At 73.0% G+C, this 54,549-nt stretch carries 57 protein-coding genes and 1 tRNA gene (1 of these 58 only partly in view); 31 read left to right on the top strand and 27 right to left on the bottom strand.

All coding sequences use genetic code 11. The features are described 5' to 3' along the window. The 3 genes from ACGF5C_RS16470 to ACGF5C_RS16460 all read right to left on the bottom strand — a co-directional run. Positions 1–386, bottom strand: the 5' portion of a protein-coding gene (locus tag ACGF5C_RS16470) for an RNA methyltransferase (RefSeq protein ID WP_357694048.1). The gene continues 238 nt to the left of window position 1, outside the view; 386 of the gene's 624 nt are visible here — the first part of the coding sequence; the start codon lies at positions 384–386; its stop codon lies off the left edge, out of view. Between the two features lie 248 nt (positions 387–634). Continuing rightward, entirely contained in the window at positions 635–1,159 is a 525-nt protein-coding gene (locus ACGF5C_RS16465; RefSeq protein WP_393302362.1) for a hypothetical protein, read from the bottom strand. A 61-nt stretch (positions 1,160–1,220) separates the two neighbouring features. Next, entirely contained in the window at positions 1,221–1,736 is a 516-nt protein-coding gene (locus tag ACGF5C_RS16460) for a MaoC family dehydratase (protein ID WP_091098336.1), read from the bottom strand. A gap of 549 nt (positions 1,737–2,285) precedes the next feature. Here ACGF5C_RS16460 and trxA point away from each other — a divergent pair. The 3 genes from trxA (at position 2,286) to ACGF5C_RS16445 (ending at position 4,138) form a co-directional block, all read left to right on the top strand. Beyond that, positions 2,286–2,648, top strand: coding sequence for a thioredoxin (trxA, locus tag ACGF5C_RS16455; RefSeq protein WP_091098340.1), 363 nt, complete (start codon positions 2,286–2,288; stop codon positions 2,646–2,648). A 135-nt stretch (positions 2,649–2,783) separates the two neighbouring features. Then, positions 2,784–3,224 carry a hypothetical protein gene (locus ACGF5C_RS16450; RefSeq protein WP_393302359.1) on the top strand — a complete coding sequence of 147 codons (441 nt, stop codon included), beginning with the start codon at positions 2,784–2,786 and terminating at the stop codon, positions 3,222–3,224. Beyond that, positions 3,221–4,138 carry an HTTM domain-containing protein gene (locus ACGF5C_RS16445; protein WP_393302356.1) on the top strand — a complete coding sequence of 306 codons (918 nt, stop codon included), beginning with the start codon at positions 3,221–3,223 and terminating at the stop codon, positions 4,136–4,138. The genes ACGF5C_RS16450 and ACGF5C_RS16445 overlap by 4 nt, the downstream gene beginning before the upstream one ends. Here ACGF5C_RS16445 and ACGF5C_RS16440 read toward each other — a convergent pair. After that, complete coding sequence (locus tag ACGF5C_RS16440; RefSeq protein WP_350701473.1) at positions 4,102–4,521, bottom strand: DUF393 domain-containing protein; 420 nt, start codon at positions 4,519–4,521, stop codon at positions 4,102–4,104. The genes ACGF5C_RS16445 and ACGF5C_RS16440 overlap by 37 nt on opposite strands. A gap of 101 nt (positions 4,522–4,622) precedes the next feature. Here ACGF5C_RS16440 and ACGF5C_RS16435 point away from each other — a divergent pair, with 101 nt between their 5' ends. The 4 genes from ACGF5C_RS16435 to ACGF5C_RS16420 all read left to right on the top strand — a co-directional run bounded on the left by ACGF5C_RS16435 (position 4,623) and on the right by ACGF5C_RS16420 (position 7,671). Next, positions 4,623–5,672 (top strand): Rv2578c family radical SAM protein, encoded by a 1,050-nt coding sequence (locus tag ACGF5C_RS16435; protein ID WP_393302353.1) that lies wholly within the window; start codon positions 4,623–4,625, stop codon positions 5,670–5,672. 24 nt (positions 5,673–5,696) lie between these two features. Next, entirely contained in the window at positions 5,697–6,422 is a 726-nt protein-coding gene (locus tag ACGF5C_RS16430; protein ID WP_393302350.1) for a hypothetical protein, read from the top strand. Positions 6,423–6,444: 22 nt separating this feature from the next. After that, positions 6,445–6,852 carry a CoA-binding protein gene (locus ACGF5C_RS16425; protein WP_393302347.1) on the top strand — a complete coding sequence of 136 codons (408 nt, stop codon included), beginning with the start codon at positions 6,445–6,447 and terminating at the stop codon, positions 6,850–6,852. Positions 6,853–6,924: 72 nt separating this feature from the next. Next, positions 6,925–7,671 carry a hypothetical protein gene (locus ACGF5C_RS16420; protein ID WP_393302344.1) on the top strand — a complete coding sequence of 249 codons (747 nt, stop codon included), beginning with the start codon at positions 6,925–6,927 and terminating at the stop codon, positions 7,669–7,671. 12 nt (positions 7,672–7,683) lie between these two features. Here the strand turns inward: ACGF5C_RS16420 and ACGF5C_RS16415 are convergent, their stop codons facing one another. Continuing rightward, entirely contained in the window at positions 7,684–8,880 is a 1,197-nt protein-coding gene (locus tag ACGF5C_RS16415) for an acyl-CoA dehydrogenase family protein (RefSeq protein WP_363705912.1), read from the bottom strand. Positions 8,881–9,054: 174 nt separating this feature from the next. Between ACGF5C_RS16415 and ACGF5C_RS16410 the strand changes: the two genes are divergently transcribed. Further along, complete coding sequence (locus tag ACGF5C_RS16410; protein WP_393302341.1) at positions 9,055–9,573, top strand: DUF4190 domain-containing protein; 519 nt, start codon at positions 9,055–9,057, stop codon at positions 9,571–9,573. 19 nt (positions 9,574–9,592) lie between these two features. On the opposite strand, the gene ACGF5C_RS16405 is transcribed toward ACGF5C_RS16410, so the two are convergent. Then, a complete protein-coding gene (locus ACGF5C_RS16405) occupies positions 9,593–10,498 on the bottom strand; it encodes an SDR family NAD(P)-dependent oxidoreductase (RefSeq protein WP_350701482.1) in 906 nt (301 codons plus the stop codon). Between the two features lie 121 nt (positions 10,499–10,619). On the opposite strand from ACGF5C_RS16405, the gene ACGF5C_RS16400 reads away from it, so the two are divergent. Further along, entirely contained in the window at positions 10,620–11,123 is a 504-nt protein-coding gene (locus ACGF5C_RS16400) for a DUF4190 domain-containing protein (protein WP_393302338.1), read from the top strand. Between the two features lie 57 nt (positions 11,124–11,180). Here ACGF5C_RS16400 and ACGF5C_RS16395 read toward each other — a convergent pair whose 3' ends face one another. Then, the gene (locus ACGF5C_RS16395; RefSeq protein ID WP_393302335.1) at positions 11,181–12,137 is read right to left on the bottom strand and encodes an HpcH/HpaI aldolase/citrate lyase family protein; all 957 of its coding nucleotides are present in this window, start codon (positions 12,135–12,137) and stop codon (positions 11,181–11,183) included. A gap of 128 nt (positions 12,138–12,265) precedes the next feature. Here ACGF5C_RS16395 and ACGF5C_RS16390 point away from each other — a divergent pair, with 128 nt between their 5' ends. The 6 genes from ACGF5C_RS16390 (at position 12,266) to ACGF5C_RS16365 (ending at position 18,166) form a co-directional block, all read left to right on the top strand. After that, positions 12,266–13,090, top strand: a complete 825-nt coding sequence (locus ACGF5C_RS16390; protein WP_393302332.1) for an SDR family NAD(P)-dependent oxidoreductase — start codon at positions 12,266–12,268, stop codon at positions 13,088–13,090. A 40-nt stretch (positions 13,091–13,130) separates the two neighbouring features. Then, on the top strand, positions 13,131–13,883 hold the full coding sequence (locus ACGF5C_RS16385; RefSeq protein ID WP_393302329.1) for a GNAT family N-acetyltransferase: 753 nt from the start codon (positions 13,131–13,133) through the stop codon (positions 13,881–13,883). 201 nt (positions 13,884–14,084) lie between these two features. Continuing rightward, entirely contained in the window at positions 14,085–15,179 is a 1,095-nt protein-coding gene (locus ACGF5C_RS16380) for a SagB family peptide dehydrogenase (RefSeq protein WP_393302326.1), read from the top strand. Beyond that, the gene (locus ACGF5C_RS16375; protein WP_393302323.1) at positions 15,176–16,195 is read left to right on the top strand and encodes an alanine racemase; all 1,020 of its coding nucleotides are present in this window, start codon (positions 15,176–15,178) and stop codon (positions 16,193–16,195) included. Before ACGF5C_RS16380 ends, ACGF5C_RS16375 begins: the two co-directional genes overlap by 4 nt. Further along, positions 16,192–17,439, top strand: coding sequence for an MFS transporter (locus ACGF5C_RS16370; protein WP_393302320.1), 1,248 nt, complete (start codon positions 16,192–16,194; stop codon positions 17,437–17,439). Before ACGF5C_RS16375 ends, ACGF5C_RS16370 begins: the two co-directional genes overlap by 4 nt. Continuing rightward, entirely contained in the window at positions 17,423–18,166 is a 744-nt protein-coding gene (locus tag ACGF5C_RS16365; RefSeq protein ID WP_393302317.1) for a class I SAM-dependent DNA methyltransferase, read from the top strand. Before ACGF5C_RS16370 ends, ACGF5C_RS16365 begins: the two co-directional genes overlap by 17 nt. A 39-nt stretch (positions 18,167–18,205) precedes the next feature. Here the strand turns inward: ACGF5C_RS16365 and ACGF5C_RS16360 are convergent, their stop codons facing one another. Both ACGF5C_RS16360 and ACGF5C_RS16355 read right to left on the bottom strand, forming a co-directional pair. Further along, complete coding sequence (locus tag ACGF5C_RS16360) at positions 18,206–20,407, bottom strand: APC family permease (RefSeq protein WP_393302314.1); 2,202 nt, start codon at positions 20,405–20,407, stop codon at positions 18,206–18,208. 138 nt (positions 20,408–20,545) lie between these two features. After that, entirely contained in the window at positions 20,546–21,505 is a 960-nt protein-coding gene (locus ACGF5C_RS16355; protein ID WP_393302310.1) for a DMT family transporter, read from the bottom strand. A 107-nt stretch (positions 21,506–21,612) separates the two neighbouring features. Between ACGF5C_RS16355 and ACGF5C_RS16350 the strand changes: the two genes are divergently transcribed. Further along, a complete protein-coding gene (locus tag ACGF5C_RS16350) occupies positions 21,613–22,347 on the top strand; it encodes an HAD family hydrolase (protein ID WP_393302307.1) in 735 nt (244 codons plus the stop codon). A 40-nt stretch (positions 22,348–22,387) separates the two neighbouring features. Here the strand turns inward: ACGF5C_RS16350 and ACGF5C_RS16345 are convergent, their stop codons facing one another. Both ACGF5C_RS16345 and ACGF5C_RS16340 read right to left on the bottom strand, forming a co-directional pair. Further along, complete coding sequence (locus ACGF5C_RS16345; RefSeq protein ID WP_393302304.1) at positions 22,388–22,897, bottom strand: hypothetical protein; 510 nt, start codon at positions 22,895–22,897, stop codon at positions 22,388–22,390. Between the two features lie 92 nt (positions 22,898–22,989). Next, positions 22,990–23,859 (bottom strand): PhzF family phenazine biosynthesis protein, encoded by an 870-nt coding sequence (locus ACGF5C_RS16340; protein WP_393302301.1) that lies wholly within the window; start codon positions 23,857–23,859, stop codon positions 22,990–22,992. Between the two features lie 33 nt (positions 23,860–23,892). Between ACGF5C_RS16340 and ACGF5C_RS16335 the strand changes: the two genes are divergently transcribed. The 3 genes from ACGF5C_RS16335 to ACGF5C_RS16325 all read left to right on the top strand — a co-directional run bounded on the left by ACGF5C_RS16335 (position 23,893) and on the right by ACGF5C_RS16325 (position 27,091). Continuing rightward, positions 23,893–25,176 carry a magnesium transporter MgtE N-terminal domain-containing protein gene (locus ACGF5C_RS16335; protein WP_393302298.1) on the top strand — a complete coding sequence of 428 codons (1,284 nt, stop codon included), beginning with the start codon at positions 23,893–23,895 and terminating at the stop codon, positions 25,174–25,176. After that, positions 25,169–25,786, top strand: a complete 618-nt coding sequence (locus ACGF5C_RS16330; protein WP_393302296.1) for a DUF1003 domain-containing protein — start codon at positions 25,169–25,171, stop codon at positions 25,784–25,786. The genes ACGF5C_RS16335 and ACGF5C_RS16330 overlap by 8 nt, the downstream gene beginning before the upstream one ends. Positions 25,787–25,942: 156 nt before the next feature. Further along, positions 25,943–27,091 carry an Mrp/NBP35 family ATP-binding protein gene (locus tag ACGF5C_RS16325; protein ID WP_393302293.1) on the top strand — a complete coding sequence of 383 codons (1,149 nt, stop codon included), beginning with the start codon at positions 25,943–25,945 and terminating at the stop codon, positions 27,089–27,091. Positions 27,092–27,300: 209 nt separating this feature from the next. Here ACGF5C_RS16325 and ACGF5C_RS16320 read toward each other — a convergent pair whose 3' ends face one another. Both ACGF5C_RS16320 and ACGF5C_RS16315 read right to left on the bottom strand, forming a co-directional pair. Further along, positions 27,301–27,723 carry a preprotein translocase subunit TatB gene (locus ACGF5C_RS16320; RefSeq protein ID WP_393302290.1) on the bottom strand — a complete coding sequence of 141 codons (423 nt, stop codon included), beginning with the start codon at positions 27,721–27,723 and terminating at the stop codon, positions 27,301–27,303. A 75-nt stretch (positions 27,724–27,798) separates the two neighbouring features. After that, the gene (locus ACGF5C_RS16315; RefSeq protein ID WP_393302753.1) at positions 27,799–29,139 is read right to left on the bottom strand and encodes a S1C family serine protease; all 1,341 of its coding nucleotides are present in this window, start codon (positions 29,137–29,139) and stop codon (positions 27,799–27,801) included. 284 nt (positions 29,140–29,423) lie between these two features. Between ACGF5C_RS16315 and ACGF5C_RS16310 the strand changes: the two genes are divergently transcribed. Then, positions 29,424–30,011: an O-methyltransferase gene (locus ACGF5C_RS16310; RefSeq protein WP_350701514.1), complete on the top strand. Its 588-nt coding sequence runs from the start codon at positions 29,424–29,426 to the stop codon at positions 30,009–30,011. Positions 30,012–30,050: 39 nt separating this feature from the next. On the opposite strand, the gene ACGF5C_RS16305 is transcribed toward ACGF5C_RS16310, so the two are convergent. Both ACGF5C_RS16305 and ACGF5C_RS16300 read right to left on the bottom strand, forming a co-directional pair. After that, entirely contained in the window at positions 30,051–31,523 is a 1,473-nt protein-coding gene (locus tag ACGF5C_RS16305) for a leucyl aminopeptidase family protein (RefSeq protein WP_393302287.1), read from the bottom strand. A 129-nt stretch (positions 31,524–31,652) separates the two neighbouring features. Further along, complete coding sequence (locus ACGF5C_RS16300; protein ID WP_007455245.1) at positions 31,653–31,820, bottom strand: DUF3117 domain-containing protein; 168 nt, start codon at positions 31,818–31,820, stop codon at positions 31,653–31,655. Between the two features lie 190 nt (positions 31,821–32,010). Here ACGF5C_RS16300 and ACGF5C_RS16295 point away from each other — a divergent pair, with 190 nt between their 5' ends. Together ACGF5C_RS16295 and ACGF5C_RS16290 are read left to right on the top strand one after the other, a co-directional pair. Further along, positions 32,011–32,835, top strand: a complete 825-nt coding sequence (locus tag ACGF5C_RS16295; RefSeq protein ID WP_393258155.1) for a PaaX family transcriptional regulator C-terminal domain-containing protein — start codon at positions 32,011–32,013, stop codon at positions 32,833–32,835. Then, positions 32,832–33,623, top strand: coding sequence for an enoyl-CoA hydratase-related protein (locus ACGF5C_RS16290; protein ID WP_393302284.1), 792 nt, complete (start codon positions 32,832–32,834; stop codon positions 33,621–33,623). Before ACGF5C_RS16295 ends, ACGF5C_RS16290 begins: the two co-directional genes overlap by 4 nt. A gap of 104 nt (positions 33,624–33,727) precedes the next feature. Here the strand turns inward: ACGF5C_RS16290 and ACGF5C_RS16285 are convergent, their stop codons facing one another. From ACGF5C_RS16285 to ACGF5C_RS16270, 4 genes are all read right to left on the bottom strand, one after another. Continuing rightward, positions 33,728–34,351, bottom strand: coding sequence for a hypothetical protein (locus ACGF5C_RS16285; RefSeq protein ID WP_393302281.1), 624 nt, complete (start codon positions 34,349–34,351; stop codon positions 33,728–33,730). 13 nt (positions 34,352–34,364) lie between these two features. Next, entirely contained in the window at positions 34,365–34,946 is a 582-nt protein-coding gene (locus tag ACGF5C_RS16280) for a DNA-3-methyladenine glycosylase I (RefSeq protein WP_393302278.1), read from the bottom strand. Between the two features lie 176 nt (positions 34,947–35,122). Continuing rightward, entirely contained in the window at positions 35,123–35,620 is a 498-nt protein-coding gene (locus tag ACGF5C_RS16275; protein ID WP_393302275.1) for an SRPBCC family protein, read from the bottom strand. Next, positions 35,617–36,258 (bottom strand): DivIVA domain-containing protein, encoded by a 642-nt coding sequence (locus tag ACGF5C_RS16270; RefSeq protein WP_393302272.1) that lies wholly within the window; start codon positions 36,256–36,258, stop codon positions 35,617–35,619. Before ACGF5C_RS16270 ends, ACGF5C_RS16275 begins: the two co-directional genes overlap by 4 nt. A 213-nt stretch (positions 36,259–36,471) precedes the next feature. Here ACGF5C_RS16270 and folP point away from each other — a divergent pair, with 213 nt between their 5' ends. Then, the gene (gene folP / locus ACGF5C_RS16265; RefSeq protein ID WP_393302269.1) at positions 36,472–37,341 is read left to right on the top strand and encodes a dihydropteroate synthase; all 870 of its coding nucleotides are present in this window, start codon (positions 36,472–36,474) and stop codon (positions 37,339–37,341) included. A 122-nt stretch (positions 37,342–37,463) separates the two neighbouring features. On the opposite strand, the gene ndhC is transcribed toward folP, so the two are convergent. Next, entirely contained in the window at positions 37,464–37,841 is a 378-nt protein-coding gene (gene ndhC / locus ACGF5C_RS16260) for an NADH-quinone oxidoreductase subunit A (protein ID WP_350678128.1), read from the bottom strand. Between the two features lie 124 nt (positions 37,842–37,965). On the opposite strand from ndhC, the gene ACGF5C_RS16255 reads away from it, so the two are divergent. From ACGF5C_RS16255 to ACGF5C_RS16245, 3 genes are all read left to right on the top strand, one after another. Next, entirely contained in the window at positions 37,966–39,378 is a 1,413-nt protein-coding gene (locus ACGF5C_RS16255) for a hypothetical protein (protein WP_393302266.1), read from the top strand. Positions 39,379–39,683: 305 nt separating this feature from the next. After that, the gene (locus ACGF5C_RS16250) at positions 39,684–41,531 is read left to right on the top strand and encodes a 2-oxoacid:acceptor oxidoreductase subunit alpha (RefSeq protein WP_357457105.1); all 1,848 of its coding nucleotides are present in this window, start codon (positions 39,684–39,686) and stop codon (positions 41,529–41,531) included. Next, positions 41,524–42,558 (top strand): 2-oxoacid:ferredoxin oxidoreductase subunit beta, encoded by a 1,035-nt coding sequence (locus ACGF5C_RS16245; RefSeq protein WP_357693963.1) that lies wholly within the window; start codon positions 41,524–41,526, stop codon positions 42,556–42,558. The genes ACGF5C_RS16250 and ACGF5C_RS16245 overlap by 8 nt, the downstream gene beginning before the upstream one ends. A gap of 127 nt (positions 42,559–42,685) precedes the next feature. Here ACGF5C_RS16245 and ACGF5C_RS16240 read toward each other — a convergent pair whose 3' ends face one another. Beyond that, positions 42,686–44,485: a trypsin-like serine protease gene (locus ACGF5C_RS16240; protein WP_393302262.1), complete on the bottom strand. Its 1,800-nt coding sequence runs from the start codon at positions 44,483–44,485 to the stop codon at positions 42,686–42,688. A gap of 348 nt (positions 44,486–44,833) precedes the next feature. After that, a complete protein-coding gene (locus ACGF5C_RS16235; RefSeq protein WP_350701536.1) occupies positions 44,834–45,847 on the bottom strand; it encodes an NAD-binding protein in 1,014 nt (337 codons plus the stop codon). A gap of 262 nt (positions 45,848–46,109) precedes the next feature. Between ACGF5C_RS16235 and ACGF5C_RS16230 the strand changes: the two genes are divergently transcribed. Both ACGF5C_RS16230 and ACGF5C_RS16225 read left to right on the top strand, forming a co-directional pair. Further along, the gene (locus ACGF5C_RS16230; RefSeq protein WP_393302258.1) at positions 46,110–46,634 is read left to right on the top strand and encodes a helix-turn-helix domain-containing protein; all 525 of its coding nucleotides are present in this window, start codon (positions 46,110–46,112) and stop codon (positions 46,632–46,634) included. Positions 46,635–46,769: 135 nt separating this feature from the next. Then, the gene (locus ACGF5C_RS16225; protein ID WP_357693953.1) at positions 46,770–47,369 is read left to right on the top strand and encodes an ATP-dependent Clp protease proteolytic subunit; all 600 of its coding nucleotides are present in this window, start codon (positions 46,770–46,772) and stop codon (positions 47,367–47,369) included. A gap of 153 nt (positions 47,370–47,522) precedes the next feature. Here ACGF5C_RS16225 and ACGF5C_RS16220 read toward each other — a convergent pair whose 3' ends face one another. Both ACGF5C_RS16220 and ACGF5C_RS16215 read right to left on the bottom strand, forming a co-directional pair. Beyond that, positions 47,523–48,404 (bottom strand): trypsin-like serine protease, encoded by an 882-nt coding sequence (locus tag ACGF5C_RS16220; protein ID WP_393302254.1) that lies wholly within the window; start codon positions 48,402–48,404, stop codon positions 47,523–47,525. A 302-nt stretch (positions 48,405–48,706) separates the two neighbouring features. After that, complete coding sequence (locus ACGF5C_RS16215) at positions 48,707–49,078, bottom strand: winged helix-turn-helix transcriptional regulator (protein WP_393302750.1); 372 nt, start codon at positions 49,076–49,078, stop codon at positions 48,707–48,709. Positions 49,079–49,187: 109 nt separating this feature from the next. Between ACGF5C_RS16215 and ACGF5C_RS16210 the strand changes: the two genes are divergently transcribed. Then, entirely contained in the window at positions 49,188–50,036 is an 849-nt protein-coding gene (locus tag ACGF5C_RS16210; RefSeq protein WP_393302251.1) for an SDR family oxidoreductase, read from the top strand. A 54-nt stretch (positions 50,037–50,090) separates the two neighbouring features. On the opposite strand, the gene ACGF5C_RS16205 is transcribed toward ACGF5C_RS16210, so the two are convergent. Beyond that, the gene (locus tag ACGF5C_RS16205; RefSeq protein WP_393302248.1) at positions 50,091–51,068 is read right to left on the bottom strand and encodes a zinc-binding dehydrogenase; all 978 of its coding nucleotides are present in this window, start codon (positions 51,066–51,068) and stop codon (positions 50,091–50,093) included. 316 nt (positions 51,069–51,384) lie between these two features. Here ACGF5C_RS16205 and ACGF5C_RS16200 point away from each other — a divergent pair, with 316 nt between their 5' ends. Next, the gene (locus ACGF5C_RS16200; protein WP_393302245.1) at positions 51,385–51,885 is read left to right on the top strand and encodes a DUF6650 family protein; all 501 of its coding nucleotides are present in this window, start codon (positions 51,385–51,387) and stop codon (positions 51,883–51,885) included. 752 nt (positions 51,886–52,637) lie between these two features. Further along, positions 52,638–52,973 carry a hypothetical protein gene (locus ACGF5C_RS16195; protein ID WP_393302242.1) on the top strand — a complete coding sequence of 112 codons (336 nt, stop codon included), beginning with the start codon at positions 52,638–52,640 and terminating at the stop codon, positions 52,971–52,973. 497 nt (positions 52,974–53,470) lie between these two features. Here ACGF5C_RS16195 and ACGF5C_RS16190 read toward each other — a convergent pair. Both ACGF5C_RS16190 and ACGF5C_RS16185 read right to left on the bottom strand, forming a co-directional pair. Then, a tRNA-Arg gene (locus tag ACGF5C_RS16190) sits at positions 53,471–53,543 on the bottom strand. A gap of 442 nt (positions 53,544–53,985) precedes the next feature. Continuing rightward, positions 53,986–54,447, bottom strand: coding sequence for an SRPBCC domain-containing protein (locus ACGF5C_RS16185; RefSeq protein ID WP_393302239.1), 462 nt, complete (start codon positions 54,445–54,447; stop codon positions 53,986–53,988). Positions 54,448–54,549: the final 102 nt, after the last annotated feature.

Below are 54,549 nucleotides of genomic sequence, written 5' to 3'. Positions count from 1 at the left end.
ACCGGCAGCTCCCGCGCGACCGCCCAGGCGACGAACTCCTCGATGGTCTCGTGATGCCGCACGTGCTGGTAGCGGTCGGTCACCATCGCGCCGCGCCGGTTCCACCGGCGGCGGCCGACGATGTGCACCTCGGCGGCGAGGAAGGCGTTGGCGTTGCGGACGACCGTGCCGATGTTGAAGTCGTGCTGCCAGTTCTCGATCGCCACGTGGAAGTCGTGCCGGCGCCGGTCCAGGTCGGCCACCACGGCCTCGCGCCGCCAGTAGCGGTACCGGTCGACCACGTTGCGCCGGTCGCCCTCGGCGAGCAGCTCGGGGTCGTACCGTGGGTCGTCCGGCGGGTCCCCCGGCCACGGTCCCACGCCGACGTCGAGCTGGTCTCCGGTCACGGTCACGCAGGGTACGGCCCACGTGCCCGGCCCCGGGCCGCGCCCCCGACGGCGGCCCGGTCCGGCAGCGACCGGATCGGTGGGCCAGCGGGCGCGGGCCGGCCGACAGCGGCCGGATCGGCGGGTCGTCGGGCACGGGGGCATCGGGTAGTCGCCGGATCGGCGGGCCACCGGGCGCGGGGTGGCCGACAGCGGCCGGATCGGTGGGTCGCCGGGCCCGGGGCGCCGACGGGTCGACCGGCGGCGGCTCAGCCCAGCCCCAGCGCGCCGCCGAGCCGGTCGAGGAAGCGGCGGTCGGCGGGTGCCGGCGGCAGCGCCTCGGCCCCGGGCGGCGCCGCCCGGCAGACCCTGGCCGCCACGGACTGCACCCACTGCCGGTACGCCGCCGAGTCGGCGGGATCGGCCCGCCGCAGCACCCGGGTCGCCGCGCGGCAGGCGGCCAGCAGGTCCACCAGGTCGGCGAGCCGGTCGACCGACGGGGAGGCCCCGTCGTGGCGGGCGTAGATGGCGGCGACCACCGCGCGGACGAGATCGCTGTCGAAGGCCCGACCCGCCGCGACCGCGTCCAGGCCGGCGAGCCCGGCGGAGACCCCCCGGCGGGGCCGGCCGGGGCCGGGCGCGGCGGCGGCCACGATCACCCGACCGGGCAGGCTGGTCAGCAGATCCCACTCGGCGGCGGAGTAGACGGCGGTGGTCAGCGGTGCGGCGCGGCGGCCGGCAGAGGGCGGCTCTCCGGCGACGGAGTGGCTCATGGGGACCTCCGGCGCCAGCATATGCCCCGGAAGGGGAAAAGGGCCCCTTCCACACGAACCCGGCGGGAAGGGGCCGTCGACGTCAGCGCGGCTCGGGGAAGCTCGGCCGCTCCGGGTCCACGCCCTCGGGCACGGTCGTGGCCGCGTACTCCTTCTTGGGGACCATCACCCGGCGGCGGAAGACGCAGACCATGGTGCCGTCCTGGTTGTAACCCCGGGTCTCCACCGAGACCACGCCCCGATCGGGCTTGGATGACGACTCGCGCTTGTCCAGCACCGTGGTCTCGCCGTAGATCGTGTCGCCGTGGAAGGTCGGCGCCACGTGCCGCAGGGACTCGACCTCGAGGTTCGCGATGGCCTTGCCGCTGACGTCGGGCACCGACATGCCCAGCAGCAGGGAGTAGATGTAGTTGCCGACCACCACGTTGCGCTTGAACTGGCTCGCGGACTCGGCGTAGTGCGCGTCCATGTGCAGCGGGTGGTGGTTCATGGTGAGCAGGCAGAAGAGGTGGTCGTCGTACTCGGTGACCGTCTTGCCCGGCCAGTGCCGGTAGACCGCGCCGACCTCGAACTCCTCGTAGTAGCGGCCGAACTGCATCCTTGTCCCCTTCGACGGGCGGCGATGGAGTTCGGCACAGCATGCCTTATGGGGTGTTAAGGCGACGGGTGGGGCGCGGGCCGTGCGGAAATGTCACACCGGCGCTACCGAGGGGAGACGCAATGAGCGGCGGGGCCCTCCCCGGCACCCGCCGCCCACGCTCTGATGCGGAAGATTCTGCCGCACGACAACGAGGACCGAACAGAGACAGAGGTCACATTTATCTTTTTGTAACACTACTCTGTGTCATCACATCGGGAGCCTTCGGCGATCTCCGCACACCGGATAGCCGCTTGTCAACCGCCAGATTGCTGAATTGCGCCGATCCGTTGAGTCGATCTTTATGGAAGCGCTCCCATCACCGCTGGTCACGCAAATGCGTCGTGCACTTGCGATCAGCACCCCCGGGCAAAGCCAACTCCGTCGATGGGAGCGGGACCATCCCGCACGGGCGGTGAGCGCGCGTTTCGGCGCGCAACTGTCGGGAATTCCACGCGGTACGCCCTGGTTCCACCAGACGTAGCTATTCCGCGCCGATCGGAGACTTTCATGGCAACCGTAGAGCTGACCACGGCAAACTTCGACGAGGTGGCCGGCAGCGACGGCATCGTGCTCGTCGACTTCTGGGCCGAGTGGTGCGGCCCGTGCAAGCGGTTCGCCCCGGTCTACGAGCGTTCTTCGGAGAAGCACCCCGACATCGTCTTCGGCAAGGTCGACACCGAGGCGCAGCAGGAGCTGGGTGCCAAGTTCGACATCCGCTCCATCCCGACCATCATGGCGATCCGCGACGGCGTCATCGTCTTCGCCCAGCCGGGCGCCCTCCCCGAGTCCGCCCTGGAGAACCTGATCGAGCAGGTCCAGGCGCTCGACATGGACGACGTCCGGCAGAAGCTGGCCGGTCACCAGCACTGAACCGATCCGCTCCACGACGGCCGGGCCCCCACGGGCCCGGCCGTCGTCGCGTCCGCGACCCCGTCCGCCCGGCGGCGACAAGTGGCCGTCGGAGGGACCCGGAGCGGGCGGTACATCCCGTATCGTCACGACCCGATGGAGACCTTGACCAGCCGTGGACGCGCGATCCGGCTCGCCGCCACCGCCCTCGGCCTGGCCGTCCTGCTCGCCGGCACCGTCTGGGGCACCGACGACCACTTCCCGTTCGGCCCGTTCCGGATGTACTCGACCTCCAACCCGCCGAACTCCCCCGCCCCGGACACCCGGGTCGAGGGCGTCGACAGCACCGGCGCGGTCGTCGACCTGGGCGAGCGCGCGACCGGCATCCGCCGGGCCGAGATCGAGGGCCAGCAGGGCCGCTACGCCGCCGACCCCGAACTGCTCACCGAGGTCGCCGACGCGTACGCCGAACGCCACCCCGACGCGGCCGAGCTGGTGGAGGTCCGCATCGTGATCCGCTGGCACGGCATCCGCGACGGCCGGCCCACCGGCCGCTGGACCGACGAGACGGTGGTCTCCTGGAAGGCGGACCGATGAGCCGCTGGTTGACCGAGCCGGTGCCGCGCGGCCGGGTGGCCGCCTTCCGGACGCTGATCTACCTCTTCGTCGCCGCCGACCTGGTCGTGTTCACCCCGTGGATCCGCACCCGGGTCGCCGTGCCCGGGGAGCTCTACCAGCCGCTGCTCGTCGGGCGGGTGCTGCCGCTGCCCACGCCCACCCCGGCGCTGGTCGCCGTGATCTTCTGGGCCCTGCTGTTGCTCGCCCTGCTCGCCGCGACCGGCCGGGCGCCCCGGCTGCTCGGCTGGGCCGTCTTCGCGCTCTACTTCGAGTGGATGATCGTCGCGATGAGCTACGGCAAGGTCGACCACGACCGGTTCGGCCTGCTCGTCGCGCTGGCCGTGCTGCCCACCGCCGGCCGGGCCCGGCACGGCGACGCCACCCGCACCGAGGCCGGCGGCTGGGCCCTGCGGGTCACCCAGATCGCCGTCATCTGCACGTACTTCCTGGCCGCCTGGGCCAAGCTGCGCTTCGGCGGGCTGGACTGGCTGACCGGCTCGGTGCTGGCCCGGGCGATCCTCCGGCGCGGCACCGAACTGGCCGACCTGATCGCCTCGGTGCCGTACCTGCTGATCGTGGCGCAGTTCGGCATCGTCGCGTTCGAGCTGCTCAGCCCGGTGGTCTTCCTGCTGCGGGAACGCTGGCGGCTGGCGACGGTGGGCTTCTTCTACTCGTTCCACCTGGTCACCGTCGCGACCATCACCATCTCGTTCGCCCCGCACCTGGCCGCGATGGCCAGCTTCCTGCCGCTGGAACGGGTCCGGCCGGTCGTCTGGGCGCGCCGGCTGCTCACCCGCCGGGAGGAGGATGGCGGACGGCCCGTCGACGCGGGCGGCCCCGCGCCGTCACTCGCCGGTCAGGCGTCCGCCGCCGGCCGACCGGACGGGCCGTAGAGGCGCTCCCGCGCCTCCTGTGGCAGCGCGCAGGCGGCCGTTCCGCCCGGGAGCCGGTGCCGGTTGCGGGCGACCCAGCGGTACGCGGGCCAGGCGGCGGCGCGTACCGGCGGGAACCGGAGGCCGGTGCCGGCCACCCGCCAGAGCGGGCCACTGTCGCCGAGCAGCTTCGCGATCGCGTCGGGGCCGGCCGCGCGGGAGCCGTCCGCGCCGACCCACTGCACCGCCTCCTCGCACTCCGCCTCGGTCAGGCCGAGCGCGTCGAGGTCGGCGAACTGCCACGGCACCACGTGCACACCCGTGGGGATCCGCCGGTCGATGAACTCGGCGCACCGGGTGCAGAACGCGCAGTCCCCGTCGTAGACGAACGTCGACCTCTCCATGCCTCCATCCTCCACCCGCCGACCACAGACCGAACGCCGAGGTGGGCGGGAACACGGCGGGTCGCTTGCGCTCCGCTCGTACGCGTGTTCGAATGAGGGTCATGCGCTGGGACAACCTCTCCGCTCCCCCGGACGAGGCGGTCCCCGATCGGGCAGCGCCAGCGACGCCACCCCTGCCGCTGGCGCTGCCCGGCGCGATCGCCCGCACCTTCGACACCCCGGGCTTCGCCGGCATGACGTTCTACGAGATCCGGGCCAAGTCGATCATCAACAAGGTGCCCGGCGCCTCCCGCGTCCCCTTCGAGTGGACGATCAACCCGTACCGGGGATGCAGTCATGCATGCAAATACTGCTTTGCACGGAACACCCACACCTACCTCGACCTCGATGCCGGTGCGGACTTCGACCAGAAGGTGATCGTCAAGGTCAACGCGGGTGAGCTGGTCCGGCGGGAGCTGGCCGCACCGCACTGGCGGGGCGCGCACGTCGCGATGGGCACCAACGTTGACTGCTACCAGCGGGCCGAGGGGCGCTACCAGCTCATGCCGCAGATCATCGCGGCGCTGCGCGACTTCGCCAACCCGTTCTCCATCCTCACCAAGGGCACGCTGATCCTGCGGGATCTTCCACTGCTGCGCCAGGCCGCCGAGGTCACCCGGGTCGGCGTCTCCTTCTCGGTGGGCTTCGTCGACGAGCGGCTCTGGCGCGCGGTCGAGCCGGGCACGCCCAGCCCGCGGCGCCGGCTGGACGCGGTGCGGGCGCTGACCGACGCCGGCTTCGACGTCGGGGTGCTGATGGCGCCGATCCTGCCCGGGCTCAGCGACGACGACGCCTCGATCGACGCCACGGTGGCGGCGATCGCCGCGGCCGGGGCGACCAGCGTGACGCCACTTGCGCTGCACCTGCGCTCCGGAGCCCGGGAGTGGTACGCGCGCTGGCTCGGCCGCGAGTTCCCCCATCTGGTCCCCCGCTACCGCGAGCTCTACCGCTCCGGCGCGTACGCCCCGCAGTCCTACCAGCGGGAGCTGACGGCGCGGGTGCGGATCGCGTCGCGCCGGCACGGGCTGCACCGGGGTGAGCGCGGGGACGACCGCCGCCCGCCCGACCCGACCCCCGGGCCGCCGCCGGCCGAGCAGCTCACTCTCTTGTAGACGGCGAACGATACGCTGCCCGGCGTGCGGGAGGCGATCACACTGGCGCTGCGCCGGCAGCGCGCCACAGCGGCGGTCGCGGCGGTCCTCGGGTTGCTCTGGGGTGTGTTGGCCGGGTGGACGGCACGGACGGGCGGTCCCGCCGCCCTGCTCACGTTGCTGCCGGTGCTCGCGCTCGCCTGGAGCCTGCTGCCGATCTTCGGGCGGCCCAGCACCACCGAGCTGCGGGTGGACGAGCGGGATCGGGCCTTCTTCGTGCCGCCCAGGCGCCGGCCGAGCTTCCGCTGCGTCATCCTCGGTTTCCTCGCGTACCAGATCGTCTACCACCCCGTTGCCGCTCGCGACGAGTTCTGGTGGGTCTATCCGAGCATCGCCGGCCCGCTGGCCGTGGTGATGGCGGTGGCGCTCTGGCGTCGGGTGCCCGAGGTAGCGCTGACCCCGGCGGGAATCACGGCCGGCGATCCGCTGCGGCACGTCCACGTGCCGTGGGAGGCACTGGACCCGGCGGCCCCGGTCCGCCCGCCGCGGGCCGGCTCACTTCAACTGCCGGTGCGGAGTCCGGGGCTGGTCCGCCGTGGCGGCATCATCCGGCGTCGCCAGGTCGGCGTGGAGAACTGGGATCTGGACGTCGCGCCGGGCCTGCTGGCCGCCGCCGTCACGCACTACGTCGCCCACCCGGAGCACCGCGCGGCGATCGGCACGCCCGAGGAGTACGCCCGGCTGCGCCGCGTGCTCGGGGGCGGCGGCTGAGCGGCGGGGTTAGAGTCGGCGGGTGCGCTCCGCTCAGCAGATCCTCGCCGACTCCGCCGTGATCGCCGTCGTGGGCGCGTCCCGCGACCCGCGCAAGGCTGCGCACAGCGTGCCGTTGCAGATGCAGCGGTACGGCTGGCGGATCATCCCGGTCAACCCGACCGCCGACGAACTCTTCGGCGAGCGGGTCTACCGGTCGCTGGCCGACATCCCGCACCCCGTCGACCTGGTCGACGTGTTCCGGCCGGCGCAGGACGCGGTCGAGGTGGTGCGCGAGGCGGTGGCGATCGGTGCCCCGGCGGTCTGGTTGCAGCTCGGCATCGTCTCGGCCGAGGCGCGGCGGATCGCCACCGAGGCGGGCGTCGACTACGTCGAGGACCGCTGCCTGATCGTCGAGCGTGCCGCCGCCGGCCTCACCCGACTGAGCTGACCGGCTCGGAAAGGTCGCGCCGCAACGGTAAGGACCGCCGTGGCGGTTGTCCACGGCCCGTACCCTGCGGCCATGTCTCCCCGCCGGTCCGGCCGGTTACCGAAGCGCGACGGGCTCTGGTCCCGCCGGCTGCTGGCCGCGACGGTAGGCGCAGCGGTGACGGTGCTGGTGGCCGCAGCGCTGTCCCGGGTTCCGCGGTTCGAGGTCGACGGGACCGCCTGCGTCTTCTGGCTGTTCGTCGGTCTGACCGCGCTCCTGCAGCGGTGGCGGCCACGGCAGGACGCCCGGCTGGTCTGGCGGGAACGGGTGGCCGGCCTGGACGAGATCGAGCCGGGTCTGGTCGCTCGGCGGTCCCTGGCCGGCCGGGTCGACCTGGCCGCCGACCTGGCCCGGGCGACGGCGGCGACGCTGGTGGTGACCATGCTGCTACCCGCCGACCCGCAGTGGGCCCGGGTCGTACGGCTGGTACTCCTGGTCGCGGCGGCGGTGGCGACCGGAGTCGTCGCCTATTCCGGCCTGCGGTTCACCGGGCGGTTGGCGCTGACCGCGAGCGGGATCCGGCATGGCCGCCGGCGGTACGACTGGTCCAACATCGACCGGGTGAGCCTGCACCGGAAGGACGGCCGGCTCGCCGGGGTGCGGCTGCGGCCGAGGGTGTGGCGGTCGCTGGAGCCGGCGCCGGTGGTCGGCGGCCGGGACGTGGCGGTGCCGGAGCAGCGCCTGGCGGCTGCGATCGAGGCGTACCGGGAACGACCGCAGGCGCTGGCGGTGGGGCCGGTCACCGCACCGGAACCGGCCGTCGAGCCGGCCGGTGGGTGACCGGCGCGCTTGTCAGAGCTTGTACTCCTTGAGCAGGCCGCGGGAGATGATGGTCTTCTGGATCTCCGAGGTGCCCTCGCCGATGAGCAGGAACGGGGCCTCCCGCATCAGCCGCTCGATCTCGTACTCCTTGGAGTAGCCGTAGCCGCCGTGGATGCGGAACGCCTCCTGGACGACCTCGGCGCAGTATTCCGACGCGAGCAGCTTGGCCATGCCGGCCTCGACGTCGTTGCGCTGGCCGGCGTCCTTGAGGCGGGCGGCGTTGACCATGAGGGCGTGCGCGGCCTCGATCTTGGTGCCCATCTCGGCGAGCTTGAAGGCGACCGCCTGGTGCTTCGCGAGCGGCTGGCCGAAGGTGCGGCGCTGCTGGGCGTACGCGACGGCGAGTTCGAAGGCGCGGATGGAGATGCCGCAGGCGCGGGCGGCGACGTTGACCCGGCCGACCTCGATGCCGTCCATCATCTGGTAGAAACCGCGGCCGACCTTCTCCGCGCCGCCGAGGACGGCGGTCTCGGGGACGGTAACCCCGTCGAGCACCATCTCGGTGGTCTCGACGCCCTTGTAGCCCATCTTGTCGATCTTGCCGGGGATGGTCAGGCCGGGCGCGGTCTCGCCGAAGCCGGGTTCCTTCTCCAGCAGGAAGGTGCTCATGTTGCCGTAGACCGAGTCCGCGCCGGTGTCGGTCCTGACCAGGGTCGCCACGACCGAGGAGTACGCCCCGTTGGTCAGCCACATCTTCTGGCCGTTGATGACGAACCGGTCGCCCTCACGGACGGCCTTCGACTTGATCGCCGAGACGTCGGAGCCGCACTCCGGTTCCGACATCGAGAAGGCGCCGCGCACCTCGCCGGTCGCCATCCTCGGCAGCAGCCGGGCCTTCTGCTCGGCGGAGCCGTGCTGCGAGATCAGGTACGCCACGATGAAGTGGGTGTTGACGATGCCGGAGATCGACATCCAGCCCCGCGACAACTCCTCGACCACCAGGGCGTACGTGAGCAGGGACTCGCCGAGCCCGCCGTACTCCTCGTCGATGGTGAGGCCGAAGAGGCCCATCTCGCGCATCCCGTCGAGGATGTCGGTCGGGTACTCGTCGGCGTGTTCCAGCCGCTGCGCGTGCGGGATGATCTCCTTGTCGGCGAACTCCCGGACCGTTTCCAGGATCGACCGCTGCACATCGGTCAGGCCGGGCGTCTGGGCGAGTCGGGCCATCTCAGCCTCCGGGGGTCGGCGCCTTACTCATGGGTAACTGAACGCTCGGTCAGTATCAGCCGCCTGGCGGGCGAGGCCAAGGTGACCAGTCCACACAACCGCTGTGAAAAGGTTCACCGCTGCGGGTAGCGTCCGGCAAGAGGGGACGTGATCCGCCACCGGCAGGAGGAGACCGTGAGCCAGCCACCGCCGCCGGGCCCGCCCGATCCGGACCGGCCGCCGTCGCCCTGGGAGCCCCCGCCGGGCCACGACCCGTCGCGGTCCGAGCCACCACCGTCGTGGTCCGAGCCGCCGCCCTACGGGCAGCCGCCCGCCCACGGGCAGCCGGCGTACGGGCAGCCCTCCTACGAGCAGCCCGGCGAGCCGCCGCACGGCCAGCAGTGGGCGCACCAGCCGCCGTACGCCCCGCAGGTGCCCTACGGGCAGTACGGCCCGCCGTCCGGCCCCCGCCCCGGCGGCGGCACCAACGTGCTGGCCATCCTGTCGCTGGTGCTCGCGTTCGTGTTCGCCCCGGCCGGCATCGTGCTCGGGCACCTGGCCAAGCGGCAGATCCGCACCACGGGCGAGGAGGGCGACCAGCTCGCCACCTGGGGCCTCGTCCTCAGCTACGTCTTCACCGGGCTGGGCCTGGTCGCCTGCTGCGGCTGGATCGCCCTGGTCATCGCCGCCGGCGACCAGGGCACCACCTACTGACGCCCGCCGTCGGCCCGGCTCAGCGGAACTGTGCCTCGCGGACGCTGTTGCCGCCGTCCACCACCAGCATCTGCCCGGTGATGTACGACGCGGCCGGCGAACAGAGGAAGGTGATCGCCGCGGCCACCTCGTCCGGCGTGCCGGGGCGGCCGACCGGGGTGCCGAGGCCCTGCTTGATCTCCGCGACGGTCGAGGCCGCGGTGTGGATGGTGCCCGGGGCGACCGAGTTGACGGTCACCCCGTCGGCGATCATCTCCATCGCCAGTGCCCGGGTCAGCCCGACCACGCCCGCCTTGGCCGCCGCGTACGCCGCCTCGGTCGGCAGGGCGTTGACCGGCCCGGCGGTGGCCGCGAGGTTGACGATCCGGCCCCAGCCCCGCTCGGCCATGCCGCCGATGAAGGCCCGGCTGCACAGGAACGCCGTGGTGAGGTTCCGGTCGATCTCGCCGCGCCACTCGTCGTAGCTGAGCTGGGCGACCGGGCGCAGCACCTCGGGGCTCGCCCGGCTGGCCAGCCCGGCGTTGTTCACCAGCACCTCCACGTCGCCGAGCTGCTCGGTGACCGCGTCGGCGAGCGCCCCGACCTCCGACTCGTCGGTGAGGTCGGCGACGAAACCGGTGACGCCCAGCTCGCTGGCCCGCTCGTGGATGCGTCGGGTGGTGGAGACGATGGCCACCCGGGCGCCGAGATCGGTCAGCCGGCGCGCCGTCGCGTACCCGATGCCGTCCGGGCTGCCCGCCCCGGTGACCAGGGCGACCTTCCCGTCGAGCCGCATCGTCACCGGGTCCGGCAGCGGCGCCGGCTCGTCGGTGCCGGCGGGGCTCGCCGCGGCGGCGGCCCGGGTGCGCCGGGCCAGGCCGGGGCGGCTCACGTCCCGTCTCGGTCGGCTTCCGGAGCGGTCCGCGGCTCGCGCGTCAATCACCATGCCAGGATCCTGCCCGCTTCCCGGGGCCCGGGCAACGCGGCACACCCGGTGGCGGCCCCCCAGGGTTTGCGCCGGCGTGACTACCCTGACGGGCGCACCCGCACCCAAACGGAGTAGACGAATGACATATCCCCCGCCGTCCGGCGGCTGGAGCGACCCGGCGTGGTCGGGCCAGCAGTCGAGCCCGCCGGCCGACCCGGCGAGCGGCCAGCCCATCCCCACCCAACCCACCGCCGACCCGTACGCCCCGGCGGACCCGTACGCGGGCGGCGACCCGTACGCCGGCATGAACCAGGCGGGCCAGCCCGCGCCCGCCGGATACCCGCCGCCGGCCTACCCGACCTACGGCTACGGCGCCCCGCAGAAGACCAACGGCATGGCGATCGCCGCCCTGGTGCTCTCCCTGGTCGGCTTCACGTCCTGCATCACCGCGCCGGTCGGCGCGATCCTCGGTCACGTCGCGGCCAAGCAGATCCAGCAGACCGGCGAGGGCGGCGAGGGCATGGCGAAGGCCGCCATCATCATCGGCTGGATCCTCACCGGCCTGCTCGTGCTGGGCATTCTCTTCTACGTGGGGATCATCATCTTCGCGATCAGCCAGGCAGACACCAGCAGCAGCTACTGAACGACGGTGCCGCCCCGGTGTGGACCGGGGCGGCACGGATCGTCGGTCCCGGCGGGACTACTCGGCCGGCGGGGTGAAGGACGAGGTCCGTGTCATGCCTGCGGCCCGGCCCTTCGCCGCGACCACGAGGGCCATCTTGCGCGACGCCTCGTCGATCATCTCGTCACCGAGCATCACGGCGCCGAGCCGCCCGCCCGCCTCCGAGGTGTAGTGCTCGTACGCGTCGAGGATCAGCTCGGCGTGGTCGTAGTCGGCCTGGGCCGGCGAGTAGACCTCGTTCGCGGCGTCGATCTGGCCCGGGTGCAGCACCCACTTGCCGTCGAAGCCGAGCGCCGCCGAGCGCTTCGCCACCTCGCGGAACGCGTCCACGTCGCGGATCTGCAGGAACGGGCCGTCGATGGCCTGCTTGTCGTGCATCCGCGCGGCCATCAGGATGCGCATGAGGATGTAGTGGTAGGGGTCGCCCGGGTAGTCCGGGATGAGGGCGCCGACCACCAGGGACTTCATGTTGATGGAGGCCATGAAGTCGGCCGGGCCGAAGATGATCGTCTCGACGCGGGGCGAGGCGGCGGCGATGGCGTCCACGTTGACCAGGCCGGCGGCGTTCTCGATCTGCGCCTCGATGCCGATCCGGCCGATTTCCAGGCCGAGCGTCTTCTCGAGCTGGGTCAGCGTCATGTCGAGCCACTGCACCTGGGCCGCGTTCTGCACCTTCGGCAGCATGATGCAGTCGAGGTTCGCGCCGGCACCCTCGACCACGTCGATGACGTCCCGGTAGGTCCACGGCGTGGTCAGGTCGTTGACGCGCACGACCCGGGTCTTGCCCGACCAGTCGCCCTCGTTGAGCGCCGCGACGATGTTCTTCCGGGCGTCGGGCTTGGCCAGCGGGGCGACCGCGTCCTCCAGGTCCAGGAAGACCTGGTCGGCGGGGAGGTCCTGGGCCTTGCCGAGCATCTTGACGCTGGAGCCGGGTACCGCGAGGCAGGACCGGCGGGGGCGACCGACTGCGGCCATGGATGCGCTCCTTCCAGCGTGCGGCGGGCACGCCGACGCCACCTGACGAGAAAGGCGAGAACTTAACGATCCCAAAGGGCTTTGTGACGCCACGGTAACCTCGTGCCGTGACCGGGGTGAATGGACCTGTGGAAGATTTCACTGGGCGTCGGCTGGTGGTGGTGACCGGGGCCAGCTCGGGCATCGGGCTGGCGGCCGCCGTCGACCTGGCGCGCCGCGGTGACCAGGTGGTACTGGTCGGCCGGGACCCGGCCCGGCTCCAGGCCGCGGGGGAGCAGGTGCGCGAGGCGTCCGGCGAGCGGCCCGAGCTGTTCCGGGCCGACTTCGCGGTGCTGGACGACGTCCGCCGGCTGGCGGAGAAGCTGCGGGCCGCGTACGACCGGATCGACGTGCTGGCCAACAACGCCGGCGCGATCGTCCTCCAGCCGCTCACCACCGTCGACGGTTTCGAGCTGACGGTCCAGGCCAACCACCTGGCCCCGTTCCTGCTCAGCAACCTGCTGCGGGACCGGATCGGCCGGATGGTGGTGACCGCCTCCGCCGCGCACCGCAGCGGCGCGCTCGACCCGGACGACCTGAACGCCCCGCTGCGCCGCTACCGGCCGATGCAGGCGTACGGCACCAGCAAGCAGGCGAACATCCTCTTCACGGCCGAGGCGGCCCGGCGCTGGCCGGAGATCCCGGCGTACTGCCTCCACCCCGGGATGGTGCGCACCCGGTTCGGCAACGACAGCCGGTTGGTCGCCCTGGGCATGCGGCTGCTGCCGTTCCGCAGCCCCGAGAAGGGGGCCGAGACGCTGGTCTGGCTCGCCAACCAGGACCCGTCGCGGCTGCGTACCGGCGGCTACTACGCCGACCGGCAGCCGCGCCGGCCGCTGCGCAAGGCGGCCGACCCGCAGCTCGCCGCCCGGCTCTGGGCGGCCAGCGCCGAAGCGGTCGGCGTCGCGGGATAGCGGTGTCGCCCGTGGCCGCCCCGCTGCCATACTCCGCCGCATGACGACGGGGAACGACACCGCCGCGCGCGACGCGACGGCCGGCGGCGGCAACGGCGACACGCTGCGGGTACTCGGCGCGGACGAGGAGCTGGCGGCCCGGCTCGACGCCGAGCTGACCGCCTTCAACAACCGGGCGACCGGCGCGGCCGACGAGGCCGGCCTCTCCGTCCGGGTCACCGACGCCGCCGGCGAACTCGTCGCCGGGCTGACCGGCTGGACCTGGGGCGACTGCGCCGGCATCAACATGGTGTGGGTGCGCGAGGACCGGCGGGCCGAGGGCTGGGGCGGCCGGCTGCTGCGCGCCGCCGAGGAGGAGGCCCGCCGGCGCGGCTGCACCCAGATGTCGGTCGCCTCGTTCTCGTTCCAGGCGCCGGAGTTCTACCGCCGCAACGGCTACCTCGACACCGGGCGTCGGGAGGGCATCCCGGGCGGCCACGTCGACCACCACTTCTGGAAGTCGCTGGTCACTGATCCGGCTGCGGCGTTGCGCGTGGTCGCCCTGGTGGAGCTGCCCGAGGTGGAGGGCGGTCGGCGGTACGAGGACACGGTGCTGGGCCTGCTCGGGCGGCACGGCGGGCGGTTGGAGCGCCGGCTGCGGACCGGCGACGGGCACACCGAGGTGCACCTGATCCGGTTCGACACCCGCGACGGCTACGACGCCTTCCTGGCCGACCCGGAGCGGGTGGCCCTGCGGGCCGCGCTGGGCGACGCCGCCCCGGCCGCCCGGGTGCTGGAGGTCCACGAGGTCTGACACGTGCCCCCTCCAGGCCGATCCGCCGGAGGGCTGTGTTCACTGTGGACTTGCTGATACGGTGCGTTGCAGTGATCATCGCCGATCAGTGGAGGGAGAACCCACATGACCGAGCAGGTTGAGGCCTTCGAGCCGGTGGCGTCCGACGACTACGACCAGGAACTGACGTGCCTGGAGCCGCCGGTTGAAGCCTGAGTAGTCATGCGTGCCCGTGTGTCGCGGCTGGTCGTCTTCCTGTGGCGCGACGGTCAGCTCGTCTGCGACGATCCGCTGAGGCACCGGCAGTTCGCGTTGACTGTTGAGGCTGAGAGGCTGCTGCGCGACTACGCCGACTGGGCTGAGCTCGACGGCCGGCTCGCGCAGCAGCTCCTCGACGCCCACGTTCTCATCGCCGAGGGTTCGCCGGAGCACGCCCAGGAGGAACGCCTCGGCGCCTGGCGCGATCTGGGACCCGCGGCCACCTACTACCACCTGGCCAGCCGCACGCTCGGCAGCGACGTCTTCCGCTCCGCGGCCGAGGACGCCGCGGTGCTTCGGGCCAAGACCGGTCAGCCGGACCCGGTCAAGGAGTACGACGGGCCACGGGTCGCCCTACCCCATGCCGACCCGCCGGCGGTCGACTTCACCAGGGTCCTCGACGCCCGGCGGTCGACGCGGTGGTTCGACCCGGATCGTCCGGTGCCGCTGTCGGCATTCGCCGCCCTGCTGCGCTGGACCGCCGGCGTCCGGCGCGAGGTGGATGTCTCGGGAGTCGGGACGGCGTTGCTCAAGACCGTTCCGTCCGGCGGATCCCGCCATCCGGTCGAGGTCTATCCGGTGATCCGCGACGTGGAGGGGCTGGAACCCGGGGTCTACCACTACTCGGTGCGCCGCCACGAGTTGGTGCGGCTCGCCGCCGCGAGTGGCGAGGACCGGCTGCGCGAGTGGTGCGGCGGGCAGCCGCACGCCGCCCAGGCCGGCTTCCTGCTGATGTACGCGGCGGTCCTCGACCGCACCGTGTGGAAGTATCCGGCGGCCCGCGCGTACCGTGCGCTCCTGCTCGACGTCGGTCACCTGAGTCAGACCGTGTACCTCACCGCGACCGCGCTCGGTCTCGGGACGTTCTTCACCGCCGCCACCCGCGACGCGCCTGTCGAGGACGCCCTAGGACTGTCCTGGTCAGATGAGATCTTCCTCGGCGTGTCCGGCGTCGGCGTGCCGCATCCCGCTGAGCGCGAACGTCAGGCGGCGATGCTCGCCGGCGGCGAGGCGGCCTTCTCCTTTCCCCCCGACGCCTGGCACGGACGCGGCGAATGACGCCGAGGGTGACCGTCGACCTGGCCAGGCTGGACGCGAACATCTCGCGATACGGCAAGCTCGTGGGCGAAGCCGGTGTCGCCGTGCGCGCACACGTCAAGGGGCACCGGAGTCCCGAGATCGCCGCCCGGCAGGTGGCCGCGGGCGCGGTGGGCGTCGCGGTCCACTCCGCAGCCGAGGCCATGGCCTACCTAAAGGTGGGCGTGACGGACGTGGCGGTGGCGTGGCCGTGGCGTGATCCGTGGCGTTGGACCAGGTTCGCCCAGCTCGCGCGACACTGCGCGGTGACGGTGCACGTGGACCATCCGGACGCGGTGACCGGGCTCGGCGCGGCGGCCGTGGCCCACGGTGTCGAACTCGACGTACGGATCGAGGTCGACACCGGTCTGCACCGGGTCGGCGTCTGCCCCGACGCGGCCGGCGAGTTGGCCGCGTCGATCGCGGAAACCCGCGGGCTGCGCCTGGCGGGCGTGACCGGGTACGCGGGGATCACCGACTCCGCCACCGCGCGCGACAGGGTTGACCTGGGCCGCCGCCAGGCGCAACTGCTGGTGTCGGTCGCGGAGCGGATCCGCGCGGCCGGACAGCCCTGTCCGGCGGTGAGCGTCGGCGGCACGCCGACCCTCGTCGGCGCGCTGGACGTCGCTGGCGTGACCGAGGTCTGCGCCGGCGCGTATGCGCTGCTCGACGGGGGGCTGGCCCGGTTGGGCGAGTGCGACCCCGATGCGGTCGCGATCGCCGTCACCACAACTGTCACCGGGAACGACGGGCCGATGCTGCACACCGACGCCGACGCGCTGCTCGCAGGCGCCGACCAGACCTGGATGACCGGTGTCGTGATGACCGGGCTCGACGGCACGCCGGTCGCCCCGGGGTCGGCGTCCGTAGGCGACGAGTTGCGGGTGCTCCCCGGGCACGTGTGCCCCGTGGTGGCTCGCCAGCCGCTACTGCACGTGCTCGACTCGGGCGAGCCGGTGGCGCGGTGGCAGTCGTTGGTACGCCCGGATCGGGCATGACCGACGCCGTCGCGTCCGTGGACCGACCGGTGAACCCGCTGCGCCAGCGCCGGTTCGTCCTGTTCGCCACCGCCAGGACGATCTCCGTCTTCGGCAACGCGATCGGCCCGCTCGCGCTGACCTTCGCCGTACTCGATCTTCCCGACGGATCGCCTCCGGCGCTGTCGCTCGTCCTCGCCGCGATCTCGGTGCCCAGAGTCGCGCTGATGCTGCTCGGCGGCGTCATCGGCGACCGGCTGCCGCGCCACCGCGTGCTCGTGGCCGCAGAACTGATGTGCGGCACTGCCTACGGCGGGATGACCCTCCTCGTACTGACCGGGCGGGCGAGCGTCGCCGCCCTCGCCATCTGCGCGGCCGTCGCCGGCACCGCCTCGGCGCTCCTGCTGCCCTCGCTGAACGGACTGACCGCCGAACTGGTCGCGCCACAGGCGCGGCAGCGCGGCAACGCCGTGCTGCGGCTGGGTACGAACACCGCCACGGTGGCGGGCTTCACCGTGGGCGGCGCGCTGATCACCTGGCTGGGGCCGGGTTGGGCACTGGCCCTCGACGCCGCGACGTTCGCCGTCGCCGCCGGACTTCTCGCGCGGCTGCGCCTCGCCACGGCGCCCCGGACAACCAGGCGAGATATGCCAGCCGAGCTCCGCGACGGTTGGCGTGAGTTCGTCGGGCGGCCCTGGCTGTGGCGGATCGTGCTCTCCGCGGCCGTGATCAACGCCGCCGTCGGGGTCACCTTCGGGCTCGCGGGGCCGTTACTCGCCAAAGCACACCTAGGTGGCGCGGGCGCGTGGTCCGGCGTCCTCGCCGGGTACGCGGTGGGCATGTTCGGCGGTGTGCTGGTCGCGATGCGTATCAGGACGACCCGTCCCCTGCGCACGGCCGTACTCGCCGTCGCGCTACTGGGACTGCCGGCGTTACTGCTCGGCTCCGGCGCCGCGCTGTCGTTCGTGATCCTCGCTGCCGTGCTGGCAGGCGTGGCCTTCGATGTCTTCGGCGTGCTGTGGGAGACGACCGTCCAGTCCGAGGTGCCGACGGAGGCGATGTCCCGCGTGAGCGCGTACGAGTGGCTGGGGGCGGTGGGACTGGGGCCGCCTGCCATGATCGCCGCCGGTTTCGTCGTACCCGGAATCGGCGCACGGACGGCCCTGCTCGGCCTGGCCACGGTGATCTTCGTCGCGGCGCTCGTCCCGTTGGCCAGCTCCCCCGTCCGGCACTACGAAAGGCAACTTGATGGCCGAGTACGTTGACGCCTTCGCCACGGCGTATGACCGCTTCTGGGCGCCGTACCCAGAGCGGATGGGCGACGCGTGGCTGCGGCTGCACACGCACGTGGCACCCGAGTCCGAGCGGAGCCTGCTCGATGTCGGCTGCGGTACCGGCATCGTGGCCGCCCGGTTTGCCTCCGCCGGCTATCGGATCGTCGGGGTCGACGTCTCCGAGGCGATGATCGCCCGCGCCCGCAAACGGCTGGCCGGCACCGACACGGTGCTGATCGCCGCGGACGCCACGGCCTTCGAGGTGCCGCGACCCTGCGCGTTCGCGGTCTCCACATACGACATCCTCAACCACGTCGGCGAAATCGACCGGATCCGCGCCTATCTGCGCTGCGTCCACAGGGCGGTCACCCCGGGCGGATGGTTCGGCTTCGACATGTCCACGATCAAGGGACTCCTCGCCGATGTACCACCGGTCACCCGCCAGGACGAGACAGCCTCGGTCGTGGTGGCGCGGGGCCCGCTTGACGGCGATCGCCGCCCGCTGCACATCACCGGTGAGCTACGCACCAGCGACGGCCGCGCGACCCCGTTCGCCACGACGATCAACAACACCGCTCACCCCGTGGCAGACGTGCTCTCCGCCCTGGCGGATGCCGGCTGGGTGCCGAGCCACGTCGCCGCCATTGACGACCTGCTCACGCCGGTACCGGACCCGGAGGCGCTGCCCAGGGTCGCGGTGCTCGCCCGACGCGACTGACGACCACGCCGCAACCGTCCCTCGGCGCCGCCCGGGTGGCTACTCGTCCAGGTGCACCGGCAGGCTGGTGACCACCACCCCGGGCAGCCGGCGCAGCGCCGCGCGGAGCCGCTGCTCGGTGCGGCTGTGCAGCAGCCGGTGCCAGCGGCTGCGTACCATCACCTCCGGCACGACGACGGTCAGCACCAGGTCGACGCGGGAGACGTGCAGCGCCTCCAGGTAGTGCGCGAGCGGCCCGATCACCGCCCGGTACGGGGACACGATCGTCTCCAGCCGCAGGTGGTCGCCCCATGCCCGCCACTGCTCCCGGAACCGGTCCGACTCCTGCTCCTCGGGGGCGATGTGCACGGCCAGCGTCGGCTGCCCGAGCGAGGCCGCGTACGCCAGGGCTCGCAGCGAGGCCCGGTTCAGCCGGGCGACCGGCACCACCACGAGGTGGCGCACCTGCTCGGGCAGTTCCTCGTCCTCCGGCGCGGCGGGCCCGGCGGTGGTCGGCCGCGCCGGCACCACCGGCGGCCCGGGCGCCGGGCCGGCCGGCGGCGGGTGCAGCGCGAGGGACCGGTGCAGCATCCGGTAGTGCCGCTGGATGGCCCGGAACAGCAGGATCAGCAGCGGCACGGCGACGACCACCACCCAGGCGCCCTCGGTGAACTTGGCGACCGCCGCGGTGACCAGGACCAGCCCCGAGAAGACGGCGCCCACCGCGTTGATCGTCGCCCGGCGGCGCCAGCCGGGCCCGCGCCGGCGGCGCCAGTGCACCACCATCCCCGTCTGGGACAGGGTGAAGGCCAGGAACACCCCGACCGCGTAGAGCGGGATCAACGACTCGGTGCGACCCCGAAAGGCCACCAGGATCACCGCCGCCGCAGCGGTCAGCGCGACCAGCCCGTTACTGAAGGCGAGCCGGTCGCCCATGTGCAGGAACCGGCGCGGCGCGTGACCGTCCCGGGCCATGAAGAACAGCAGGCGGGGAAAGTCGTTGAAGGCGGTGTTCGCGGCCAACAGCAGGATCATCGCCGTCGCGGCCTGGACCAGCCCGTACCAGGGACCGCTGGGAAACGTTACCCGGGCCAACTGGGAAAGCACCGACTGCTCGGCGGTGGGCACCAGCCCGGACAGGTGGATCAGCCCGATGAGCCCGAGAAAGAACAGCACCAGCATCGTGACCATCCAGGTCAGCGTGGTGCGCGCGTTGCGCCACTCCGGCAGCCGGAACGCGGGCACCGCGTTCGAGACCGCCTCGATGCCGGTCATCGACACCGCGCCGGAGGAGAACGCGCGGAGCAGCAGCAGCAGCCCCAGCCCCTCGACGGCCGGCACCGGCGGCGGGTCGACCGGGACGAACCCCCGCTCGGCCGCGCGGAACCAGCCGACCGCGAGCAGCGCCAGCAGCGCGACCACGAAGGCGTACGTGGGCAGCACGAAGAGGTTGCCGGCGGTGCGGACGCCGCGCAGGTTGCCCGCGAGCAACACGCCGATCACGGCCAGCCCGAGGGGCACCGTCCAGCCGGTCAGCTCCGGGACCGCCGAGGTGACCGCCTTGACGCCGGCGGAGACGGACACCGCCACGGTCAGCACGTAGTCCATCATCAGACCCGCCGCCGCGGCGAGGCCCGCCCCCGCGCCCAGGTTGTCGCCGGCCACGATGTACGAGCCGGCCCCGTGCGGGTAGGCGGCCACGGTCTGCCGGTAGGAGACGCCGACCGCGACCATGAGCAGCGCCAGCCCGGCGGCCAGCGGCAGGGCCAGCCCGAGCGCGCCGCTGCCGGCGAGCAGCAGCACGGCCAGCATCGCCTCCGGCCCGTACGCCACCGAGCTGAGCAGGTCGGAGGAGAGCACCGGCAGGGCGACCAGCTTCCGCATCCGCTCGTAGAGCACGGCGGCGCTGCTCAGCGGCGGCCCGAACAGCGCCCGCCGCAGCCGGGTGCCCGCCCGGCCGAGGCGGGTGCCGGGCAGGTTGGCCGGCTCGGCGGCGACCAGCTCGTCCGGCTCCCCGACCCGGAACATCGCGATCGGGGCGAGCCGGCCGAACCGGGTCGGGGCCGGCTGGCCGGGGTGCCGGCGCAGCGTCGGATCGACGGGCAGGATGTCCCCGCCGGGTGGTCGGCCCGGTCGGGCGGCCCGCCAGCGGTCGCCGATCCGGCGCAGCGCGCGCAGCTCGTCGGGGTCGAGGGGCGGGAACTCGGCCGACGGCGTGACGACCGTGCCACGCTCGTCCTTGCCACCGTCCCGCTTCGCCATCCGCCGTCCCGTCCCGTGTCTTCCCTCCCCCGCACTCTCACGGACGCGGCCGCCTCCGGCGGGCGGAACGGCGGTTCTCGCGGCAAAGAGTGGTCGGCGGCGGGCCGACCGTGCCGGGGTCACGGTGCGGCGGGGCGGTCAGTCGCGCAGCGGTCCCACGTCGGCCGGGACGGCGGTGGACGCTGGGACGCGGCGGGCGGCGCGGGCGCCGCCGAGCACCACCACCGCGACGCCGGCCAGCAGCAGCGCCAGCCCGGGCAGGGCGGTGGCCCGGGGCAGCTGCCCCAGCCAGGCCCAGCCGATCAGGGCGGCGCCCGGGGCCTCCAGCAGGACCAGCACGCTGATCGTGGTCGCCGAGACCCGGCGCAGCGCGTAGTTGAACATCGAGTGCCCGAGCAGTTGGGCGCCGGCCACCAGGGCCAGCACGGCGGCCCAGGTGCCGGTGTCGAAGCCGGTCAGCGGCACCCCGCCGACCAGGCAGACCACCAGCAGGAGCAGCGCGCAGACCCCGTAGCAGATGGTGGTGTACGTGGTCGTGCTGATCGTCGTGCGGGCCCGCTCGCCGAACGCGGTGTAGACCGCCGCGAACATTCCGCCGACCACCGCCAGCAGGTCGCCCGCGAAGGCCCGGCCCGAGACGCCGAAGTCGGCCCCGGTGGCGAGGGCCGCCCCGGCGACCGCCACCCCGATGCCGACCCACACCGGGACGGGCAGGCGGCGGCCCTGGCCGCGGGCGATCAGGCCCTGCCAGACCGGCTGGGTGGCGCCCAGCGCGGTCGCCGCAGCGACCGAGGTGAGCTGGGCGCTCGGCATCCAGGTGGCGAAGTGGGCGGCGAGGGCGACCCCGGACAGGACGCAGTAGAGGCCCTCACGCCGCCCGGCGTCGACCGTCAGCGACCGGAACTCGGCGCGCCGCCGGCCCAGCGCGTACGGGCCGAGCACGGCGACCGAGAGCGTGTTGCGCCAGAACGCGACGGCCAGGGCCGGTGCCGCCGCGAACGCCACCAGCGGGGCGGACGACGAGACGGCGACGACTGCCAGGACGAGCGCCCCGGTGGTCACCGGGTCGAGCGTCGGGCGGTGCGGTGCGGTGGACACGGGGAGCAATCCTCACGGCACGGGCCACCACGGACCGTCAACGCTCGGTTACGATCATTCCTGTACGCGCCGGCGACCCCCCCCCTCGACCGCCCGGAGGCGCTCCCATGCCCACGTACCAGGCGGTGCTGTTCGACTTCTTCGGCACGCTGACCCGTTCCGTGCAGCGGGGCGCGGCGCACCGGTCGACCGCCGAGCTGCTCGGCTGCCCGCCCCGCACGCTCGTCGACGTGCTCGACCGCACCTTCTACGAGCGGGCCTGCGGCCGGTACGGCAACGCCGAGGCGACTCTGCGCTGGGTCTGCGAGCAGGCCGGCGTGCACCCCTCCGACGACGCGGTCCGGTCGGCGGTGGCCTCCCGCCACCGGGCCGTACGCGCCGACACGCGGCTGCGCGACGAGGCGGTGCCCACGCTGGCCGCGCTGCGCCGGCGCGGCCTGCGGACCGGGGTGATCAGCGACTGCACCCACGAGCTGCCGGCGTTCCTGCCGCAGTTGCCGGTCGCCCCGCTGCTCGACGTGCGGGTCTTCTCGGTGCAGGTCGGGCGCTGCAAGCCGGACCTGGCGCTCTACCAAACGGCGTGCGGGCGGCTCGGCGTGGCCGCGGCGGACTGCCTCTACGTGGGCGACGGCGGCAGCCAGGAGCTGACCGGGGCGGAGCGGGCCGGCATGACCGCGGTGCGGCTGGCCGCGCCGGACCTGGCAGAGCACATGGTGTTCAACGCCGACGCGGCCTGGCGCGGGCCGGTGCTGCGCTCGCTCGACGAGGTGGTCGACCTGGTCGACCGGTCGCCGATGCCGGCGGGCATGCCGGCACCAGCGCCGGCGGGCTGCCTCTCCTGACCCGGCCGTGCCCGCGGCCCACGGCGTGACCGGCGCGGTTTCAGCGGCGGCGGACCCGGTGCAGGCGGAACGGCTTGCGGATCGCCCGGACCACCGGCGCCTCCCGGGGCACCTCGGCCAGCGAGCCCGCGGGCAGCGCGGCGCCGGCGAGCGGCTCCCCGGCCGGGGCCAACCGGGTCACCGCGCAGCCGTCGGCCGCCCAGCGGTCAACCAGTTCGGCGGTCGGCCCGGGCGCGTTGAGCCGCTTCGCGGCCACCAGCGGGGCCGTGGTCTCCCAGTGCTCGGTGCCCGGCACGAGGCGGCTCACCCGGGCCGGCCAGGTGACGATCCGCCCGCCGTGGTCGCCGCGCAGGGTGACCTGGGCGTCGGTGGCGTCGGCCAGCCCCGGCGCGGACTGCTCCCCCGGGCCGCTGACCACGAAGAGCGCCCCCTCCAGGGGGACGCACCAGAGGGCGAGCGCCGGCCCACCGGGCACACTCACCCAGGCCACGGCGGCCTTCTTCATCGCCTCGTCGACCAGCGGCGTGCTGGTCCGGTCCGCGTCGGTCACACCGGCATCCTCCCGCACCCGCCCCCGTTCCGTCAGCGCCGCCCGGCGTCCGTCCGCGTGGCCGGTGGGCGTGGCGGCACCGGTCGCGCAGGTCAGCCGACGAACGGGGGGACCATGATCTCGCCCCGGGCCACCGGCATGACGTGGCCGGCCACGGTGGCGCCCACCGCCTGGCCGCCGGCGGCGGTCACCGTGCAGGCCAGCACGGACGGCCGGTTGATCTCGATGCCCTGGTGGACGGTGTACTCGGCGCGCCCGTCGGCGGGGAGCAGGCCGCTGGCGACCAGCCACACCCCGAGGCCCAGGGCGGCCGAGCCGGTGGCCGGGTCCTCCGGCACACCCAGCCCGGGAACGAAGACCCGGGCGTGCGCGGTTTGCGCGGCGGCGTCCCAGGAGAAGACGCTGACATGCTCCACTCCGTACCGCTGTGCCGCCGCCGCGTTCGCCCGGGCGCGGGCCACCGCGTCCGGGCGGACCGGGAGGTACGGGAACTCCAGCCCGCAGCCGGCCACCCGGGGCGCCGGGCCGACGTGGTCGTCCGCGGTCAGGCCGGCCATCTCCAGCAGCGGCTCCGGGTCCAGCTCGGGGCCGAGGGTGGGGACGCCGCCGGTCAGCGTGGCCCCGGTCGCGGTCACCTCGATCGGGAGCACGCCCGCGCCGCACTCCTGGGTGACCTGCCCCGCGGGGAACAGTCCCCGGCGGCTGGCGGTCACCGCCGCGCCGACGCTGGGATGCCCGGCGAAGGGCAGCTCCTCGGCCGGGGTGAAGATGCGGGCCCGGTAGGTGGCGCCGACCTGGGTGGGCGGGAGCACGAACACCGTCTCGGAGAGGTTGAACTCACACGCGAGCGCCTGCATCTGCTCGGTGGCCAGCGCTTCCGCGCCGAACACCACGGCCAGCGGGTTGCCGGCGAACGGGCGGTCGGTGAAGACGTCCACGATCTCGTAGGCCAAGGTCGACATGTTGATAAACACTAGGCGCTTAGGCTGGTGCCCGTGAGCACGCCGACCCGGATCTACCTCGCCCGGCTCGCCGGGGTCGCCGTCTTCGACCCCAACGGTGACCAGGTGGGCCGGGTCCGCGACGCGGTGGCCCGGCTGCGGCCGACGCAGCGCCCGCCGGAGGTGGTCGGGCTGGTCGCCGAGATGCCGATGCGGCGGCGCATCTTCCTCTCCATCAACCGGATCACCTCCATCGACGCCGACGCGGTCGTGCTCGGCAGCGGCACGCTCAACCTGCGGCGCTTCGAGAAGCGCCCGAACGAGCTGCTCGTGCTCCAGGAGCTGCTCGACCGGCGGGTGCAGGTCGAGCCTGCCGGGCAGCCGGGCTCGGTGGTCGACGTGGCGATGGAGTGCAGTCGGGGCGGCGAGTGGTCGCTGACCCGGGTGGCCGTACGCGAGCAGACGGGCCGGCTGAGCCGCCGGGGTCACCTGCACCAGGTCGAGTGGGAGCGGGTACGCGGGCTCAGCGGCATCGCCGACAGCCGGGGCACCGCCAACCTGCTCGCGGTGCTGGAGGACATGCGCCCGGCCGACCTCGCCAACGCCCTCCAGGACCTGCCCGACGCCCGGCGCAACGAGGTCGCCGCCGCGCTGGACGACGAGCGCCTGGCGGACGTGCTGAGCGAGCTGCCGGAGCACGACCAGGTGGAGATCCTGGCCGCACTGGACCGGGAGCGGGCCGCGGACGTCCTGGAGGAGATGGACCCGGACGACGCGGCCGACCTGCTCAGCGAGCTGCCGCCCCCGGAGCAGGACGTGCTGCTCGACCTGATGCAGCCGGACGAGGCCGACCCGGTGCGTCAGCTGCTCAAGTACACGCCCGGCACGGCGGGCAGCGTGATGACCTCCGAGCCGGTGATCCTGCCGCCCGACGCCACGGTCGCCGAGGCTCTGGCCCGGATCCGGGAGCCGCAGCTCTCGCCCGCGATCGCCGCGCAGGTCTTCGTGTCCCGGGCGCCGATGACCACCCCGACCGGCCGCTACCTCGGCATGGTGCACTTCCAGCGGCTGCTCCGCGAACCGCCGGCCGACCTGCTCGGCGGGGTGGTGGTCAACGACATCGACCCGCTGCGGGCCACCACCCCGCTGCCGGAGATCACCCGCCGGATGGCCACGTACGACCTGGTGGCCATGCCGGTGGTCGACCGCAACAACCGGCTGGTGGGCGCGGTCACGGTCGACGACGTGCTGGACCACCTGCTCCCCCGGGACTGGCGGGACCGGGACGCCGCCGCGGGCCCGGCCGCCACCGAGCCGGTGGGCGGCGCGGATGGCTGACCAGCGACGGGCGCCGCGGCTCGACCAGCCGCGCGAGCCCCGGGGCGTGAGGCTGCCCCGGTTCGACCCGGAGGCGTTCGGGCGGTGGTCGGAGGGCATCGCCCGGGGCATGGGGACCGCGAACTTCATCGTCTACATGACGGTCGTGATCGCGCTCTGGTTCGGCTGGAACACCCTGGCCCCGGCGCACCTGCGTTTCGACCCGTACACCTTCACGTTCCTGACCCTGGTGCTGTCCCTCCAGGCCAGCTACGCGGCCCCGCTGATCCTGCTGGCGCAGAACCGGCAGGCGGACCGGGACCGGGTCTCCCTGGAGGAGGACCGCCGGCGGGCGACCATGCAGAAGGCCGACACGGAGTACCTGGCCCGGGAGATCGCCGCGCTGCGCAACGCGATGGGCGAGGTGGCCACCCGGGACTTCCTCCGTTCGGAGCTGGCCCGGCTGGCCGAGGAGCTCGACGAGGCGAGCCATCGCCGGCAGCGGCTGGAGCGCCGTCAGCAGGAGCGGGCGGGGCAGCACGAGATGGGCGGGGAGGGCCTGGACGAGCCCCGCGACGACCTGGACGGCGACTGGTCCCGGGACGGCCGGCCGGAGGTCCGGGACGTGTGAAACGCCGCTCGTCCCAAGGGGCCGGGTGAGCGGCGTTCGCCTCGATCGTCCCACTTCGCCCCGTACGCCGTCCACCCCCAACCGCGGTCATCGATTCGCTCACACCGGGCCCCGCTGGCGGCGGTGCGGGGTCGCCGCCGACGTAGCATTGCGGGCATGTCAGCACCCGTCAGCACCGTCTCCGACGCGATCCAGGCCGCGCTGGCCACCGTCAACGACCCGGAGATCCGCCGGCCCATCACCGAGCTGGGCATGGTCCGCTCCGCCGAGGTCGGCGACGACGGCGTCGTACGGGTCGAGCTGCTGCTCACCGTCGCCGGCTGCCCGCTGAAGGACAAGCTGCGCGCGGACATCACGGCGGCGGTCGGCGCGGTGCCCGGGGTGACCGGCGTGGAGATCGAGTTCGGTGTGATGAGCCCCGAGCAGCGCCAGGAGCTCCAGGCGAAGCTGCGTGGCGGCGGCGCCTCCCAGGAGCCGGTCATCCCGTTCGCCCAGCCGGGCTCCCGCACCCGGGTGTACGCGGTCGCCAGCGGCAAGGGTGGCGTCGGCAAGTCCAGCGTGACGGTCAACCTGGCCGCGGCGCTGGCCGCCCGCGGGCTCTCCGTCGGCGTGGTCGACGCGGACATCTACGGCCACTCGGTGCCCCGGATGCTCGGCGCGGACGGCCGCCCGACCCGCGTCGAGGACATGATCATGCCGCCCCAGTCGCACGGCGTGAAGGTCATCTCGATCGGCATGTTCACCGCCGGCAACGCCGCCGTGGTGTGGCGCGGCCCGATGCTGCACCGGGCGTTGCAGCAGTTCCTCGCCGACGTCTACTGGGGTGACCTGGACGTGCTCCTGCTCGACCTGCCCCCGGGCACCGGCGACGTGGCCATCTCGCTGGCCCAACTGCTGCCCAACTCCGAGATCCTGGTCGTCACGACGCCGCAGACCGCCGCCGCCGAGGTGGCGGAGCGGGCCGGCGCGATCGCCCTGCAGACGCACCAGCGCGTCGTCGGCGTCATCGAGAACATGTCCTGGCTGGAGCTGCCGGACGGCTCGCGGATGGAGGTCTTCGGCGCGGGCGGCGGCCAGACGGTCGCCGAGTCGCTGACGAAGACCATCGGCGCACAGGTGCCGCTGCTCGGGCAGGTGCCGCTCGACACCCGGGTCCGCGAGGCCGGTGACGAGGGCACGCCGATCGTGCTGGCCGAGCCGGAGTCGCCGGCCGCGAAGGCGCTGAGCCAGGTCGCGGACCGGCTCGCCCTGCGGCGGGAGTCGCTGCTCGGCAAGCCGCTGGGTCTCAAGCCCGCCGGCCGCTGATTCGCCCGCCGGCCCCGCCGGCGCTGTCGCCACCCGACCGGGGCGGCGTTCCCCCGGGAGCGCCGCCCCGTCGCCGTTCCCACGAGGCGTACGGCGCGGCGCCGGCCCGGCGACCCGCGGGCGTCGGCCGGTCCGCCGGACCAGCGCCCCGTCACGAACGATGCCGGGCAGGCCGGGGGCGCTGGTCAGGCCGAAGCAGTTGGGCGGCGTCAGGTGGCGTCGTCGTAGCTGACGCGGGGGGCGGGGGCCGGCGCGCCGCCGGTGGCGGTGCTCGGGCGGGTGCCCTTCGAGCGCAGGTCCGCGGCGGAGGCGACGTCCTTCAGCTCGTTGTGCACGCCGGTGACGTCGGCGCGCAGGTTGTCGTAGACACCCTGCAGCGGCTTCCGGATCGCCTGCTCGTCCTCCTCGCTGAGCAGGTGCTTGCGGATGAACGCCTTGGGGTGCAGATCCTCCAGCTGGATGTCGGTGCCCAACTCCCGGCTGAGGTCGGTGGTGGCACTGCGGGCCATGTTGCGCAGGTTGCGCACCATCCGCAGGCCGTCGCTGATCACGGCGGGCAGCCGGTCGCCGAAGATCAGCAGCGCCAGGAGCAGCAGCCCACCGATCTCCCACCAGTTCAGGTTGTCGAACACTGCACGGGCCTCCTCTCCGCGTCAGCAGCAAGACTACGCACGTCGGACGCCGCCCGGGGAGGGGGTGACCGGCTGCTACTTGGCGTCTGCGGCCAGCGTCACGGAGGCGTTCTGCCGGTCGGAGCCCCGGCGGTACTCCACCGTCACCACCGAACCCGGCGCGAACTTCCGCACCAGGGCGATCAGGTCGGTCGGCTCGGTCATCGGCCGCCCGGCGAGCTTGAGGATCACGTCGCCGGCCCTCAGCCCCGCGCCGGCCGCCGGCCCGGACGGCTCGACGGCCGCGAGGCGTACGCCGGCCCCGCCGGTGCCCGCGCCCTGCCCGCCCACCTGGGCGCCGATCACCGTCCGCCGGGCCTTGCCGGTGCCGATGATGTCCTGGGTGACCCGCTTGGCCTGGTTGATCGGGATGGCGAAGGCGAGGCCGATGTTGCCCGCCTCCTGCCCGTCCGAGACCAGCGACTTGATCGTCGAGTTGACGCCGATCACCCGGCCGGCCCCGTCGACCAGCGGGCCGCCGGAGTTGCCGTGGTTGACCGCCGCGTCGGTCTGGATCGCCGCGTAGTAGCGCGTGGGGCCGCCCGGCTCGCCGGCCTGCATCGTCCGGTCAAGCGCGCTGACGATGCCGGCGGTGACCGTGTTGGCCAGCGAGAGCGGCGACCCGATGGCCAGCACCGGGTCGCCCACGGCCAGCGCGTCCGAGTCGCCGAACTCGACCGGGCGCAGGCCCGTCCGGGAGACCTTGATCACCGCGATGTCGGACTCCGGGTCCTGCCCGACCACGGTGGCCGGGGCCGAGCTGCCGTCGTTGAAGATCACCGACGCCTTGCCGCCGGTCGCCCCCGCCACCACGTGGTCGTTGGTGATCACGTGCCCGTCGGCGCTGGCGACGAAGCCGGAGCCCTCGCTGGTGCCGCCGAGGCTGGCCACCCGGACGGTCACCACGCTGGGCAGCACCCGCTCGGCGACCCCGGCGAGCGACTCGGGCCGGCGCTGGGCCAGGCCGGGGGCCTGGGGGTCGGCGCCGAGCACCGGCCCGCCCCCGGCGCCGCCGCGCACCGCGAAGGCGTACCCGAGGGCGCCGCCGAGGCTGCCCGCGAGCAGCGCGGTGATCAGCGGGATGAGCAGCAGTTGACGCAGCGTCGGCCGGCCCGGTGCGTCCGGGTCGCTGACCGGCTCGGGCTCGGTGCCGGGGCTCGGGGCGGCCGGCACCACCACGGCGGCCGGCGCGGCCGGGTCGCGCCACGGGTCGGCGAGCGCGTCGGACCACCAGGGCGATGTCGTGCCGCCCGCGGCGCCCTGGAGCGCCGGTGGCGACCCCGCCGGCGGGTACCCGGGCCCCGGCGGTCGCGCCGGTGCCGGAGTCCCCCCGGGCTGGCGCCAGTCCCAGCCGTCGGTCACGTCGGTGCCTCCCAGTCCTTCCCCGGATCCCGCACGCCACGGAACCGGCGAGGGGGCCGCCCGGTCGCGATCGACGGAATACCGCTTCCAGGATTACACGGATGCCACTGACTCAGTCACCGGTTGCCGGCCGTGATCGTCGGGTGGCGGACGCGCGGCTGCGTCCGTTCGGCGTCGCCTCTAGGCTCACAGTGCCCACCCGCCCCCGCACCACTCGCGCCGCCCGGAGGTGTCCCATCGCCACGGTCGCCGGTTCCGGCAGTTCGACGACCCAGGCCCTGCAGTTCGCCGAGTCCTACGTGACCGAGGACCTCGTACTGCGCACCGCCCGCAGCCTGGCCCGGGAGGTCGGCCTCGACGCGGTGACCCCCGGCGCCGGCGCGGCGCTGCGGCTGCTCGCCGCCGCCGGCAGCGCCCGCGCCGTGGTGGAGATCGGCACCGGCACCGGGGTCAGCGGGGTCTGGCTGCTGCGCGGCATGCGCGCCGACGGCGTACTCACCACGATCGACGTGGAGGTGGAGCACCAGCGCATCGCCCGCCGGATCTTCGCCGAGGCGGGCTTCGCCGCCGGCCGGACCCGGATCATCACCGGCCGGGCGCTGGACGTGCTCCCCCGCCTCGCCGACGGCGCGTACGACCTGGTCTTCGTGGACGCCGAGTCGACCGGGTTCGCCGCCTGCGTGGACGCGGCGCTGCGGCTGCTGCGGCCCGGCGGCGTGCTGGCGCTCAACGGCATGCTGGCCGACGGCCGGATCGGCGACCCCGCCGCCCGGGACGTCGAGACGGTCACCATCCGCGAGACGATCAAGGCGGTCCGGGAGTCGGAACACTGGACCCCGGCGCTGCTGCCGGTCGGCCACGGGCTGCTCGCCGCCGTCAAGTGCTGACCGGGCGCCGGCCCGCCGAGGGCCGGCGCCGCCCGGCGGTCAGCCCAGCGTCCCCAGCCAGCGCAGCAGCGAGCGTACGCCCCAGCCGGTCGCGCCCTTGGTCAGCTCGGCGTCGTCGCCCTCGGCCCACGACGGCGCGGACATGTCCACGTGCAGCCACCGGTCGCGCAGCTCGCCGGTGAACTCGCGCAGGTAGAGGGCGGCCATCACCGAGCCCGCGCCCCGGTCCGGCGAACTGTGCAGGTCGGCCAGCTCGCTGCCGAGGTGCTCGGTGTAGTCGGCGGGCAGCGGCATCCGCCAGGCCGCCTCGCCGGCGGCCCCGATCGCGGCCAGCACGTCGGCGGCGAGCCCGTCGTTCTCGCTGTAGAGCGCGCCCATCCGCTTGCCCAGCGCGACCGCGTTCGCCCCGGTCAGCGTGGCGAGGTCCACCAGCAGGTCGGGCTTCAGCTCGGCGACGGCGTAGGCGAGCGCGTCGGCGAGGACCAGCCGCCCCTCGGCGTCGGAGTTGGTGGTCTCGCTGGTCGTGCCGCCGTAGTGGCGGACGATGTCGCCGGGGCGGAACGCCGAGCCGCTGAGCATGTTCTCCGCCAGCGGCGCGAGCGTGGTGACCCGGACGGGCAGGCGCAGCGCCGCCGCGCCGAGGGTGGCCGCGACCACCGCCGCCGCGCCGGCCATGTCCTTGCGCATCAGCTTCATCGCCGGCACCGGCTTGATCGAGATGCCGCCGGTGTCGAAGGTGATCCCCTTGCCCACCAGCACCACGTGCGTACGCGCGCCGGCCGGTCGCCAGTCCAGCTCGACCAGTCGCGGAGCGCTGGCCGAGCCGCCGCCGACCGCGAGGATCCCGCCGAAGCCCTCCGCCGCCAGCTCCTCCGGGCCGCGTACCCGCAGGTGCAGGTCCGGCACGTCGACCTCGGCCGCGGCGAGCGCGACCTGGCCGGCGAACCACTCCGGGTTCTTGACCGACGACGGGGTGTTGGTGAGGTCGCGGGCGAACCTGGTCATCCGGGCGGTCGTGCCGGCAGCCTCCACGGCCGGCGCGTGCGCGTCCGGGTCGGCCACCACGACGTCGACCCCGGCCAGCGCCGCGGCCGCGCCCGCCTCGGTCAGCCGGAACCGGTACGAGGCCAGCAGCAGCCCCTCGACCAGCCCGCGTACGGCCGCCGGGGTGACCCCGGCCGGCATGGCCAGAGTGACGCGCGTCTCATCCCTGGCGGCCCGGGCGAGCGCCGCGCCGGCCGTCCGCCATCCCGCCTCGTCGCCCTCGCCGATCCCGAGCAGCAGCAGGCGGCCGGGGTCGTGCCCGGGCCGGAGGTGCGCCTGGACCTCGCCGGGCCGCCCGGTCGCGCGCGCGGCCGGGACCAGGGCGGCGGCCTCCTCGGCCACGCCGTCGGGCAGCGCCACGCCGGTCGGAACCGGCCGGGCCGGGGCGTCGTCGGCCGCGGCGGGCCGCACGGGCAGCACGAGGACGTCGGGCCGTTCCGGCTCGACGAGCAGACGAATGGCGAGCACGCGGTGCCGTACCTCCAGGAAAGCTCGCGGAGCCGGGCTCCGCGGGGAATGAAGACCCTGAGCCACCGGCGGGGCCGGTGGCTCAGGGGTTGACGAAACGTCCGCGCGGGCGCGCGGACCGCTCCTCGGTCAGCCGGCAGCCGCCTTGAGCGCGTCACCGAGCGCGTTGGCCTCGTCGGGAGTCATCTCGACGACGAGCCGGCCACCGCCCTCCAGCGGGACCCGCATGACGATGCCCCGGCCCTCCTTGGTGACTTCCAGCGGACCGTCGCCCGTCCGCGGCTTCATCGCCGCCATGTTGTCTCCCCTCAGACCTACACCAGGGTCGGTGGGTTGCCCCACAGCCACTTCGTCTTGACCACCCGCAACGTACGCGGGGGTGTCGACCAACGATTTTCCCTGATGAACACCGCCGGACCCAAACCGAAGCAGCATTGATGTAACAGCATCTAGCTTATCCTGAGAAGGCCTGTCACAATGTGCGGTCATGCAGGCACGGTCGGCACTCTTCGACCTGTACGGCGACCACCTCCGGGCGAGGGGCGGCCGGGCACCCGTCGCCGCCCTGGTCAAGCTGCTGGCGCCGCTCGGGATCGCCCCGCCCGCCGTGCGTACGGCGGTCTCCCGGATGGTCCGCCAGGGATGGCTGGACCCGTGCCGGCTCACCTCCGGCCCGGGATATTCGATCACACCAAAAGCCGCCCGCCGACTGGACGAGGCGGCCGCCCGGATCTACCGGACCGGCCGGATCACCTGGGACGGCCGGTTCGACCTGCTGGTGCTGGAGGCGCCCGCCGCGCGGCGGGAACGCCAACGCCTCGCCGCCAACCTGACCTTCCTCGGCTACGGGGCCCTGGACGACTGCACCTGGGTGGCCACCCGTCCCGGCGAGGACGTGGACGTGCTGCTCGACGAGGCGGGCGTGCGCTACGAACGGTTCACCGCCGCGCACACCTCCGGCACCCCCGGCGCGATGGGCGTCGTGCGCCGCGCCTGGAACCTGACCGAGATCGGCCAGGCGTACGAGCAGTTCGTCGCCGAGCAGCGGCCGCTGCTGGCCGGCGTCACCGTACGCAGCCAGGACGAGGAGGCGTACGCCGCCCGGTTCCGACTCGTGCACGCGTGGCGTACCTTCCTCTTCCGGGACCCGCAGCTGCCGCCGGCGCTGCTCCCCGAACGCTGGCCCGGCACCGCCGCGGCCAGTTTCTTCGACCGGCACGCGGCCCGGCTGCGGCCGGCCGCCGACCGGTACGTCGAGCAGTGCCTCGACGCCGGCAACCGCCTCGCCCGACAGAAGGGTCGTGAGACGTGACCGAGCCCCTGCTCGTCGACCGCACCGACGCCGTCGTCACCCTGACACTGAACCGCCCGACGGCGATGAACGCGCTCGACGTGGCGCTCAAGGAAGCGCTGCGGGACACCCTGGCGGAGCTGGAGAACGACCGCGCCTGCCGGGCCGTGGTGCTCGCCGGCGCGGGCCAGTCGTTCAGCGCGGGCCAGGACCTGCGCGAGCACGTGCAGACGCTGGAGTCCAACGACGGCGACCCGCTTCACACCGTCCGGGCGCACTACAACCCGATCGCCGCCCGGCTCGCCAACCTGCCGAAGCCGGTGGTCGCGGCGGTGCGGGGGATGGCCGCCGGGGCGGGCGCCTCGCTCGCCTTCCTGGCCGACATCCGCATCGGCGGGCCGTCGACCAGCTTCCTGATGGCCTTCGCCAGGGTCGGGCTCGCCGCCGACACCGGCGCCTCCTGGACGCTGCCCCGGCTGGTCGGCCACGCCAAGGCGGTCGAGCTGCTGATGCTGGCCGAGCCGGTGCGCGCGGCGGAGGCCTGCCAGCTCGGGCTGCTCAACCGCCTGGTGGAGGACGACGAGCAGGTGCTGCCGACCGCGCAGGAGCTGGCCGCCCGGCTGGCCGCCGGCCCGACCGTCGCGTACGGGGCGATCAAGCGGCAGCTCTCCATCGCCGACGCGGGCACCCTCGCCGACGCCCTCGCCGCCGAGGCGCAGGCCCAGGCGATCTGCGGGGGCACCGCCGACCACCGGGTCGCCACCGTCGCCTTCGTCAACAAGCAGAAGCCGGTCTTCGAGGGCCGCTGACGCCTCCGGCTCCGCCCGGGCGTCGCGTCGCAACCGCCCGGGCGGCCAGGCATCGGCGCAACCGCCCCCGGCCCGGTGTCGTCGTGGACGTCGCCCCGGTCAGGTCAGTCGTCCTCCTCCGGATCCTGGTTGGCCTCCGTGCCGAGCACGAACGCCTGCATGGCCAGCTCGTCGCCGGAGGGCGAGACGAAGGTGGGCAGCTCGCGCGGCCCCAGCTCCTGCACGTACGCCCAGAACAGCCGGACCGCCTCGGCGGGCGAGCCGGCCTCGATCGGCAGGTCGAGGCTGACCAGCCAGGAACGCCGCTGCGGCGGCGGGCCGAGCTTGTCGGCCAGCTCCCGGAACACCGTCGGGTCGAGCGCGGTCACCGGCCCGTCGAGCGCCACCGCCTCGGCCGGCACCGGCTCGTCGAAGGCCCGCCGGGTGTACGCCACCACCAGCGGCGCCTCACCCCGATCGGAGAGCGGATCCTCCGGGTCCTCCCGCTCCTGGCCGCTGGCCGCGGCGACCCGACCCAGCGCCACCAGCCGTGGCGGCTCGTCGGCCAGCACTGCCACCCGGTCGCCGGGGCGGGGCCGGTCGGCATCGGCCAGACCGGTCAGTTCGAGCGTGTCGTGGTGGACGAGCCGCTCGGCCTCGTAGCGCCCGCCGGGCAGCAGCACGGCCCAGGCCCCCGTGCCGTCGGCGTGGGCCGCCCCGTCCACCCGGTGCGCGGTGTCGGTCGTCATGCCCTCCATCCCATCACGCCGCCCGCACCGCCACGACGTGGCAGCCCGCAAGGTGGTCGTCGACCATCCCGGTGGCCTGCATCAGCGCGTAGGCCGTGGTGGGACCGACGAACCGGAAGCCGCGCTTCTTGAGCGCCTTGGCCAGCGCGGTGGACTCCGCGGTCAGCGCGGGCACCTGCGCGAAGGACGTGGGCCGGGCCGGGCGGGGCGGTGGGGCGAAGGACCAGAGCAGCGCGGAGAGCCCCTCGGGCAGCTCCAGCGCCACCCGGGCGTTGGCGATCGCCGCCTCGATCTTGGCCCGGTTGCGGACGATGCCGGCGTCGGCGAGCAGCCGGGCCACGTCGGCCTCGCCGTAGCCGGCCACCGTCTCGATCCGGAACTCGTCGAAGGCAAGCCGGAACGCCGGACGCTTGCGGAGGATGGTCAGCCAGGACAGCCCCGACTGGAAAGCCTCCAGCGTTATCCGTTCGTAGAGCGCGTCGTCGCCGTGCAGGGGACGGCCCCACTCGGTGTCATGGTAGGCGGCGTAGTCCGGGGTGCTGGTCCCCCAGCCGCAGCGCGGCAGCCCGTCGGCGCCGATCACCAGGTCAGTCACGCGTCCACGCTAGGGCACGGGCCCGACGGCCCCGACGCCTGCGGTCGCCCTCCGGCGTCCGTACGCGCACCGCCGGCACGGCTCGGTCAGGCCGAGGTCAATGAGATCGGGGCGTCCTGGCCGGGTCGACACCCCGACTGTCAGGGATGTCGAGTCGATCACGCAATCGCCGACGGTCAGGGCAGCCGGCCCTGCTCGACCAGCCGGCCGAACTTCTTCAGCGCCTGGGTCAGGCCGAACTTCGAGCCGGGCCAAAGCACCGGCCAGGTCACCCGGCCGGCCGGGCCGCCGGGCAGGTGGAACCACTCGTGCCAGACCACCTGGGTGCGGTCCCGCGCCAGCGGTGTGCAGCGCAGCACGCCGGGGCCGCGCAGCAGCTTCCCGCAGTGCACCACCCGGACCTCGTAGGGCGCGTCCACCCGGACCACTCGCATCTCGTCGCGCAGCACGGCCGGGCCGAGCGCGGTGACCGCCTCGACGAGGCTGCCCTCGCCGCCGTCCCCCTCGACCACGCGGACGGTGGTGAACGGGATCCAGTCCGACTGCCGCTCCCAGGCCGTCAGCGCCGCGAAGACCCGCTCCGCCGGCGCGTCGACGATCACCGTGGCGGTGACCTCGCCCGCGCCGGGCTGTGCCGCCTCGCGCAGGTTGTCGCCGCCCACGGGCCCGGTCACGCCGACTCCGACCGGACCACCGGCCCCTGCCGCCCGGCGTCGCCCGCCGGCGCCGTCGAGTCGTCGTCGCCCGAGGGTGCCGTCACCCGGTCGTCGCCCGACGGGGACACCGCCTGGTCGTTTACGCCGGTCAGGTCCTCGCGCCGGGGCTCACGTGGTTCTCCCCCGGCGGGGTCCTCGGCGGCGACGCGGCCGGTCCGGTCCCCGGCGGCGTCCGGCCGGTCGGCCCCGACCGGCACCGTCCCCCGGGCCTGCGGCGAAGCCTCGGCGGCGGTCGTCCCGGTCGCCTGCTCCCGGGCGCGGCGCAGGGCGTCGGCGTCCGCGGTCCGCCCCTCGCGCAGCGCGGCGACCTCCGCCTCCAGCACGCCGACGAGCTCGGACTTGTAGCCGATGTCGTAAGCCGCCCGGCGCATCGCCTGGTCGACCTGGTCCATCCGGTAGCCGCGCAGCGCCGTGTCGAACCGGACCTCACCCACGTCGGCCTCGCGGAGCGGGCGGGTGGCCGGCAGCGGCACGGCGCGCCCGTCCGGCTCGGCCGGCGTCAGGCCGGGATCCCGGCCGGTGACCAGCACGGTCACACCGAACACCACGGCCGCGACGGTCAGCGCGACGACAAGCAGGAGCAGAACCTGATCCATGCACAGATCGTGGCATGTCGAAGGGGCCGGAGCGACCCCACCACCCCACCGGCGCACCGGAACCGGGACGCCGGCCCGCCGCCCGGCGTGGCGGCGACGGGCGGAGCGCGGCGGCGCCGGCCCGCCGGGCGGGCCCGGCGGCGGCGGACCGGATAGCGTCGTGATCGGCCGGCGACGGGGACGGGACGACGGCGCGGACCTTCAGGAGGCGGTATGGCCGGGGCGCTTCGGCTCGGTGGGCGGACGTTCGGCCCGGGCGAACTGGTGGTGATGGCGATCGTCAACCGGACGCCGGACTCGTTCTTCGACCGGGGCGCGACCTTCGCCCAGGACAGCGCGCTGCACGCCGTGGAGCGGGCGGTCGAGGAGGGCGCCGAGATCATCGACATCGGCGGGGTCAAGGCCGGCCCGGGCGCCGAGGTCGACGTCGCCGAGGAGATCCGACGCACGGTGGCGACCATCGCCGCCGTGCGGGCCGCCTTCCCCGACGTGGTGATCTCGATCGACACCTGGCGGGCCGAGGTCGCGGTGGAGGCGGTGGCCGCGGGCGCCGACCTGCTCAACGACACCTGGTCCGGCGCCGACCCGGCCCTGGCCCGGGTGGCGGCGGAGACCGGCGCCGGGCTGGTCTGCTCGCACGCCGGTGGTCTGGCACCCCGGACCCGGCCGCACCGGGCGGCCTTCCCCGACGTGGTCGCCGACGTGGTCGCGACGGTGACCGGGCTCGCCGAGCGCGCGGTCGGGCTGGGCGTACGGGCCGACGGGATCCTGATCGACCCGGCGCACGACTTCGGCAAGAACACCCGCCACTCCTTGGAGATCACCTGCCGGCTCGACGAGCTCACCGACACCGGCTGGCCGCTGCTGGTCGCCTTGTCGAACAAGGACTTCGTCGGCGAGACGCTGGACCTCCCGGTGACCGAGCGGCTGGAGGGGACGCTGGCGGCCACCGCCGTCTCCGCCTGGCTGGGCGCCCGGGTGTTCCGGGCGCACCAGGTCCGCCCCACCCGCCGGGTGCTCGACATGGTCGCGTCGATCCGCGGTGACCGCCCGCCGGCGGCGACCCGGCGCGGCCTGGCCTGACCACGACGACCTCGCGCGGCCCGACCTGACCACGGCGGCCGGCGCGGGCGGTGGGAGCCGGACGATCGCCGGCGCCCGGGCCGGTCGGGCTCGGGCTCGGGCTCGGGTCAGGTCAGGTCAGGTCAGGTCCAGCGCAGGATGTTCTTCCGCCAGGCGTAGAGGATGCCCAGCGCCAGCACCGCGACGAAGACCGCCATCTCCACGACCGTCACCATCCCGAACCCCGGCCGGTCGAAGACCACCGCCCAGGGGAAGAGGAACACGGACTCCACGGCGAACAACACGTAGAGATACGCGTACACGTAGTAACGGATCTGCATCTGCGCCCAGTCGGCGCCAACGGGGTCGAGGCCGCACTCGTAGCTGGCCCGCTTGCCGTAGGGATCGGCCGGACGGGCAGGACGTAACACCCGATTGGCCGAGAACGCCGTAACGAAGAAGAGGACGCTGGCGAGCAGCAGGAGCCCGAGCGTCGCGTACGAGCCCAGGTAACCGGTCACGGTCGATCAGCCTACCGCCCCGCGCGGCCGGCCGAGCGTTACGGACTTGTTTCCGGGCGGGACTAGTGCCAGTGGACAACAGTTGCCGAACATAGGAACCCTCACTCATCGTCACGGAGGACAGATGGCCCGCGTGGACGTACGGCCCGGCCGACGGGCGTGTGACCGGCGCACGGCTCCCCTGCTGGCGATCTCCCTCGCGGTCGGGCTCACGGTCGCCGCGGTGCCGGGCTGGGCGGCTGCGGCCCCCACCGCCGCCCGGGTCGCCGCCGCCGCCACGGACCCGGTCGGCGAGCCCGGCGCGGAGCCGTCGACGGCGGACCCGACGGACACCGGACCGGTGCCCAGCGAGGCGCCGTCGACCACCTCTCCGCCACCGGCGTCCACGCCGCCGGCCGGGACGACCGAGCCGACCCCGACGTCCACGGCCCCGGAGGGACCGGCGCCGACCACCGCCGCACCGACCCTCAGCGCGCCGCCGACGGCACCGTCGGCGCCGCCGGTGCGCCCGAGCGCGCCCGCCCCGGGCAGCCCGGCGGCTTCCCCGGCCGGGGTCCGCGTCACCACCGACGACATCACCCTGACCGCCGCCTACTGGAACGCGCCGAGCACGGTGGCCACGTTGCGGGTGACCGTCACCAACACCGGGGCGCCGCCCGCCCGGATCCGGCTCGCCTACACGCTCCCGGCCGGGCTGACCGACGCCGGCACCCGGGGCTGCGCCCACGTCGGCGGCGGGGCACACCGCTGCGGCGAGTGGACGAGCGCGCCGGGCGCCCGGTTCAGCACCCTGATCCGCGTACGCGTGGCCGGCGACGCCTGGCGGCAGATGCCCATCAGCGGCTCCGTTCAGGTCACCGCGACCGCCCCCGGCGCGGAGCCGGCGCGCGACGACGAGGGCTTCGCCGTGCTCTTCCCGCCCGGCCCGCCGGCGCCCGGGATCAGGCTGGAGGCCGGCGAGGTCGCCTTCGACATCAGCGGCGGGGCGAGCGGGCTCGACGTACGCCTGGGCAACACCGGCCGGGTGGACGCCGACGGCCGGATCGAGGTGGTCCTGCCGGCCGGGGTGACCGTGCCGACACCCCCGGCGGGCTGCACCGCCGCCGGCCCGACGCGGACCCGCTGCGACCTGGGCACGGTCCCCGCGGGCCGCGCCGCCCACCTGCGGCTGCCGGTGTCCGCGACGCCCGAGGCCCAGCGGGTCGCCCCGCTGGCCGGCGCGGTGCTCGGCAAGCTCGACCCGCGCAGCGGCCGGGCCCGGCAAATGCAGATGAGCTTCCGGATCACCGCGGCCGCCGCCCTGGCCACCCCGGTGGTCTCGCCGCCCGCGCCGACCGGGTCGCAGGGCGTGCTGGCCGCCGACGCCCCCGCCCTGCGTGCCGGCGGGGGCGGGTCGGTGCGGCAGACCGCGATCATCCTGATCGTGGTCTCCACGCTGCTGGTGGTCCTGGCCCTCACGCTGGCCACCACCTCCCTGCGGCGGCGGCTGGGGGCCCCGGTGCCGGAGCCGACGACGGCGCCCGCGCCGACGGACTGACCCGGGGAAGCCGGTCGCCCGGCCCGGATCGACGGGTGCCCCGGTGATCTGGATTACGGCGGGCGGGCGGAAACACCGCAAACCGGTGTGGAACCCCGCCCGATCGCATCCCAGAGGGCGGCCTACGAGAAAGTTGGAAGGGCGATCCGACGTAGGCTCTCAGGTGAGGAACTACGGCGGACCGGGCCTGCCCCGCGCGGGTCCGGTGCAGCGGTGCGTCAAGGAGGTCACGTGGCCGGGCTAGGCGAGGTCACCATCATGTTCAGCCGCCCACGCGACCGCGCACAGCGAAGCGAGGTGCAGGCGTGACCAAGCAGATCCGTCAACTGGACCGGGTGGTGATCCGGTTCGCCGGCGACTCCGGCGACGGCATGCAGCTCACCGGCGACCGGTTCACCTCGGAGACCGCGCAGCTGGGCAACGACATCTCCACGTTGCCGAACTTCCCGGCGGAGATCCGGGCCCCCGCCGGCACCCTGCCGGGCGTGTCGAGCTTCCAGGTGCACTTCGCCGACTACGACATCCTGACCCCCGGCGACGCGCCGAACGTGCTGGTGGCGATGAACCCGGCGGCACTCAAGGCCAACCTCGTCGACCTGCCACGCGGGGCGGACATCATCGTCAACACCGACGAGTTCACCAAGCGCAACCTGGCCAAGGTCGGTTACCAGGCGAACCCGCTCGAGGACGACACGCTCGCCGGCTACGTGGTGCACCCGGTGGCGCTGACGTCGATGACGGTCGGCGCGCTCGCCGAGCACGACGTGTCCAAGAAGGACGCCGAGCGGGCGAAGAACATGTTCGCCCTCGGCCTGCTCTCCTGGATGTACAACCGGCCCTACGAGTCGACGCTGCGTTTCCTGGAGCGCAAGTTCGCCGCCCGCCCGGAGCTGGTCGCGGCGAACGTCGCGGCGTTCCGCGCCGGCTGGAACTTCGGCGAGACGACCGAGGACTTCGCGGTCCGCTACGAGGTCAAACCGGCGAAGATGCAGCCGGGCACCTACCGCAACATCACCGGCAACGCGGCCCTGTCGCTCGGGCTGGTGGCGGCCGGCGTGCGCTCCGGGCTGCCGGTCTTCCTGGGCGCCTACCCGATCACCCCGGCCTCGGACATCCTGCACGAGCTGAGCAAGCACAAGCGCTTCGGCGTGCTCACCATGCAGGCCGAGGACGAGATCGCGGCGGTCGGCGCGGCGCTGGGCGCGTCCTACGGCGGCTCACTCGGCGTCACCACGACCAGCGGCCCGGGCGTGGCGCTCAAGAGCGAGACGATCTCCCTCGCCGTGGCGCTGGAGCTGCCGCTGGTGATCGTCGACGTGCAGCGGGCCGGCCCCTCCACGGGCATGCCCACGAAGACCGAGCAGGCCGACCTCAACATGGCGCTCTACGGCCGCCACGGCGAGGCCCCGGTGGCGGTCATCGCGCCGCGCTCGCCGGCGGACTGCTTCCACGCGGCCATCGAGGCGGCCCGGATCGCGCTGACCTACCGCACCCCGGTCATCCTGCTGTCCGACAACTACGTCGCCAACGGCTCCGAACCGTGGCTGCTGCCCGACGTCGAGTCGCTGCCCGACCTGCGGGTCGAGTTCGCCACGAAGCCCAACGGCGAGGACGGCACCACCTTCCTGCCGTACCTGCGCGACCCGGAGACCCTGGCCCGGCCGTGGGCCGTCCCGGGCACCGCCGGGCTCGAGCACCGCATCGGCGGCCTGGAGAAGGCCGACAAGACCGGCGACATCTCGTACGACCCGGCGAACCACGACTTCATGGTGCGCACCCGGGCGGCCCGGATCGAGACGATCCCGGTGCCGGACGTCGAGGTCGAGGACCCGAACGGTGACGCCCGGGTGCTGGTGCTCGGCTGGGGCTCGACGTACGGGCCGATCGGCGCGGCCTGCCGGGGCCTGCGCCAGCGCGGCCACTCCATCGCCCAGGCGCACCTGCGGCACCTCGCCCCGATGCCGGCCAACCTCGGCACGGTGCTGAGCTCCTACGACCGCGTGGTCATCCCCGAGATGAACCTCGGCCAGCTCGCCCACGTGATCCGGGCCAAGTACCTGGTCGACGCGATCGGCTACAACCAGGTCCGCGGCCTGCCGTTCACGGCCAACGAGCTGGAGACGATGCTGGAAGAGGTCCTGAAGAATGTCTGAGCCCGTCGCCCTCAAGCTCACCGCCAAGGACTTCAAGTCCGACCAGGAGGTGCGCTGGTGCCCCGGCTGCGGCGACTACGCGATCCTCGCCGCGATCCAGCAGTTCATGCCGGAGCTGAACATCCCGCGCGAGCGGATCGTCTTCGTTTCCGGCATCGGCTGCTCGTCCCGCTTCCCGTACTACATGAACACCTACGGGATGCACTCGATCCACGGCCGCGCCCCGGCGATCGCCACCGGCCTGTCGGCCAGCCGTCCCGACCTGTCGGTCTGGGTGGTCACCGGCGACGGTGACGCCCTCTCCATCGGCGGCAACCACCTGATCCACGCGCTGCGCCGCAACGTCAACCTGAAGATCCTGCTGTTCAACAACCGGATCTACGGCCTGACCAAGGGGCAGTACTCGCCGACCTCCGAGGTCGGCAAGGTCACGAAGTCGACGCCGGCCGGCTCGGCCGACGCCCCGTTCAACCCGCTCTCGCTCGCCCTCGGCGCCGAGGCCACCTTCGTGGGCCGCACCATCGACTCCGACCGCAAGCACCTCCAGTCGGTGCTGCGGGCCGCGGCGGAGCACCAGGGCTCGGCGTTCGTGGAGATCTACCAGAACTGCAACATCTTCAACGACGGGGCGTTCGACCAGCTCAAGGAGCCGGCCACCCGGGACGACTACCTGATCCGGCTGGAGCACGGGCAGCCCATCACGTTCGGCAAGGACGGGCAGTTCTGCGTCGTGCACCCGCCCGGCGGGTTCGGCCTGGAGGTCCGGGAGACCGCCTCGGTCAGCCCCGGGGAGATCGTCGTGCACGACGCGACCGTCACCGACCCGGCGTACGCCTTCGCGCTGTCCCGGCTGCCCGGCCTCGACCTGCGCAACACCCCGATCGGGGTGTTCCGCTCGGTCGACCGCCCGTCCTACGACAGCGTGGTGCAGGGGCAGCTCGCCGCAGCGAGGGCGACCGTGACCGAGACCCCGGAGCAGCAGCTCGCCGGTCTCCTCGCCAGCGGGGACACCTGGACCATCCTCTGACCGGCGCGGCCGGTCGCCGCCCCGCGAGGGGGAGCGACCGGCCGCCGCAACGCCAGGACGAAAATGGGGCCCGCAACCGACCGGTTGCGGGCCCCATTCCGTTATTACGCGGGAGTGGCTCCCCTGATCAGAAGATCAGGTTGTAGCTGCCCCAACCGCTGGAGATCACCTTGCCGCTCGCGTCGATCCACTGGCCCTTGCCATTGGTCGTGTAGAGCCGCATCTGGTTGTTGCTGTTGACACCCAGCATGTCCATCATGTTGTCGCCGTTCCAGTCGCCCAGCGTGAGGATGCTCTTGAAGCCACCCCAGCCGCTGCCGATCTGGGTGCCGGCCGGGTTGGTCCAGCCGCCCTTGCCGTCGGACTGGTACATCTTGAGGTAACCGGTCGAGGTGCGACCGATGATCACCTCAAGCCCGTCGCCCTTCCAGGCGCCCGGCGTGAGGAACAGGTTGAACCCGTTCCAGCCGGTGCCGATCCGGGTGCCCGCCGGGTTCTCCCAGCCGCCCGCACCGTTGCTGGTGTAGCGGATGAGGTCACCGTTGGACTTGCGCACCAGCAGGCTCGGGCGGTTGTTGCCCATCCAGTTGTTCGTCACCATGAGCGCGGTGAAGTTCGCCCAGCCGGTGCCGATCAGCTTGCCGCCGCCGACGAAGTTGCCGGCCCCGTCGGTGTTGTAGATGTACAGCTCGCCGGTGGTCTTCATCGCCATGATGGACGGCCGCTTGTCGCCGTTCCAGTTGTAGACGCGGAAGACCCGCTTGAAGCTGCCCCAGCCCGAGTTGAGCTGCTTCGGCGCGTAGTAGAAGCCGCCGTACCCGTTGTTGGCGAACCCGGCGCCCTCGAAGAGCTTGAGGTTGCCGGCGGTGTCCCGGGCGATGAGGTCGGTGTGACCGTCGCCGGCCCAGTCGGCGTTGATCAGCGGCGGACGGGTCAGGTCCTCCTTGACCGTGTTGACGTAGTTGTTCAGCCGGACGTAGTAGCCCGGGCTCGTGCCGCACGGCTCGAAGCCCCAGCTGGTGATGCCGACCTGCTTGCCGCCGACCATCAGCGGACCGCCGGAGTCGCCGCCGCACGTGTCGGTGCTCGGCACGCTGGGCGTGCCCGCCCCGGCGCAGGTCATCGCGTTCGGGTCGTACCCGTAGGTGCTGCAGACCGAGTCGGACCGCATGGGAACGGTCCCCTTGCGCAGGCGGCTGTCCGGGTTCTCCTCGTCCGAGTCGGTCACGCCGTAGCCGGCGATGACCGCGCTGGTGCCCTCCTGGTACGGCGTCGAGTCGCCCTGCGTGCTCAGCGTCACCGGCGTGTACTCGCCGGGCAGGTTCTGCTTGAGCGTCAGCACCGAGACGTCGTGCTTGATCGGGATCGTCGGGTCGTTGTAGACCGCGCTGATGTTCCAGCTCTGGTGGGTCCAGGTGGAACCGACCTCGGCGACAAACCCGCTGCCACCGAGGATGTTGCCGTTGCTGTCGAGCAGTTGGTCGTTACCGGCAATGACACGGGTGGTGCCCGGGCCGTCGGCGGTGCAGTGCGCGGCCGTCAGCACCTTGTTGGGGGCGATGATCGTGCCGGTGCACCAGTACCAGTAGAACTCTCCGGCGTACTTGAAGCTGGTCACGACGCCGACGATGTAGGGGAACTCCGACGCGCTGGCGAACTCCCCCTTCACGATGCGCGGCGACGGACCCGTGCCGGTCTGGAACCGCGGTCCCTTGGCGCCCGGCGAGGGCAGCTCCAGCTTGCCCTTGTGCAGGTTCGGCAGCCTGTCCAGGTTCCTGGTCCCGGACTCGCTGGCCGCGTCGTACACGCCGTCCCCGGCGGGGGCGGCCTGAGCGACGGTAGCGGGTGCGACGAACGCCGCACCGGCGAGGGCGAGGCCGACGACGCCGGCCGACCAACGCCGCCTGGCTCCTGCGGATGTTGCCACTTCAGCCACTGATTGATTTCCCGTCGTTCGATTAACGAGGTGCTCGGAACGGCTCAGCGGAGGTGTTCCCGACCGGACGGGAAGACGACGATCGACGCGCGGGGCGTCAACCCACGTGCGAAAGATGAAGCCCCCGTCGTGCCTGTGCCATTGACGGCGCGTCGGCTGCGATCGATAACGCTCACCGGCGATTCCAAGCCGCCAAACGGTAGCAAACGAGCCGGCGCGGAAAAAGATCCGCGAAGACGATTCTTGGTCAGCCCAAAGGCTCGGACCGGGGCGGCCGTCCAGGGACGACCGCCGGCGAGGTCGGCACAGCCCGCCCGGTGTCGGATGGCGCGGGGCCGGTCAGGGCGTGGTGGTCGCCTGAGGGCGGTCGTCGCGGACGTGGACGAGCATGTCGCCGGTCTCGATGACCGCGCCGGCCTTGTCGGCCAGCGTCACCACCTTGCCGCGCCGGACCAGGGCGATGACCAGCGAGTCCAGCTCCCGGGGGGAGCGGCCCACCTCGGCCCGCTCGGCGGAGCGCATCGCCAGCGCCATGCCCTGGCCGGGGGTGAGCAGGTCCTCCACCACGTCGATCAGCGGCGGGGCCGAGGTGGACAGGCCCAGCAGCCGGCCGGCGGTGGCCGAGGAGACGATCACGTGGTGCGCGCCGCTCTGCTTGAGCAGCGGGGCGTTCTCCGCCTCGCGGGCGGCGGCGATGATCCGCACCTGGCCGGCGGTGAGCTGCCGTACGGTCAGCGCCACCAGTACCGAGGCGTCGTCGCTGTCGGTCGCGATGATCACCGCCTTGGCGTTGCGGACGTGCGCCTCGTTCAGCACGGACGAGCGGGTCGCCGATCCCTCGATCGCCACCAAACCGGCCGAGGTGGCCTGCCGCAGGGCCGGGCCGCTGCGTTCCACCACCACGATCCGGGACTTGTCCAGCCCGTTCTCCAGCAGGGCGGAGACCGCGCTGCGGCCCTTCGTGCCGTAGCCGCAGATGATGACGTGGTCCTTCACGGCTCTCCTCCACCGCGACAGGCGGCGCCCGGTGCGGTACTGCTCGGTCAGCACTTCCAGGGTGGTGCCGACCAGGATGATCAGGAAGATCACCCGGGCCGGCGTGATGTAGACGACGTTGACCAGCCGGGCCGTCTGGCTGACCGGGGTGACGTCGCCGTAGCCGGTGGTCGAGAGGGTGACCACCGTGTAGTAGAAGCAGTCGAGGAGGGTCATGCCGTCCTCGTTGACGTCGCGGTAGCCGTCCCGGTCGAGGTAGACCACGGCGACGGTGGCGAAGACCAGGCCGATGGCGGCGGCAAGGCGGAGGCTCAGCGCGCTCAGTGGGCCCCGTCGCTGCGCGGGAAAGTGGATCACCTGATGACCTGCCCCGACTCCGTCGTCGCCTGCACGCCCACAACATAGCGGCCCGACGGGAATCCGCACGGCGGGGTCGCCGACGGGGCAACCGGTCGGGCGTCCGGACCCGGATGCCGCGGTGGCGGCGGTCGGGCAACCTGGACGCGCTGGTCCGCCGCGGCGGCGCCCGTACGGCGGCGCGCCGACCGGGCCGGTCCACGGGGCCGGGACAGGGCATGATGGGGGTGTCCCCGACGGCGACCACGAGAGTGAGGCCCGCATGTCGTTGCTGCGACGAGTGATCGGCGGGGTGCTGCGCCGGCTCCGCCTGCGGCAGGGCCGCACGCTGCGCGAGGTGGCCGAGGCCGCCGGGGTGTCGGTGCCCTACCTGTCCGAGGTCGAACGCGGTCGGAAGGAAGCTTCTTCGGAGGTGCTCGCGGCGATCTGCCGGGCGCTCGGCATCCACCTGTCGGACCTGCTCGAGGAGGCACGCGACGACCTGCGCCGCGTCGAGCCGCGCATCCCGGCGGCGCCCCGGGCGGAACTGGCCTCCGCCGCGGTCGCTCCGGCCGGCCCAGACCCGGCCGGGCCGGAGCGGGCGGACGCCCCCGACGCCACGCCGGTCGCCCGAGTCGGTCTCCGGACCGGCGGGCCGCTGCTCCACCTGGCGCCCCGGGCCGGCGGGCCGACCGTCCGGGTCGGACGCTCCGCCTCCGCGCGCGGCGGTCGCCCCGGGCCGCGTACCAGTGCCGTTCTCGGCTGCGGACGGTGCCGGTCGGGCCGACGGCGGCTGGCGGTCGTCTAGGCCCGGCCGCTTCCGCCCTCAGCGGATCTGCCGCCGGCAGAATTGTTACGGCGACGCGCCGTCCAGCGGGCAGTCTGAAGGGGCCGGTCCCCCGGGCGCCTCCGGTCGCCCGCCGGCACTGTGGGAGGACGCGCGATGATCGCTACGGGCGTACGCATGTTGGACGGTGGGCATCCGTCCTTCGACGACCAGGTGTTCAACCGGCTGCTGAAGGAGCGGATCATCTTCCTCGGCACCGAGGTGACCGACGAGTCGGCGAACCGGATCTGCGCCCAGATCCTGCTGCTCGCCGCCGAGGACGCGGACCGGGACATCTTCCTCTACATCAACTCGCCGGGCGGCTCGGTGAGCGCGGGGATGGCCGTCTACGACACCATGCGCTACGTCAAGAACGACGTGGCCACCCTGGCGCTCGGCCTGGCCGGCTCGATGGGGCAGTTCCTGCTCTGCGCCGGGACGGCCGGGAAGCGTTACGCGCTGCCCCACTCGCGGATCATGATGCACCAGCCGTCCGGCGGGATGGGCGGCACGGCTGCGGACATCACCATCCAGGCCGAGAACATGCTGCACGTGAAGCGGACCATGCAGGAGCTGATCGCCCGGCACAGCGGGCGCACCCTCGACGAGATCCAGCAGGACTGGGACCGGGACCGGTGGTTCACCGCCGAGCAGGCCCGCGAGTACGGCCTGATCGACAAGGTGCTCACCAAGGTCGCCCAGCTGCCCGAAGGCTGACCGGCCGGCCGGGTCGGGCGGCGGCCGGGCGAGCGGGCACGGCAGCCGGACCGGCCGGCCTCGGCGGCCGGCACCGCGGCGACGGGGGCGGCCGGGCGGTGACGCGCGGCGGCGGCCGGCGATGGTCCCGCCGGCCGCCGCCGCGTTCCGCCGTCAGGGCAGGTCGACGAAGTCGTCCAGGAAGTCGCGGGCGCTGTCGCTGTCCAGCCGGTAGGTGACGTTGGTGGCGTAGCAGGGGGCGTCGCCGGTGATCGTCGTGGCGGCGAGGAGCCGCTGCCCGCCGATGGTGACGAAGTTCGGGCCGCCCGAGTCGCCGTAGCAGGCCCCGCCGTAGTCGCGGCTCTCGTTCATGGCGAGCCGCACCCAGGTGTTGTTGAGCGCGGCGAAGCCGACCTCCGCCTTCATCCGCACCCCGCCGCCCGGGTGGACGTGCCCGCCGGGCTCGCGCTGGGCCTCCGCCGTGCCGTACCCCATGACCTCCCAGCGGGCCGCGTCGAGCGCCCGGGAGCCGAGCGCGCCGAGCTGGCCGGCCGTCGGCAGGGTGGCCGGGGTGAAGTCCCAGCGCCGGTCCAGCTCGGCCGCCTGCGCGGTGTCGAGGGTGACCACGGAGATGTCGTGCGAGTCGGCGGAGTTGCCCGGGTAGTCGGGGTGGACGTGCTCGGTGCCCTCGACGCCGACGGCGGCGGCCACCTGCGCCGGGCTGAGCCCGGCGGCCTTCGCGGCGGCCAGCTCCGCCTCCACGTCCTGGGCGAGCGAGACGTAGAAGCGGGCGCCCGGCGACCAGTCGGTGGTGCAGTGCGACGCGGTCAGGAAAACGTCGCGGTCGATCATGGTGCCGGAGCAGTACCAGTCCACGACGTCCGGCGTGCCGGGATCGCCGTCGCGGTCCCACTGCACGATCAGGGCGCCGACCTCGGTGCGCTCCGGGGCGGGCAGGGCGTTGTAGGTGTTGATCGCGGACGCCGGTGTGGCGGCGAGGACGGCCGCGGCGAGCGTCGCGGTGGTCAGTGTGGCGAAGAGCGCGGTACGACGCACAGGGTCCTCCGGTGTGAAACGAGAAGCGGCACCGGCGCCGGACGCGCCCCCTCGATCCGCGTCCGACCCCGGTACGCGATGGCCGCAGGTGGCGGCCGTCGATATGCGGAGCCTATTCCCGGAGGTGGGAATATTCGCGGGCTACAAGCGCAGCGTCTTGTCAGCGAATCTCGTTACATCCGGAGGCCGGCCTTCCCGGTGGGCTGGCCTTTCTCGCGGCGCCGGCGAAACACCGACTCCCGGCTGTCGCCCGCGCCGTCGGCCGTCCGCCCCGACACACGCCCGAGCCCCCGTGCGGCGGTCTAGTGCGGCTCGGCGTCGTAGCGGGCGCGGGTGGCCTCCACCTCGTCGAGGTGGGTGGTGGCCCAGGACTCGAGCCCGGCGACCAGGTCGAGCAGGCTGCGGCCGAGGTCGGTCAGCGCGTAGTCGACCCGCGGCGGGACGCTCGCGTGCACCGTCCGGGTCACCAGGCCGTCGCGTTCCAGCGCCCGCAGGGTCTGGGTGAGCATCTTCTGACTCACCCCCTCGATCCGCTGGGCCAGCTCGCCGTAGCGCTTCGTGCCGTCGGCGAGGGTGAGCACGACCAGGACGCTCCACCGGTCGCCGATCCGGTCCAGCACCTGCCGGCTGCCGCAGTTGCGGGCGTAGACGTTCGGGTGCACTGCACTCTCCATCGGTAAGTCACGCACTTCAAGGTGCCTACTCTCCAACGGGAAGTATCGCGGTGGCATTCCCGTTGCCGATGACGTCAGACACCCTCCCGCACGTACGCAAGGAGTGCCCATGTCCATCGTCGTCACCGGCGCCACCGGCCACCTCGGCCGCCTGATCGTCGACTCGCTGCTGCGCCGGGGCGTACCCGCCGGGCAGGTCGTGGCGCTCGGCCGGGACACCGACCGGCTGGCCGACCTCGCCGCGCGCGGCGTGACAGTGCGGCGGGCCGACTACAGCGAGCCCGGCTCGCTGCGCGCCGCCCTCGCCGGGGCCGAGAAGCTGATGTTCGTCTCGGGCAGCGAGGTCGGGCAGCGGGTGCAGCAGCACCGCAACGTCGTCGACGCCGCCAAGGAGGCCGGCGTCGGGCTGGTCGTCTACACCAGCATCGCCAAGGCCGACATCTCCAGCCTCATCCTCGCCACCGAGCACCGCGCGACGGAGCAGGAGATCCTCTCCTCCGGTCTGCCGTACGTCCTCCTGCGCAACAACTGGTACGTCGAGAACTACCTCCCGCAGCTCCCGACCTACCTGGAGCACGGCGTCGTGGGCGCGTCCGGCGACGGCCGGATCGGCGCCGCCACCCGCGCCGACTACGCGGAGGCCGCCGCGGCGGTGCTCACCACCGAGGGCCACGCCAACCGGGTGTACGAGCTGGCCGGCGCGCCGATCACCATGACCGAGCTGGCCGAGGAGCTGTCCCGGCAGACCGGTCGCCAGGTCGGCTACACCGACCTCCCGGTGGAGAAGTACGCCGAGGTGCTCGCCGGCGCCGGCGTGCCGCAGGCGTACGCGGAGGTGCTCGCCGACGGCGACCGGGGCGTCGCCCAGGGCGACCTGGACGTCGAGAGCGACGACCTCGCGAAGCTGATCGGCCGGCAGCCGACCACGCTGGCCGAGGCGATCCGCGCCGCGCTCTGACGACCGCCCACCCGGCCGCCCCGCGCGTCGTCGGCGGGGCGGCCGGGTGCCCGGTCAACGCTCCACGGTCAGCACCACCTTGCCCAGCGCCCGGCGCCCCTCCAGGTCGGCGTGCGCCGTCGCGGCGTCAGCCAGCGGATAGGTCGTGACCAACGGGCGCCACCAGCCCTTCCCGGCCAGCTCCAGCGACCGGGCGGCCAGCGCCGGAATGCCGCCGGGCAGGGCACGCATCCGCTGCCCCAGCCAGCCCACGGTCAGGCCGCGCCCGATGACGTCGTCCGTCCCGATCCGGGTCGCCTCGCCGGCCGACCAGCCGAACATCATGAACCGGCCGCCCGGCCTCAACAGCTCCAGGGCCGACCGACCCACCGCACCGCCCACCCCGTCGTACACCAGGCTCAGGCCGCCGACCTGCTCCCGCACCCGATCGGTCCAGTCCGGCAGCCCGTAGTCCACCACCATGTCCGCGCCGAGGTCGCGCAGCGCCGCCGTCCGGTCGGCGCCACGCGCCGCCGCCACCACGGTGGCACCGGTCGTCCGCGCGGCCTGCACCAGCAGCCAGCCCACCCCACCGGCCGCCGACGGGACGAAGACGACGTCGTCCGCCGTCGGCGTCTCCAGGTCGAAGATCCCGAGCGCCGTCCGGCCCGTCCCGACCGCCGCCACCGCCTCGGCGCAGGTCAGGTTCTGCGGTACGACGTAGAGCGACTCGACCGAGGTGACCGCCTGCTCGGCGTACCCGCCCGGCACCATGCCCAGGTGCGCGACGACCCGCTTGCCGCGCCACGACCCGTCGACGCCCTCGCCCATGTCGTCGACGACGCCGGCGACCTCCCGCCCGGGGATGGTGGGCAGGTCGGGCAGCGGCATCGGGCCGCCGGCCTCGCCCCGGCGCAGGCTCGTGTCGAGCAGGTGCACGCCGCTCGCCGACACCGCGATCCGGACCTGGCCGGGGCCGGGCGACACGTCGGGCACGTCGTCGAGCACCAGGTTTCCGGGGGGACCGAACTCGTGAAGCTGAATCGCACGCATGCCCCCATCCGACTACCTCAACCTCGCTTGAGGTCAACCGACCGGCGGCCTGGATCACTGAAAAAGTCGCGCAGGTCCGCCGCGACGCCCTCTGCGGTGGGCAGTCGGCCCAACAGGTAAGCTCGCTGTCCTGCTCGTCCATCGACGGCACCTACGTCGAAGCCGCTACGTCAAGGGCTGGGTGGGATGGAGCCCGAAGGGTCCGTTCGACGGCGTACTGGTGATCCGCCAAACCGACGGCCGACTGTCAGTTGGTGTTGCCCCTGGCTCGGGCACGCATCGGGCACGCCTTGCACCGGCACGGGACCATCGAGACATGGGCATTCGCTTGACCGGGCTATCGATCCCTGGAGGATTCGGCGCTCAGTGGCAGAAGACCGAAGGCGACAAGGACGTCGCTCGACGGGTCCTGCTCTTCCTTGAAGACCGTCGACTTCTTTTCGGCCAGCAACATCGACGAGACGAGAGTCACTGCATTTCCTCGGCGCTCCAGATCAGAACCTTCCTCACCGAACAACTCAATCTGGTTAAGCCCAAGAGCGATCTTTTCGAAAACCTCCGGGCCATGCGCGCCGCTTGCAGGCGATTCGTCGAAGCAGCAGGGCCACACGGCAGATACCTTAGCTACGGAGAGCGTTACGGACAGCCGGACCCATTCTCGCTTGCTCTCGGCGATCTTCGCAGCATGATGGGCATCCACATCGCCATCCTGGCCCAAGCCTATGACTTGGAAATCGATGAAGAGCTCGCATCGATCCTGCCGCCGCAACCTCAGGATGACGATGGCGATCTTCATCGGCTTCCCGGGTTCAACTGAGCTTGGCCCATCACTGGAAGCCCTACTGCCTACCGGCTGCCGTCGACCCGCCCTCCTGGGGAGCGGGGCCTTAACCCGGCCCGCCACCTCAAGACGGCCTTGACGGCTCGTACGCACGCTGGCGGGCCGGGCGGCGGTCTGCTCGGCTCGCCCAGGTCGACGGTGGGCGGGATGACTCCCCCACCTCACCCACTCACGGACCGCGAGCCGCCGAGCGGCGGCGCGTGCGGCCCGTTCAGGGCCGTCTTGAAGACGTACAAGTTCGGCTGGCAGCCGGTTGTCCGGTCTCGGGACCTGCGTGATCGGCGGGTTCAGGACGTGCGTGACGCACGGAGCGGCGGTGGAGAGGACCATCGTGCCGCAGCGGTATCGCGTCCACGTGCAGGGCTCGGACTGGTGCGCGCCAAGAATGCGCTTCGGACGTCCGTGCTCCGGCTGGCAGACTGCGCGCCATGGGGAACTCGGCCGTCTACCGGATTCATACCAGTGATGACCTTGACGCAGCGTATGCGATGGCTCGGCGTCTGCTGGTTCACACGTCGACCGACTGCCGCTGCCCGCAAAGAGTCAGCACCCACGCAGAGACCAGCACTCATGACCTGAACCGGTACCTCGGCATCGGCCCCGCATTCGTGTCACTATCCGTCCCGGCGCACTTGTACGGTCAGGTAAGCAACACTCTGGAGCCACACCTACCGCCACGGCACCGACCGATACTGGGCCGTGACGGCAGCGCGTACCTCATCACGGACATGACGACCGAGGTCGTGGCAGCATTCCGTCACGTGCCACCGATCAGCGCTGAGGTCTCCACATCCGAATACCCGCTGCCGAACACCTTGGCAGACACCGTCCTAGCAGCGGCGAACACGGACCCTGCATCGATCTCGTGGCACACGTGCTGGCCGAGCGAACACAACCGATGCGGATTCGAACTCGCCGTCAACGGCATCGAACTGTGGCACGCCCCAGCGCCGCCCAGCCACAGTCTCTACGTACACGTCCACCCGGCAAGACCCCAGCTCGCGTATGACCTTGCGGCAGCAATAGGAGGCCAGGTGATGGGCGAGCCCGAAGTGGGCTGGTGAATATCAGGCACATTCCGCCAGCCTGGACGGCGCTCACGGACAATCCGCAAGCACTACAAGATGAGGCGCTCGCCGGGTTCCTGCACGCGCTACAGCCTAGCCGGAGAGATCGGGCGGCAGGTCGGCTGTTCCCGTGAGGTCGTCCAGGCCGTCGTGCGCCGCGAATCGAAGCGGCCCGTGCGGTCAGACCCGTGGGGGCCCGGGGCCGGGACGACTGACCTTGGCCGATCGAAAGGACTCTCCATCAACGGGGAAGAGGCCACCGTCAACGCCGGATCGATGAGGCCCTGACCGGCGTGACCTGGCCCGTATGACGGTCGCCATTCCGGATCTTGCCTCGGACACCGCGGCTGACCTGGCCAGATACGTCCAAGATCCGCGCACACTCCGCGACCTACGACAACGGCGGCTTCCGGTGGCCTACGGTTGCACGCCGCCGATCTATCGAGGCATGTGCATATCGCAAGCTCAGGTGGCGTTTTCGCCGATCTTCGAGGTGCCCCCGGCAGGATTCGAACCTGCGACACACGGTTTAGGAAACCGTTGCTCTATCCCCTGAGCTACGGGGGCGCGAGGGCCTAGTCTAGCGACTTGGGGGTTCACCTGGGGTGGCAGGGAGTGGCCCACGTTCACCCACGTTCCCCGGACCCCTGTTCTCCCAGCCCAGGACCACACCCGGAGCACACGGACCCCGGTTTGCGACCGGCGGTCACCGCGGTGATCCGCGCTGGCACCGGTTCACCCGGGTTGGCATCCGCTGGAGAGCACACACCGCGCACATCATCGAAGATCAACGACGTTCCGTCCGCATCCCTACCGTAGGCGCCGCCACCGGAGAACCACGGAGCGCTCACCCCGGGGTCGCTCGGACCCGCCGCGACTCTGACCATGACGGTCCCCCAAGCGTCCGCACATGCCGAATTGAGGATGTTGGTGTGTCAGTGTCAGCGAGCGATTCACGTAGTTGCTGGTCCTCGTAGAGTCGGGCGCGCGTGGAAGGACGATGCCTTCGTCAGACGCGGAAGCCCGCTCCGAGCTGCCACTGGCGCTCATGATCCGCCGCATGGTCGAGACGGCGCAGGAAATGCTCCCAGCCATCGTGGATCTCGTGTTCGAGTATGGGCGGCAGGCCGCTGTGCCTAAGGGTGAGCGTGGTGCCGCCGCCGTTCTCGATGAGCGTCACTTCGACTCGGGAGGACCCGGGTGGAATGTCGGGAGCTCCGGCCGTGGGCTCCCAGCCGAAGGTGAAGACAACCCGGTGGTGAGGCACGAGTTCGACAAACTCGCCCCGCATCACCGGGCGTGGGCCATCCTCTAGCAGCACCCGGATCTCGCCGCCAGGATGGGGGTCGAGCACGGCCGGGCCCCACCACTGCGCCAATCGCCCCGGGTCGGTGAAGAACCGCCAGACCGTCTCGGGTGGCGCGTCGATGTGCAGCGTCTGCTCGATCGCTGTGCCCTCTGCGCCGTTCATGATGCGTCCTTCCCGTCCTGGGTGCTGGCCTGTGCCCGCTCCTCCCGCTCGGCCGCCTGCTTGAGGCGACCGAGTCGGTCGGACCACATGTACTCGAGGAAG

Origin of the sequence: Micromonospora sp. NPDC047620 (assembly GCF_043205005.1) — a bacterium.
In the GTDB taxonomy this organism is placed as follows: domain Bacteria; phylum Actinomycetota; class Actinomycetes; order Mycobacteriales; family Micromonosporaceae; genus Micromonospora.
The sequence above is the reverse complement of the archived record's forward strand: the minus strand, read 5'-3'. Positions and strand labels throughout refer to the sequence as shown.

Coding starts and splice junctions, on each gene's coding strand:
- ACGF5C_RS16195 (WP_393302242.1), top strand. CDS start 52,638: ATGACGACCGAGGTCGTGGCAGCATTCCGTCACGTGCCACCGATCAGC.
- ACGF5C_RS16185 (WP_393302239.1), bottom strand. CDS start 54,447: ATGAACGGCGCAGAGGGCACAGCGATCGAGCAGACGCTGCACATCGAC.
- folP (WP_393302269.1), top strand. CDS start 36,472: ATGGCCGGGGCGCTTCGGCTCGGTGGGCGGACGTTCGGCCCGGGCGAA.
- ACGF5C_RS16285 (WP_393302281.1), bottom strand. CDS start 34,351: ATGACGACCGACACCGCGCACCGGGTGGACGGGGCGGCCCACGCCGAC.
- ACGF5C_RS16465 (WP_393302362.1), bottom strand. CDS start 1,159: ATGCTGGCGCCGGAGGTCCCCATGAGCCACTCCGTCGCCGGAGAGCCG.
- ACGF5C_RS16380 (WP_393302326.1), top strand. CDS start 14,085: ATGCGTGCCCGTGTGTCGCGGCTGGTCGTCTTCCTGTGGCGCGACGGT.
- ACGF5C_RS16215 (WP_393302750.1), bottom strand. CDS start 49,078: ATGGAGAGTGCAGTGCACCCGAACGTCTACGCCCGCAACTGCGGCAGC.
- ACGF5C_RS16420 (WP_393302344.1), top strand. CDS start 6,925: ATGTCTCCCCGCCGGTCCGGCCGGTTACCGAAGCGCGACGGGCTCTGG.
- ACGF5C_RS16205 (WP_393302248.1), bottom strand. CDS start 51,068: ATGCGTGCGATTCAGCTTCACGAGTTCGGTCCCCCCGGAAACCTGGTG.
- ACGF5C_RS16370 (WP_393302320.1), top strand. CDS start 16,192: ATGACCGACGCCGTCGCGTCCGTGGACCGACCGGTGAACCCGCTGCGC.
- ACGF5C_RS16460 (WP_091098336.1), bottom strand. CDS start 1,736: ATGCAGTTCGGCCGCTACTACGAGGAGTTCGAGGTCGGCGCGGTCTAC.
- ACGF5C_RS16245 (WP_357693963.1), top strand. CDS start 41,524: ATGTCTGAGCCCGTCGCCCTCAAGCTCACCGCCAAGGACTTCAAGTCC.
- ACGF5C_RS16360 (WP_393302314.1), bottom strand. CDS start 20,407: ATGGCGAAGCGGGACGGTGGCAAGGACGAGCGTGGCACGGTCGTCACG.
- ACGF5C_RS16230 (WP_393302258.1), top strand. CDS start 46,110: ATGTCGTTGCTGCGACGAGTGATCGGCGGGGTGCTGCGCCGGCTCCGC.
- ACGF5C_RS16375 (WP_393302323.1), top strand. CDS start 15,176: ATGACGCCGAGGGTGACCGTCGACCTGGCCAGGCTGGACGCGAACATC.
- ACGF5C_RS16400 (WP_393302338.1), top strand. CDS start 10,620: ATGACATATCCCCCGCCGTCCGGCGGCTGGAGCGACCCGGCGTGGTCG.
- ACGF5C_RS16295 (WP_393258155.1), top strand. CDS start 32,011: ATGCAGGCACGGTCGGCACTCTTCGACCTGTACGGCGACCACCTCCGG.
- ACGF5C_RS16270 (WP_393302272.1), bottom strand. CDS start 36,258: ATGGATCAGGTTCTGCTCCTGCTTGTCGTCGCGCTGACCGTCGCGGCC.
- ACGF5C_RS16450 (WP_393302359.1), top strand. CDS start 2,784: ATGGAGACCTTGACCAGCCGTGGACGCGCGATCCGGCTCGCCGCCACC.
- ACGF5C_RS16255 (WP_393302266.1), top strand. CDS start 37,966: ATGGCCCGCGTGGACGTACGGCCCGGCCGACGGGCGTGTGACCGGCGC.
- ACGF5C_RS16405 (WP_350701482.1), bottom strand. CDS start 10,498: ATGGTGATTGACGCGCGAGCCGCGGACCGCTCCGGAAGCCGACCGAGA.
- ACGF5C_RS16440 (WP_350701473.1), bottom strand. CDS start 4,521: ATGGAGAGGTCGACGTTCGTCTACGACGGGGACTGCGCGTTCTGCACC.
- ACGF5C_RS16395 (WP_393302335.1), bottom strand. CDS start 12,137: ATGGCCGCAGTCGGTCGCCCCCGCCGGTCCTGCCTCGCGGTACCCGGC.
- ACGF5C_RS16330 (WP_393302296.1), top strand. CDS start 25,169: ATGGCTGACCAGCGACGGGCGCCGCGGCTCGACCAGCCGCGCGAGCCC.
- ACGF5C_RS16210 (WP_393302251.1), top strand. CDS start 49,188: ATGTCCATCGTCGTCACCGGCGCCACCGGCCACCTCGGCCGCCTGATC.
- trxA (WP_091098340.1), top strand. CDS start 2,286: ATGGCAACCGTAGAGCTGACCACGGCAAACTTCGACGAGGTGGCCGGC.
- ACGF5C_RS16325 (WP_393302293.1), top strand. CDS start 25,943: ATGTCAGCACCCGTCAGCACCGTCTCCGACGCGATCCAGGCCGCGCTG.
- ACGF5C_RS16365 (WP_393302317.1), top strand. CDS start 17,423: ATGGCCGAGTACGTTGACGCCTTCGCCACGGCGTATGACCGCTTCTGG.
- ACGF5C_RS16340 (WP_393302301.1), bottom strand. CDS start 23,859: ATGTCGACCTTGGCCTACGAGATCGTGGACGTCTTCACCGACCGCCCG.
- ACGF5C_RS16225 (WP_357693953.1), top strand. CDS start 46,770: ATGATCGCTACGGGCGTACGCATGTTGGACGGTGGGCATCCGTCCTTC.
- ACGF5C_RS16350 (WP_393302307.1), top strand. CDS start 21,613: ATGCCCACGTACCAGGCGGTGCTGTTCGACTTCTTCGGCACGCTGACC.
- ACGF5C_RS16200 (WP_393302245.1), top strand. CDS start 51,385: ATGGGCATTCGCTTGACCGGGCTATCGATCCCTGGAGGATTCGGCGCT.
- ACGF5C_RS16445 (WP_393302356.1), top strand. CDS start 3,221: ATGAGCCGCTGGTTGACCGAGCCGGTGCCGCGCGGCCGGGTGGCCGCC.
- ACGF5C_RS16435 (WP_393302353.1), top strand. CDS start 4,623: ATGCGCTGGGACAACCTCTCCGCTCCCCCGGACGAGGCGGTCCCCGAT.
- ACGF5C_RS16385 (WP_393302329.1), top strand. CDS start 13,131: ATGACGACGGGGAACGACACCGCCGCGCGCGACGCGACGGCCGGCGGC.
- ACGF5C_RS16415 (WP_363705912.1), bottom strand. CDS start 8,880: ATGGCCCGACTCGCCCAGACGCCCGGCCTGACCGATGTGCAGCGGTCG.
- ACGF5C_RS16300 (WP_007455245.1), bottom strand. CDS start 31,820: ATGGCGGCGATGAAGCCGCGGACGGGCGACGGTCCGCTGGAAGTCACC.